The sequence below is a fragment of the Ferrovibrio sp. genome, assembly GCF_017994015.1.
GTDB lineage: Bacteria > Pseudomonadota > Alphaproteobacteria > Ferrovibrionales > Ferrovibrionaceae > Ferrovibrio.
Window position 1 is genome coordinate 112,720 of sequence record NZ_JAGOLP010000003.1, and the last position, 57,212, is coordinate 169,931.

At 61.0% G+C, this 57,212-nt stretch carries 55 protein-coding genes (2 of these 55 only partly in view); 18 read left to right on the plus strand and 37 right to left on the minus strand.

What is annotated here, in order from left to right:
- The 3 genes in view from KBB36_RS03425 to pncA are tightly spaced (at most 30 nt apart) and all read left to right on the plus strand, a layout consistent with a single transcriptional unit that may run on beyond the window.
- Positions 1–1,184, plus strand: the end of a protein-coding gene (locus tag KBB36_RS03425) for an amidase (RefSeq protein ID WP_290976901.1). The gene continues 1,288 nt to the left of window position 1, outside the view; only the last 1,184 of its 2,472 coding nucleotides appear in the window; the start codon falls outside the window, past its left edge; it ends in the stop codon at positions 1,182–1,184.
- A 25-nt stretch (positions 1,185–1,209) separates the two neighbouring features.
- Entirely contained in the window at positions 1,210–2,901 is a 1,692-nt protein-coding gene (locus tag KBB36_RS03430) for an AMP-binding protein (RefSeq protein ID WP_290976904.1), read from the plus strand.
- Positions 2,902–2,931: 30 nt separating this feature from the next.
- Positions 2,932–3,567, plus strand: a complete 636-nt coding sequence (gene pncA, locus KBB36_RS03435) for a bifunctional nicotinamidase/pyrazinamidase (RefSeq protein ID WP_290976906.1) — start codon at positions 2,932–2,934, stop codon at positions 3,565–3,567.
- Here the strand turns inward: pncA and KBB36_RS03440 are convergent.
- From KBB36_RS03440 to KBB36_RS03485, 10 genes are read right to left on the minus strand one after another with little or no spacing between them, the layout of a single operon-like run.
- A complete protein-coding gene (locus KBB36_RS03440) occupies positions 3,564–4,391 on the minus strand; it encodes a 3-keto-5-aminohexanoate cleavage protein (protein ID WP_290976908.1) in 828 nt (275 codons plus the stop codon). The two genes, pncA and KBB36_RS03440, sit on opposite strands and share 4 nt — an antisense overlap.
- 27 nt (positions 4,392–4,418) lie before the next feature.
- Positions 4,419–5,975 carry a hydantoinase B/oxoprolinase family protein gene (locus tag KBB36_RS03445; protein WP_290976910.1) on the minus strand — a complete coding sequence of 519 codons (1,557 nt, stop codon included), beginning with the start codon at positions 5,973–5,975 and terminating at the stop codon, positions 4,419–4,421.
- A gap of 2 nt (positions 5,976–5,977) precedes the next feature.
- Positions 5,978–8,077, minus strand: coding sequence for a hydantoinase/oxoprolinase family protein (locus tag KBB36_RS03450; protein WP_290976912.1), 2,100 nt, complete (start codon positions 8,075–8,077; stop codon positions 5,978–5,980).
- Positions 8,074–9,150: an Ldh family oxidoreductase gene (locus KBB36_RS03455; RefSeq protein ID WP_290976915.1), complete on the minus strand. Its 1,077-nt coding sequence runs from the start codon at positions 9,148–9,150 to the stop codon at positions 8,074–8,076. The genes KBB36_RS03450 and KBB36_RS03455 overlap by 4 nt, the downstream gene beginning before the upstream one ends.
- A gap of 2 nt (positions 9,151–9,152) precedes the next feature.
- Positions 9,153–10,076 carry a branched-chain amino acid transaminase gene (locus KBB36_RS03460; protein WP_290976918.1) on the minus strand — a complete coding sequence of 308 codons (924 nt, stop codon included), beginning with the start codon at positions 10,074–10,076 and terminating at the stop codon, positions 9,153–9,155.
- A 28-nt stretch (positions 10,077–10,104) separates the two neighbouring features.
- Positions 10,105–10,503, minus strand: a complete 399-nt coding sequence (locus KBB36_RS03465) for an OB-fold domain-containing protein (protein WP_290976920.1) — start codon at positions 10,501–10,503, stop codon at positions 10,105–10,107.
- Positions 10,500–11,633, minus strand: coding sequence for a thiolase family protein (locus KBB36_RS03470; RefSeq protein ID WP_290976922.1), 1,134 nt, complete (start codon positions 11,631–11,633; stop codon positions 10,500–10,502). Before KBB36_RS03470 ends, KBB36_RS03465 begins: the two co-directional genes overlap by 4 nt.
- Positions 11,630–12,844 (minus strand): CoA transferase, encoded by a 1,215-nt coding sequence (locus tag KBB36_RS03475; RefSeq protein WP_290976924.1) that lies wholly within the window; start codon positions 12,842–12,844, stop codon positions 11,630–11,632. The genes KBB36_RS03470 and KBB36_RS03475 overlap by 4 nt, the downstream gene beginning before the upstream one ends.
- A gap of 4 nt (positions 12,845–12,848) precedes the next feature.
- Entirely contained in the window at positions 12,849–13,622 is a 774-nt protein-coding gene (locus KBB36_RS03480) for an enoyl-CoA hydratase-related protein (RefSeq protein ID WP_290976927.1), read from the minus strand.
- 14 nt (positions 13,623–13,636) lie between these two features.
- A complete protein-coding gene (locus tag KBB36_RS03485; RefSeq protein ID WP_290976930.1) occupies positions 13,637–14,821 on the minus strand; it encodes an acyl-CoA dehydrogenase family protein in 1,185 nt (394 codons plus the stop codon).
- A 343-nt stretch (positions 14,822–15,164) separates the two neighbouring features.
- Between KBB36_RS03485 and KBB36_RS03490 the strand changes: the two genes are divergently transcribed.
- Entirely contained in the window at positions 15,165–15,938 is a 774-nt protein-coding gene (locus KBB36_RS03490; protein WP_290976932.1) for an IclR family transcriptional regulator, read from the plus strand.
- Here the strand turns inward: KBB36_RS03490 and KBB36_RS03495 are convergent.
- From KBB36_RS03495 to KBB36_RS03595, 21 genes are all read right to left on the minus strand, one after another.
- Complete coding sequence (locus KBB36_RS03495) at positions 15,935–17,368, minus strand: NAD-dependent succinate-semialdehyde dehydrogenase (protein ID WP_290976935.1); 1,434 nt, start codon at positions 17,366–17,368, stop codon at positions 15,935–15,937. The genes KBB36_RS03490 and KBB36_RS03495 overlap by 4 nt on opposite strands.
- A 21-nt stretch (positions 17,369–17,389) precedes the next feature.
- Positions 17,390–18,139, minus strand: a complete 750-nt coding sequence (locus KBB36_RS03500) for an SDR family oxidoreductase (protein ID WP_290976937.1) — start codon at positions 18,137–18,139, stop codon at positions 17,390–17,392.
- Between the two features lie 30 nt (positions 18,140–18,169).
- Positions 18,170–19,243: an amino acid ABC transporter permease gene (locus KBB36_RS03505; protein WP_290976939.1), complete on the minus strand. Its 1,074-nt coding sequence runs from the start codon at positions 19,241–19,243 to the stop codon at positions 18,170–18,172.
- Between the two features lie 4 nt (positions 19,244–19,247).
- Complete coding sequence (locus tag KBB36_RS03510) at positions 19,248–20,432, minus strand: ABC transporter permease subunit (RefSeq protein ID WP_290976941.1); 1,185 nt, start codon at positions 20,430–20,432, stop codon at positions 19,248–19,250.
- 45 nt (positions 20,433–20,477) lie between these two features.
- Positions 20,478–21,524 (minus strand): amino acid ABC transporter substrate-binding protein, encoded by a 1,047-nt coding sequence (locus KBB36_RS03515; protein ID WP_290976944.1) that lies wholly within the window; start codon positions 21,522–21,524, stop codon positions 20,478–20,480.
- Between the two features lie 195 nt (positions 21,525–21,719).
- Positions 21,720–23,366: a thiamine pyrophosphate-dependent enzyme gene (locus KBB36_RS03520; protein WP_290976946.1), complete on the minus strand. Its 1,647-nt coding sequence runs from the start codon at positions 23,364–23,366 to the stop codon at positions 21,720–21,722.
- A 43-nt stretch (positions 23,367–23,409) separates the two neighbouring features.
- On the minus strand, positions 23,410–24,165 hold the full coding sequence (locus tag KBB36_RS03525; protein ID WP_290976949.1) for an amino acid ABC transporter ATP-binding protein: 756 nt from the start codon (positions 24,163–24,165) through the stop codon (positions 23,410–23,412).
- A gap of 8 nt (positions 24,166–24,173) precedes the next feature.
- Positions 24,174–24,521, minus strand: coding sequence for a RidA family protein (locus KBB36_RS03530; protein ID WP_290976952.1), 348 nt, complete (start codon positions 24,519–24,521; stop codon positions 24,174–24,176).
- A 14-nt stretch (positions 24,522–24,535) separates the two neighbouring features.
- Positions 24,536–25,330, minus strand: a complete 795-nt coding sequence (locus KBB36_RS03535) for an SDR family NAD(P)-dependent oxidoreductase (protein ID WP_290976954.1) — start codon at positions 25,328–25,330, stop codon at positions 24,536–24,538.
- A gap of 178 nt (positions 25,331–25,508) precedes the next feature.
- The gene (locus KBB36_RS03540; RefSeq protein ID WP_290976957.1) at positions 25,509–26,198 is read right to left on the minus strand and encodes a response regulator; all 690 of its coding nucleotides are present in this window, start codon (positions 26,196–26,198) and stop codon (positions 25,509–25,511) included.
- On the minus strand, positions 26,191–28,947 hold the full coding sequence (locus KBB36_RS03545) for a sensor histidine kinase KdpD (RefSeq protein ID WP_290976960.1): 2,757 nt from the start codon (positions 28,945–28,947) through the stop codon (positions 26,191–26,193). The genes KBB36_RS03540 and KBB36_RS03545 overlap by 8 nt, the downstream gene beginning before the upstream one ends.
- A gap of 6 nt (positions 28,948–28,953) precedes the next feature.
- On the minus strand, positions 28,954–29,532 hold the full coding sequence (gene kdpC, locus KBB36_RS03550; RefSeq protein WP_290976962.1) for a potassium-transporting ATPase subunit KdpC: 579 nt from the start codon (positions 29,530–29,532) through the stop codon (positions 28,954–28,956).
- Positions 29,533–29,565: 33 nt separating this feature from the next.
- Entirely contained in the window at positions 29,566–31,602 is a 2,037-nt protein-coding gene (gene kdpB, locus KBB36_RS03555) for a potassium-transporting ATPase subunit KdpB (RefSeq protein ID WP_290976965.1), read from the minus strand.
- Positions 31,603–31,615: 13 nt separating this feature from the next.
- On the minus strand, positions 31,616–33,313 hold the full coding sequence (gene kdpA / locus KBB36_RS03560) for a potassium-transporting ATPase subunit KdpA (protein WP_290976967.1): 1,698 nt from the start codon (positions 33,311–33,313) through the stop codon (positions 31,616–31,618).
- 9 nt (positions 33,314–33,322) lie between these two features.
- A complete protein-coding gene (gene kdpF / locus KBB36_RS03565) occupies positions 33,323–33,412 on the minus strand; it encodes a K(+)-transporting ATPase subunit F (RefSeq protein ID WP_290976970.1) in 90 nt (29 codons plus the stop codon).
- 204 nt (positions 33,413–33,616) lie between these two features.
- Positions 33,617–35,209: an AMP-binding protein gene (locus KBB36_RS03570; RefSeq protein ID WP_290976972.1), complete on the minus strand. Its 1,593-nt coding sequence runs from the start codon at positions 35,207–35,209 to the stop codon at positions 33,617–33,619.
- A 30-nt stretch (positions 35,210–35,239) separates the two neighbouring features.
- Positions 35,240–35,929, minus strand: coding sequence for an ABC transporter ATP-binding protein (locus tag KBB36_RS03575; RefSeq protein ID WP_290976975.1), 690 nt, complete (start codon positions 35,927–35,929; stop codon positions 35,240–35,242).
- Positions 35,922–36,710, minus strand: coding sequence for an ABC transporter ATP-binding protein (locus KBB36_RS03580; protein ID WP_290976977.1), 789 nt, complete (start codon positions 36,708–36,710; stop codon positions 35,922–35,924). Before KBB36_RS03580 ends, KBB36_RS03575 begins: the two co-directional genes overlap by 8 nt.
- Positions 36,695–37,639: a branched-chain amino acid ABC transporter permease gene (locus tag KBB36_RS03585; RefSeq protein ID WP_290976980.1), complete on the minus strand. Its 945-nt coding sequence runs from the start codon at positions 37,637–37,639 to the stop codon at positions 36,695–36,697. Before KBB36_RS03585 ends, KBB36_RS03580 begins: the two co-directional genes overlap by 16 nt.
- Entirely contained in the window at positions 37,636–38,493 is an 858-nt protein-coding gene (locus KBB36_RS03590) for a branched-chain amino acid ABC transporter permease (protein WP_290976982.1), read from the minus strand. The genes KBB36_RS03585 and KBB36_RS03590 overlap by 4 nt, the downstream gene beginning before the upstream one ends.
- A gap of 83 nt (positions 38,494–38,576) precedes the next feature.
- The gene (locus KBB36_RS03595; RefSeq protein ID WP_290976984.1) at positions 38,577–39,776 is read right to left on the minus strand and encodes an ABC transporter substrate-binding protein; all 1,200 of its coding nucleotides are present in this window, start codon (positions 39,774–39,776) and stop codon (positions 38,577–38,579) included.
- 106 nt (positions 39,777–39,882) lie between these two features.
- On the opposite strand from KBB36_RS03595, the gene KBB36_RS03600 reads away from it, so the two are divergent.
- The gene (locus tag KBB36_RS03600; RefSeq protein ID WP_290976987.1) at positions 39,883–40,461 is read left to right on the plus strand and encodes a carboxymuconolactone decarboxylase family protein; all 579 of its coding nucleotides are present in this window, start codon (positions 39,883–39,885) and stop codon (positions 40,459–40,461) included.
- A gap of 6 nt (positions 40,462–40,467) precedes the next feature.
- Positions 40,468–41,001: a MarR family transcriptional regulator gene (locus KBB36_RS03605; RefSeq protein ID WP_290976990.1), complete on the plus strand. Its 534-nt coding sequence runs from the start codon at positions 40,468–40,470 to the stop codon at positions 40,999–41,001.
- A 5-nt stretch (positions 41,002–41,006) separates the two neighbouring features.
- On the opposite strand, the gene KBB36_RS03610 is transcribed toward KBB36_RS03605, so the two are convergent.
- The 4 genes from KBB36_RS03610 to KBB36_RS03625 all read right to left on the minus strand — a co-directional run bounded on the left by KBB36_RS03610 (position 41,007) and on the right by KBB36_RS03625 (position 45,141).
- Positions 41,007–42,197 carry a lipid-transfer protein gene (locus tag KBB36_RS03610; protein ID WP_290976992.1) on the minus strand — a complete coding sequence of 397 codons (1,191 nt, stop codon included), beginning with the start codon at positions 42,195–42,197 and terminating at the stop codon, positions 41,007–41,009.
- A gap of 93 nt (positions 42,198–42,290) precedes the next feature.
- Positions 42,291–43,523, minus strand: coding sequence for a hypothetical protein (locus tag KBB36_RS03615; protein WP_290976994.1), 1,233 nt, complete (start codon positions 43,521–43,523; stop codon positions 42,291–42,293).
- Between the two features lie 27 nt (positions 43,524–43,550).
- The gene (locus KBB36_RS03620) at positions 43,551–44,381 is read right to left on the minus strand and encodes an OmpA family protein (protein ID WP_290976997.1); all 831 of its coding nucleotides are present in this window, start codon (positions 44,379–44,381) and stop codon (positions 43,551–43,553) included.
- Positions 44,374–45,141, minus strand: a complete 768-nt coding sequence (locus KBB36_RS03625) for a MotA/TolQ/ExbB proton channel family protein (protein WP_290977000.1) — start codon at positions 45,139–45,141, stop codon at positions 44,374–44,376. The genes KBB36_RS03620 and KBB36_RS03625 overlap by 8 nt, the downstream gene beginning before the upstream one ends.
- A 400-nt stretch (positions 45,142–45,541) precedes the next feature.
- Between KBB36_RS03625 and KBB36_RS03630 the strand changes: the two genes are divergently transcribed.
- Entirely contained in the window at positions 45,542–46,078 is a 537-nt protein-coding gene (locus tag KBB36_RS03630) for a hypothetical protein (protein WP_290977003.1), read from the plus strand.
- Between the two features lie 9 nt (positions 46,079–46,087).
- On the opposite strand, the gene KBB36_RS03635 is transcribed toward KBB36_RS03630, so the two are convergent.
- Positions 46,088–47,872, minus strand: coding sequence for an alpha/beta fold hydrolase (locus KBB36_RS03635; protein WP_290977006.1), 1,785 nt, complete (start codon positions 47,870–47,872; stop codon positions 46,088–46,090).
- 228 nt (positions 47,873–48,100) lie between these two features.
- Here KBB36_RS03635 and atpD point away from each other — a divergent pair, with 228 nt between their 5' ends.
- From atpD to KBB36_RS03690, 11 genes are all read left to right on the plus strand, one after another.
- Positions 48,101–49,558, plus strand: a complete 1,458-nt coding sequence (gene atpD, locus KBB36_RS03640; RefSeq protein WP_366933166.1) for a F0F1 ATP synthase subunit beta — start codon at positions 48,101–48,103, stop codon at positions 49,556–49,558.
- On the plus strand, positions 49,555–49,992 hold the full coding sequence (locus KBB36_RS03645; RefSeq protein ID WP_290977012.1) for a F0F1 ATP synthase subunit epsilon: 438 nt from the start codon (positions 49,555–49,557) through the stop codon (positions 49,990–49,992). Before atpD ends, KBB36_RS03645 begins: the two co-directional genes overlap by 4 nt.
- An 8-nt stretch (positions 49,993–50,000) precedes the next feature.
- Positions 50,001–50,279, plus strand: coding sequence for an AtpZ/AtpI family protein (locus KBB36_RS03650; protein ID WP_290977015.1), 279 nt, complete (start codon positions 50,001–50,003; stop codon positions 50,277–50,279).
- On the plus strand, positions 50,276–50,572 hold the full coding sequence (locus KBB36_RS03655; RefSeq protein ID WP_290977018.1) for a hypothetical protein: 297 nt from the start codon (positions 50,276–50,278) through the stop codon (positions 50,570–50,572). The genes KBB36_RS03650 and KBB36_RS03655 overlap by 4 nt, the downstream gene beginning before the upstream one ends.
- Before the next feature lie 10 nt (positions 50,573–50,582).
- Positions 50,583–51,296: a F0F1 ATP synthase subunit A gene (locus KBB36_RS03660; protein ID WP_290977021.1), complete on the plus strand. Its 714-nt coding sequence runs from the start codon at positions 50,583–50,585 to the stop codon at positions 51,294–51,296.
- Complete coding sequence (locus KBB36_RS03665; protein WP_290977024.1) at positions 51,283–51,528, plus strand: F0F1 ATP synthase subunit C; 246 nt, start codon at positions 51,283–51,285, stop codon at positions 51,526–51,528. The genes KBB36_RS03660 and KBB36_RS03665 overlap by 14 nt, the downstream gene beginning before the upstream one ends.
- A gap of 4 nt (positions 51,529–51,532) precedes the next feature.
- Positions 51,533–52,291 (plus strand): ATP synthase F0 subunit B, encoded by a 759-nt coding sequence (locus KBB36_RS03670; protein ID WP_290977026.1) that lies wholly within the window; start codon positions 51,533–51,535, stop codon positions 52,289–52,291.
- Positions 52,288–53,832, plus strand: a complete 1,545-nt coding sequence (locus tag KBB36_RS03675; RefSeq protein WP_290977029.1) for a F0F1 ATP synthase subunit alpha — start codon at positions 52,288–52,290, stop codon at positions 53,830–53,832. The genes KBB36_RS03670 and KBB36_RS03675 overlap by 4 nt, the downstream gene beginning before the upstream one ends.
- Positions 53,829–54,665, plus strand: coding sequence for a FoF1 ATP synthase subunit gamma (locus tag KBB36_RS03680; protein WP_290977031.1), 837 nt, complete (start codon positions 53,829–53,831; stop codon positions 54,663–54,665). The genes KBB36_RS03675 and KBB36_RS03680 overlap by 4 nt, the downstream gene beginning before the upstream one ends.
- Before the next feature lie 97 nt (positions 54,666–54,762).
- Entirely contained in the window at positions 54,763–55,527 is a 765-nt protein-coding gene (locus KBB36_RS03685; protein ID WP_290977034.1) for an SDR family oxidoreductase, read from the plus strand.
- 163 nt (positions 55,528–55,690) lie between these two features.
- Entirely contained in the window at positions 55,691–56,407 is a 717-nt protein-coding gene (locus tag KBB36_RS03690; protein WP_290977037.1) for a hypothetical protein, read from the plus strand.
- 51 nt (positions 56,408–56,458) lie between these two features.
- Here KBB36_RS03690 and KBB36_RS03695 read toward each other — a convergent pair whose 3' ends face one another.
- Positions 56,459–57,212: the 3' portion of a tripartite tricarboxylate transporter substrate binding protein gene (locus tag KBB36_RS03695; RefSeq protein WP_290977039.1), read on the minus strand. Its footprint extends 230 nt past the window's final position; the window shows 754 of its 984 coding nt (coding positions 231–984); the start codon falls outside the window, past its right edge — the gene reads right to left on this strand; it ends in the stop codon at positions 56,459–56,461.

The following is a 57,212-nucleotide window of genomic DNA, read 5'->3' on the forward strand; positions in this document are numbered from 1 at the left end:
CCACCCTGGAGGGCTATGTGCCGGATGTGGATGCCACCGTGGTGACGCGCATCCTGGATGCCGGCGGCACCATCGTTGGCAAGGCGCATTGCGAATATTTCTGCCTTTCCGGCGGCAGCCACACCAATGCCACCGGCCCGGTGCATAATCCCTGGAAGATGGGCTATTCGGCTGGCGGTTCGTCATCCGGCTGCGGCGCCCTGGTGGGTGCCGGCGAGGTGGAGATGGGCATTGGCGGTGACCAGGGCGGCTCGATCCGCATGCCCGGCTCGCTTTGCGGCATCTACGGCATGAAACCAACCCATGGCCTGGTGCCCTATACCGGCATCATGCCGATTGAGATCACCATCGATCATGCCGGGCCGATGACCCGCACAGTGGCCGACAATGCCCTGCTGCTGGAAGTCATTGCCGGCGAAGACGGCCTTGATCCGCGCCAATATGCCCCCAAGGTGGATAAATACACGGCCGCTTTGGGCCGCGGCGTGAAGGGGATGCGGATCGGCGTGGTGAAGGAAAGCTTCACCGTGCCCGGCATGCAGGATGATGTTGCCCGCAAGGTGCGTGCCGCCGCCGACCGTTATCGTGAACTGGGCGCGCAGGTGGAGGAGATTTCGGTGCCGATGCACAGCCTGGGCACCGCAATCTGGACACCGATTGCGCTGGAAGGCCTCACCGATCTGATGATGAACGGCAATGGCTTCGGCACCAACTGGAAGGGGCTTTACGTCACCAGCCTGCTGGATGCCCATGCCAATTGGCGCAGCCGCTCGGATGAGCTTTCCGATAGCCTCAAGATATCGATGTTTGTCGGGCAGTATTTCCTCAAGCATTATCGTGGCCATTATTATGCCAAGGCGCAGAATCTGGCCCGCCAATTGAAGCTGGCCTATGACGCGGCGCTGGATCGTTGCGACCTGCTGCTGATGCCCACCCTGCCGATGGTAGCGCAGCCTTTGCCGCCGCCCGGCAGTCCGCTGGAATTGGTCATCCAGCGCGCTTTTGAAATCCTGCCCAATACGGCACCGTTTGATACCACCGGGCATCCGGCGATGACTGTGCCCTGCGGCCTGAGCGACGGCCTACCGGTGGGCGTGATGCTGATCGGCAAACACTGGCGCGAGGCAACGATCTATCAGGCCGCGCATGCCTTTGAGCAGGTGGAAGACTGGCGCAACATGTAATCGCCAGAATAACTGGGAGGAAACCATGCGCCTCATAGAGGCCTATACCCGTGGCGACACGGCGCAGCCTTTGTTGCGCCTTACCGTGCATGGCCTGCTGCAACAGGCGGTCAACCAGCATGGGGCACGCGATGCCTTGATCGTGCGGCATCAGGACATTCGCTGGTCGTATCACGATCTTGCCCGTGCCGTGGACGATCTGGCTGCCGGCCTGCTGGCCCTGGGCCTGCAAAAAGGCGACCGCATCGGCATCTGGTCGCCGAACCGGGTCGAATGGGTGGTGACGCAATTCGCCACCGCGCGGATCGGCCTGATCCTGGTCAATATCAATCCGGCCTACCGGCTGGCGGAACTGGAATTTGCACTCAACAAGGTGCAGGCCAAAGCGCTGATCGTGGCGCCCAGTTTCAAGACCAGCGACTATATCGGCATGCTGCAAAGCCTGGCACCAGAGCTTACCGGGCAAACGCCAGGGCAGTTGCAGCTTGCCCGCCTGCCGCATCTGCGTTGCATCATCCGGCTTGGCCCGGGCGAAACGCCGGGCATGCAGCCTTATGATGCCGTTTTGCGGCTGGCCGGCCCGGCGCAACGCAGCCGGCTTGATCTGGTGGCAGCCAGCCTGGACCCGGACGAGCCGATCAACATCCAGTTCACCAGCGGCACAACAGGTTTGCCCAAAGGCGCCATGCTGACGCATTACAACATCGTCAATAATGGCTATTTCGTTGCGCAGAAGATGAAATTCACGCCGCAGGACCGGCTCTGCATCCCGGTGCCGCTGTATCACTGCTTCGGCATGGTGCTGTCCAACCTGGCCTGTGTCAGCCATGGCGCCTGCATGGTGTTTCCGGGTGAAGGTTTTGATGCCTGCGAAGTGCTGGAGACGGTGCAGGCCGAACGCTGCACGGCCTTGCATGGTGTGCCCACCATGTTCATTGCCGAACTGGGCCATCCGGATTTCGGCCGCTACGATCTTTCCAGCCTGCGCACCGGCATCATGGCTGGCGCGCCCTGCCCGATCGAGGTGATGAAGCAGGTGGTGCGCGACATGGGCATGCGCGAAGTGACCATCGCCTACGGCATGACCGAGACCAGCCCGGTGTCGTTCCAGAGCGGGGTTGACGATCCGCTGGAGCGGCGCGTCGCCACGGTTGGCCGCATCCATCCGCATGTTGAGGTCAAGATCATCGGCGAGCGTGGCGAAACCTTGCGGCCGGGCGAGAAAGGCGAACTCTGCACCCGCGGCTATTCGGTGATGCGCGGCTATTGGGATGAACCGGAGAAAACCGCCGAAGCCATTGATGCCGCCGGCTGGATGCATACCGGCGATCTGGCAGTGCTGGATGAAGCAGGTTATTGCAACATCGTCGGCCGGGTGAAGGATATGGTGATCCGCGGCGGCGAGAATCTGTTTCCGCGCGAGATCGAGGAATATCTGTATCGTCATCCGGCGGTGCAGGATGTGCAGGTTTTTGGCATTCCGGATGCCAAATATGGTGAGGAACTCTGCGCCTGGATTGTGCCAAAACCGGGCCAGCGCCCAAGCGAGGCCGATATCCGAGCCTTCTGCCAGGGGCAGATCGCGCATCAGAAAATCCCGCGCCATATTCGTTTTGTCGATGCCTTCCCGGTCACCGCCACCGGCAAGGCGCAGAAATTTATCATGCGCAAGACAATGATGGATGAACTGGGCTTGAAGGAGGCGGCAACAGCCTGACAGAATAGGCTCTGACACGGAGCCCCAGCCATGCCGATAGATATCCGCCCCGACGACGCCCTGATTGTTATTGATGTGCAGAATGATTTCTGCCCGGGCGGCGCACTGGCCGTGCCGGAAGGCGATGCCGTGGTGCCGGTGATCAACCGGCTGATCGGCCGCTTTCCGCACGTGATCCTGACCCAGGATTGGCATCCGGCCGGGCACCGGTCTTTTGCCTCAACCCATCCAGGCCGGCAGCCATTCGAAACCATTGCCTGGCGCTATGGGCCGCAAACCTTGTGGCCGGATCACTGTGTGCAAGGCAGCAAGGGCGCTGAATTTCACGCGGGCCTGCATATCGACACCGCCGAATTGGTGATCCGCAAAGGCTTTCGAGCCGAGATCGATTCCTATTCGGCTTTCAGCGAAAACGACAAGACAACTCGCACCGGACTGGCCGGCTATCTGCGCGAGCGCAAGCTCAACCGCCTTTTCTTCTGCGGCCTAGCGCTGGATTACTGTGTGGCCTGGTCAGCCCTGGATGGCCGCCGCGAGAGTTTTCCGGCTTTTGTGGTGGAGGATGCCTGCCGCGCCATTGACCTCAACGGCAGCCGCGCCGAGGCCATGGCTCAATTCGCCCGCAACGATGTGGGCGTGCTGAATGCGGCAGAGATAACGGCCTAAACCATCCTGAGGCCAAGAATGCGGCGGGCTTCCTCAGGCGTTGCCGGGCGGCGGCCATAATCAGCACAGAGCGCCGCAACCCGCGCCACCAATTCGGCATTGCTGCTGGCCAGCCGTCCATTGTCGAAACGGATATTGTCTTCCAGGCCGGTGCGGCAATGGCCGCCCATCTCCAGCGCCCAGTGATTCACTTCCAACTGATGCCGGCCCAGGCCGGCAGCGGTCCAGGTCGCATCCGGCATCAGTTTGTGCAATTGCGCCACTTCAAATTCAAGAATTTCGCGCCTCGCCGGCAGCGCATTCTTCACGCCCATGACAAATTGCACATGTGCCGGCTCCGGGATCAGCCCTTCGCGCACCAGATCGGCGGCATTGTAGAGCATCGCCAGATCAAACACTTCCACTTCCGGCTTGACCTCGTAATCCTTCATCGTCTGCGCCAAGCCCTTGATGAAATCCGGTGGATTTTCATTCACGAAGGTGGGGAAATTCACCGAGCCGGTGGCCAATGACGCCATGTCGGGGCGGTATTTCAGCATACCGCCACGTTCCTCCAGTTTGCGCCCGCGCGCACCGGTGGAGAATTGCACAATCATGCCGGGGCAATGTTTTTCGATGCCCTGCTGCACGGCATGAAAACGTTCCGGATCGGATGACGAGGATTCGTCATCGTTGCGCACATGAATATGCACCAGGGATGCACCGGCTTCATAAGCCTGCTGGCTGGATTCAACCTGCTCCGCTACCGTGACCGGCACAGCGGGTGTATCCTTTTTGCGCGGCACCGATCCGGTGATGGCGACGGTAATGATGCACGGTTCCATGTTTCCCACCTTTTTTAGCTTTATGATTCAATTCTGGCGCGGGCCAAAGCCGCCGCCGCCGCCGGTTTCTATTTCCACCAGATCGCCCGGCTGCAATACCAATTGCCCACTAGGCTCAATCGCCTTGCCGTTGATGGCGAAGCCTGCTGCAGCGCCCGCCTCGCCGCCGAGCAGGCCCGGCGCCGGCTTTTTGATGCGGTTGACCATGAAGGATGAGATCGCCATGCCGTCGCCGCGCATGCGGAAGGCAAAGCGGATGCCGTCGCCGCCATTCCGCGCACCTCGGCCACCGGAACCATGGCGGATTTCACGGCATAACACTTCCAGCGGCGCCTGACTTTCCAGCACTTCAATCGGCGTGTTGGAAAGATTACTCGGGAAGCTGATGGCGGAAAGACCGTGATGGCGCGCACTGGCACCGGCACCGGCACCGAGAAAACCGGAAACCGAATAACGTCGGCCACTGCCGAGGCCGGCCACCTGCATGTTGTTGGACGGCGAGCCGGGCGTGGCCTGTACCCGATCCGGCAAGGCTTGCGCCATGGCGCCCATGATCGCCGGCGGCAGCAGATGGCCGATCATGCCGCGTGCGCCGCAGGGCGCCGGCCGGGTCGGGTTGAGGATCGAGCCTTCCGGCGCCGAAATGCGGATCGGCAGAAAACTGCCTTCGTTATTCGGAATCCACGGGGCGAACAATGCCTTCAGCGCATAGGCGCTATAGGCATAGGTGTAGTTCATCACCGTGTTGATGGCCAGATTCACCTGAGCACTTGAGCCGGTGTAATCCACGCTCACTTCATCGCCCAACACCGTCACCTTGCAGGCAATGGTGATAACACCGCCCGGCATTTCGGCCGGGCCATCATTCTCCACCACATATTCATAAACCCCATCGGGCGTAGCCCTGATGGCATCTCGCATCGCGGTTTCGGTGCGCTGGCAGACCTCGTCGGTCAATTGTTCAAAATCGATACCGGTTTCATCAAGCAGGCCGCAGAGCAATTCGCCCAAGGATGTGCAGCATGAAACCTGCGCCCAGATATCGCCCATGGTTTCATCCGGCAGCCGCACATTGGTCTGGATCATTTCCACCAGCACGTCATTCTGCACGCCGGCATGCAGGATGCGCATCGGCGGAATCTGCAACCCTTCCTCGAATAATTCGCGGTTGGCGGGATTACGCAGCCGACCGCCAATATCCGGCAAATGGCTGACCACGCCAGCAAAGCCGACAATCGCGCCTTTATGCACAATCGGCATCACCAGGGTGGCATCATTGAGATGCCCGGTGGCGAGCCAGGGATCGTTGGTGATGTAGGCATCACCATCCTGCATGGTATCGATGCCGAATTTGGCAATGAAGCTGCGCACCGTTGCCGGCACCGTTGAAATGAAGGACGGGATGCTCTGCGAGGATTGCACCACATTGCGGCCACGCCGATCCGTCAGCACCACGGCATAATCGTTGGCTTCACGCACCAGGGTGGAAAACGAGGTGCGCACAAAAGTGGCCGCCGCCTCGTCCACCATGCTGATCAGGCGGGTCCAGAGGATTTCCAGGGTGATCGGATCGATATTCTGCATAATCACAGCCCCCGCAGCACAACTTCGAGCGTGCCGTCACCGAGCACAGACACGGCGGCATCATAGGCCACCACCAGGGTTGATTCCGGCTCCACCACCACCAGCGGCCCGGCCAGCTTGCTGCCTGGCGCCAGGGCATGACGATCATAAACCGGCACGCTGGCAAAACGCTTTTCGCCCGGCAGATAAAGCCTGCGGCTGCCACAGGCCACGGCTTCGGAATGGGGCGCGGCCTGCTGGGCGAAAGCATAACGCCGGTGCCTTTGCTGTGATTGCGCCACCACGCGCCAGGTCACCACTTCCGGCCGCCCACCGGGCACCGGGCGTTTGAACAGGCGGATATATTCGCGCAGGAAAACCTCCTGCAACAGCGCCTGGCTCAATTGTTCAAAACTGCAATCGCCCAGATCAACTTCCACCTTGGCACCCTGGCCCTGATAGCGCATCTCGGCGCAAAGCCGCCACTGGATATCCGCCGCCGCCACACCAACATGCGACAAATCGGCGGCAAGCGCATCGCGTGCCGCTTGCAGCCGCTGGCGCAGATCGTTCCAGTCAATGCGCTCAACGGCTTCCAGCTTGGACCAGGATTGATCAGCACGGCCCGGTGCTGCCAGGAAGCCAAGGCAGGAACCAACACCGGATGCCACCGGGCAAAGGATACGCGCGATGCGCAGCCGGCGCGCCACATCCACGGCATGCACCGGGCCGGCCCCACCGGTGGTGACAAGAGTGAAATGCCGGGCATCATGGCCGCGTTCGGCAATATGGGTGCGAGCTGCCGCTGCCATGTTTTCATTCACGATGTCATGAATGCCCCAGGCCACGGTTTCGGCAGTCATGCCACCGAGCCGCTGACCAAGCGCAGCCAAGGCCTGCTCGGCCTTTGCCAGGCTCAGCTTCATGCGGCCGCCGAGGAAATTATCGGCATCAAGATGGCCGAGGAACAGATCTGAATCCGTCACCGTGGCATCCTTGCCGCCAAGATCGTAGCAGGCCGGGCCGGGCTCGGCGCTGGCACTATCGGGGCCGACCTGCAACAGCCCCATGCTGCTGACCCGCGCAATACTGCCGCCGCCGGCGCCGATCTCGATCAGATCAATGCTGGGGCTGACCGCCGGCAGGCCGCTGCCTTTGCGGAAGCGCCGCACGCGGGCAAATTCAAATGTATGGGTGATGGCCGGCACACCATCCACGGCCACGCAGGATTTTGCCGTGGTGCCACCCATGTCAAAAGCCAGGATATTCTTCACCTGATGAATAGCGGCACAATTGATCGCGCTCAGCACGCCGCCGGCCGGGCCCGATTCCAGCAGCCGGATCGGAAAACGCGCCGCCTGCTCGGCCTGGGTGAAACCGCCATTCGACACCATGATGTCGAGCCGCGCTTCCAGACCTAGTTCGGTCAAGCGCCGGCTCAGCGCATTCATGTAATGCTCAACAATCGGCTGCACATAGGCATTTGCTGCCACTGTTGACATGCGCTCGTATTCGCCGATTTCGGCTGCCACTTCGGAGGAAATCGAAAAGCTGTGCTGCGGCAATGCCTGTTTCAGAAAATCACGCACCCGGCGTTCGTGCTGGCCATCAACACAGGCATGCAGGAAACACACCGCCACCGCCGCCACATCGGCCCGGGCCAGCTTGTCAGCCAGGGAGTGTAAATCGGCTTCCGGCAAAACCTGCCAGATATCGCCGCTCGGGCCGATCCGCTCGGCAACCGCAAAGCGCTGCTGCCGCTGCACCAGCGGATCGGGGAAGGAGATTTCGAGGTCATAGGTATCGTAGCGGGTCTCACGCCGGATATCGAGCACATCCTCGGTGCCGGCAGTGACCACCAGGGCGGTCTTGACCCCCTTGCGCTCCAGCAATGTGTTGGTGATCAGCGTGGTGCCATGCACCACACGATGCACCGCCCGGCTGCCGCCTGCCACGCCGGCCGGCAATTGCGCCAGCAGCATCTCGATCACCCGCGCGATGCCCTGGCCCGGATCGGCCGGCGTGGTCAGCGCCTTTGCTACCCAGATCGTATCGCTGGCTGCTTCCAGCATCACACCATCAGTGAAGGTGCCGCCCACATCGACGGCGATTTGATAGGTCACGTCTTTGCCCTCATAACCATGCCGGCGGCAGCGGTCATACTTTCCAGCAATGCCGGCGAAACAGGTATGCCATGTTGCCGGCGCTGCGCATATGTGGTGGCGGCGCGCTGGCCCGGCAGCCGCGGCTTTGCATCGGTGGCCGGCAAGCTGCGCTCGATACGGCCGGCCACAGATTCAATGGCCTGCAAGGCGGCGCTGCGACCGGCGAAGAATCCTGGATCAATGGCGAGAAAGTTATGGCTGGTGCCGCTTGGCTCCGGCCCCGGATCATGCGGATTGCGCACCTGGAAGCCGGGCCGGCCACCGGAAAGCCCGGCGCAGAGCAATTCGATTGCCAATGCCAAGGCATAGCCTTTGGCACCGCCCATCGGCTGGATCGTGCCCAGTAGCGCAGCCTCAGCATCGGTGGTGGGCTGGCCATCCTGATCCAGCGCCCAATCGGCGGGGATCGCCGCCTTGGCCTGCGCCGCCTTGCGGATGCGGCCGCGTGCCACCACGCTGGTGGCCATGTCGATCACAATCGGTGCTGCATCGCCACGCGGAAAGGCGATAGCTAGCGGATTGGTGCCCAGGATGGCTTCACGCCCGCCCCAGGGCGCCATGGTTGGCGCGGCATTGGACAATGCGATGCCGATCAGGCCCTGTCTTGCCGCCAGTTCAACATAGAAATTTGCCGCACCAAAATGGCTGCTATTACGCACCGCACAGGCGCCGATGCCCTGGGCCTGTGCCAGCCGGATCGCCTCGATCATCGCCTTATGCGCCGCCAGCACACCAAAACCATTCATGGCATCCAGAACACTGGCCGCCGGGCCGGTTTGGCTCAACTGCATGATCGCATTCGGCAGGATCGAGTGTTCCAGCAACCGCCGCACATAAACCGGCAGATGCGCCAGACCATGCGAATCAATGCCATGCAATTGCGCTTCCACCAAGATACCGGCGGCAAGATCGGCATCTTCCACTGTCATACCGGTAGCCGCCAGAATATCCGCCGCCAGCGCCTGCAATGGACCGGGCGCCACAACCGCCGCCATCCGCAAGCCTGCCAGTTTCTCCGCCAGATCGCTCATGTTCAGCGCTGATAAACCGGGGTGAGCCAGCCGCGCTTGGCAGCATTCACGCCAGTGGTGGCATCAAAATAGGCCTGCTGCAATTGCATGGTGATCGGCCCGGGATTGCCGCTGCCCACCTGGATGCCATCCACATTCACCACCGGCACAACTTCCGCCGCCGAGCCGACCAGGAATAGCTCCTGCGCCGCATAAAGCTCGGTCTTGTCCATGGTGCGCTCCACCACTGGAATGCCCATATCGCGCGCCAGCTCCATCACACTGTCGCGCGTGATGCTCTCCAGAATGCCGCTGGTCAGATCCGGTGTCACCAGCTTGCCATGCCGCACCATGAAGATGCAGGAACCCGGCCCTTCGGCGACATGACCGGACTGGTTCATCAGAATCGCTTCGTCGTAGCCATCCTGCTTGGCCTGATAACGCGCCAGGCGGCTGTTGACATAATTGCCGCCGCATTTGATGCGCGGTGGCATGGCCGAATCCGACAGCCGCAGCCAGGCGCTGACCTGACAGCGGATACCCTTGTTGACATTCTTATTGCGCGCCTTTTCCAGCGCCGAGATCGAATAGCTGACCGGGCCGCGCACATCCTGTTCGCCCATGCCATCCAGATAGGCGATGGTGCGGATATGCACCGCTTCCTCGGCCTTGTTCCGGCGCAGCAATTCCAGCGTATTGGCATTGATATCCGCCGGCGAAAAAGGCGCATCGAAGCGCAGCAGTTTCATTGACTGGAACAGCCGCTCGGTATGCTCTTCCAGGCGGAACACATACATCTGCCGCTCTTCGGCATTCCAATAGCCGCGCAGGCCCTCAAAAACCGAGAGGCCATATTTCACCGCTGGCGACATCACATGCGTCATCGCCTCGGCATATTTCACCAGCTTGCCGTTCTGCACCATGAATTCGGGTAGAATCTTCGACATCATCGCCTCTCGAACAGGAATTACAAACTCAGATCAATGTGAAACGCGCCACGGCCAGGTCGCCTTCGTGGCCAATCTCCAGGCAGACCGGCGCATGCAATGAAAGCTTACGGCCCGCATCGCCATTGACGATATTGGTCAGCAGCCGCGGCCCCTCATCCAGTTCCACCAGGGTCACGTCATAGGGAATGCGATGCTTGAAGGCATCGTTATAGGCGACGTGATAGATCACCCAGCTGACAATACGGCCACGCCCGCTGGCCGGCTGCCAGGCCACATCGCGCTTGAGGCAGCAGGGGCAGGCTTCGCGCGCCGGCAGCCAGCGATGACCGCAGCTTTGGCATTGCTGATACAGCAACTGGCCGGCCTTGAGGCCATCCCAGAACGGCGCGCTGAGCGGCGTGATATCAGGCTGCGGGAAGCTCATGCGGCGGCTCCAAGAATCAGTGTGGCGTGAGTGTGCATGGTGCCGCCCTGGTTGCTGACCAGGCAGTGGCGCGCCCTGGGGATTTGCAGCACGGCATCGCCGCGCATCTGGCGTACGCCCTCGATCACCAATTGCAGGCCCGGCGTGCCGGTTTCCGACAGCAGGCCGCCGCTGGTATTGCAGGGCAGCTGGCCATCCAGCGCCATGCCGCCAGCCGCAGCAAAAGACGCCGCCTGGCCGGGTGGGAAGAAGCCGTAATCTTCCAGCGTCAGCAGTGGCGTGACCGTGAAGCAATCATATAACTGCGCCACATCGATATCCTTGCGCGCGATGCCGGCCATGCGGAAGGCGATATCGGCTGAAACACACGCCTTGGTGCTGGTCAGCGAGGGGCGCAATTGCACATCCCAGGATTCCTGGCCCTGGCCGAAGCCGAGGATCGGCACCGCCTTGTCGATGCCGAGCGATCGGGCATGCTGGCGCGACATCACAACAATCGCAGCAGCGCCATCGGAAAGCAGGCAGCAATCATCACGCCGCAACGGTTCCACCACAAAGGGCGAAGCCATGTAATCATCCAGCGTGATCGCCTGGCGCAGATGGGCCTGCGGATTGCGCGCGCCATTGGCGCGGAAAGCCACCGCCACGGCACCAAAACATTCATCGGCGAGGTTAAATTCCTGACGATAGCGTTGATGCACCATGGCATAGCCGGCAGCCGTGGAATACCAGCCATAAACTGCATCATCGCCGCGTGGCCGTTGATATACGCTGCGGCTGCCAGTGCGCGGCGTGTCGCCATAACAGATGATCGCCACCTGCATCAGCCCGGCTTCGATCGCCATGGCGGCATAGCTGATCAGGCCGATATTGGCAGCGCCGCCCTGATCCAGCGAAGCGCCAATATTCGGTCGCAACCCAAGCGCCTCAGCCACTTTCTGGCCATAGAGAAAGGACGGTTCGGCATTGGCCATCTTGACCAGCACGCCATCAACCAGTTGCTTGTCGATGCCGGCGTCATTGAGCGCATTGGCACAGGCTTCCACGATCAGCGACACCCGGTCGCGGCCTGGATGTTTGCCATAGGCGGTGTTGCCGATGCCGGCAATCACGGCGGCGCCGGAGATCATAGCACGCCCTCCTGCTGCAAAAGCTGCAACTCGGCCGTCGCCACACCAAGCTCGGCATAAATCGCGGCATTATCGGCGGCATATTCCGGGCTGGGGCGATAGGCCGGCTGGCCCAGGCCCAGATAATGCAGCGGGCTATGGTTCACGGTGATCGGGCCATAATTCGGATGGTCAATTTCCAGCAAGGTGCCGCGCGCATGCATATGCGGATCGCGGATCACTTCATGCAGATCGCGCACCGGCGAGGAAGGCACACGAAACTGTACCAGGCGCTCGAACAGAGCATCGCGCTGGAAGCCCGCGCTCCATTGCGCCACCATGGCATCCACATCCTCCATATGCGCCACGCGCTGGCGCATGCTGGCCAGATGCGCGGCCTGCTTCAGCTCCGGCCGTCCCATCGCATCCAGCAGGGCATGCCAATGCTTGTCGCTGTTGCAGATGATCGCGATATGGCCATCACTGGTGGGGTAGACATTGTAGGGGCAGAGTGACAGGCCGCCATGGCGGTTGCCGGTGCGCAGCGGAATGTCGTCGCGCTCGCCATAGGTCATGCCGATGCTGGATGCCAGGGTGGGATACACCGTTTCCAGCATCGCCACATCAATCGCCACACCTTTGCCGGTGCGGGCGCGGCGCAGCAGCGCCGTAACCATGGCGCCATAAAGATGCACACCACCCAGGAAGTCACACAAAGCGGCACCGGAACGTACCGGCGGATTTTCCGGGAAGCCGGTGGTGCTCATCACACCTGACATGCCCTGAACGGTCAGGTCCATTGCCGGGTAATCGCGATATGGACCAGACGCGCCATAGCCGCTGCCGCTGGCAAACACGATGGCTTCATTCCGCGCCCGCAATGCCGGGTAATCCAGGCCAAGCCGCGCCATCACGCCGGGGGCATAATTTTCCACCACCACATCGGCGGTTTTCACCAGATCGAGAAACAATTCTCGGCCACGCGGGGCTTTCAGATTCAGCGAGACGGATTTTTTGTTGGCATTCAACATGGCAAAGGGCACGCCGGCACCGCTGCGGGCATCACGCCGGCGCAGGAATTCACCGCCCGGCGGTTCCACCTTGATCACTTCGGCACCGGCCATCGCCATCAGAAAAGTGGCATAGGGGCCATTATAGATCTGCGTCAGGTCCAGCACACGAAAGCCGGCAAGCGGCAATTCCTGTCCGGTATACTCGGTGATCCGGCTCATCCGCTCAGCGCCCGGTGAATTTCGGCTTGCGCTTCTCGGCGAAGGCAGCCTTGGCGAGTGCGGTATCATCGGAATGATGCAGGATGCGGTTGGTAAGCTGTTCCATACGCAGCCCGGTGGCCAGATCCATGTGCCGCGACCGGATCGCCAGTTCCTTGGCCGCCTGCAATGCCAGCGGCGCATTGGCGCCAATGCGGTCGGCATACTCCTTGGCTGCGGTCGGGAGATCGGCCAGCGGCACGATCTTGTTGATCAGGCCCCAGCGCAACGCGGTTTGCGCATCAATGCTGTCGCCGGTCAGCAGCATCTCCATGGCGATGGCATAGGGCAATTGCTGCATGATGCGCTGCGTGCCGCCATTGGCGGCAATGATGCCGCGCTTCACCTCGGCCAGGCTGAAAATCGCAGTCTCGGCCGCCACGCGGATATCGGTGGCCAGCAGCAGGGTCATGCCGCCGCCAACGCAAACGCCGTTCACCGCCGCAATGATCGGCTTCCAGATTTCCAGGCCGCGATTGAGCAGCTGGCCTTTCTGGGTCAGCCACAATTCAGCCAGTTCGGCTTCGCGACCAACCCAGGATTTCAGATCGGCGCCGGCACAGAAAGCCTTGTCGCCGGCCCCGGTTATCACTGCCACGCGGATTTCCGGATCGTCACGCACCTGCATCCAGCAGCGCGACAGGCCGTCATAATGCTCGGCATCCAGTGCATTGCGGCGCTCCGGCCGGTTGATGGTGATGGTGGCAACACCATCTTCAACAACAAAATCGATCGACATCGGCTTTCTCCCGCTCAAGCCGCGCCGGATAGCAGCGCGCGCGCCACCACCATGCGCTGCACTTCGGACGGTCCTTCGCCGATGCGCTTGATGCGCAATTCGCGATACCAGCGTTCCAACGGCAATTCCTTGGCGATGCCCAAGGCGCCGAACATCTGCACACAGCGATCCACCACGCGCCAGGCGGTTTCGGTGGCCGTCACCTTGGCGATGGAAGCCTCAAGCTTGATGTCGTAGCCCAGGTCGCCCTGCCAGGCGGCCTGGTAGACCAGCAGGCGTGCCGCGCGCAATTCCATCTCAGAATCCGCAATCATCCACTGGATCGACTGGCGGTCAGCCAGCTTGGTGCGAAAGGTGGAGCGCTGCTTGACCCAGGCAATCGCCATTTCCAGTGCTTCCTGCGCCACGCCGATCACACCGGCGGCATAGGGCACGCGGGCATGCACCAGCCATTTCTGGCAAACGGCAAAACCTTCGCCTTCTTCGCCCAGGCGGTTCTCGACGGGAATCTCCACATCGTTGAAATGCACTTCAAACGGCTCATACGAGCGGATCACCGGGATCGGCTTCACGCTGATGCCCGGCACATGACGATCAACGATGAAGCAGCTGATACCACCACGATCACCGGCCTCGCCGGTGCGGGCAAAGACCAGGCCCCATTCCGCCTTGTCGGCGGCAGTGATCCACAGCTTGGTGCCATTGAGGATGTAGCTATCGCCCTTGCGCACTGCCCGGGTGCTGATCGAGCGCGCCGGATCGGAGCCGCCGGAGGCTTCTGATATCGCCACGAAGCTTTTTTTGCCGGCCTTGATGCCAGCCACGCCATACCGCTCGATCTGCTGTGCATTGCCAAGCCAGATCACGCTGGGCGGATCAATGCCGAAAGCCCCACAGGCCGGCACATAGGCGCCCATCTTGCAGCGCGCCGCTTCTTCCGCCACCAGCACCTGCGCCAGCAGGCCCAGGCCGCCGCCGCCATATTCGGCCGGCGAGGCCAGGCACCACAGGCCAAGCGCCTGCGCCTTGGCCTGCAAGGCGGCAAGCTGATCCTGCGGCAGGGCATGGCAATCATGCGGCTGGCGATCCTCTATCGGCCGCACTTCCTCACGCATGAAACGCCGCACCGTATCGCGCAGCAGCACCAGCTCCTCCGGCAATTGCCAGCTACCCAACGGCAAACCCGCAGCCTCGGCCATCTCGACTACCCCCAACCAGCTTTCTTGCGCTTTGAAACCATATTATTGGAACTATGTTTTATATAAAGAACCATCATATCGCAATATGATTTTTTCTATATCCAGCTTATCAAAATTTGCCGTCCAGTGGATAAATTGGCTAAGATATTGAAAAGAAATATATTAAATCTCCATGGCGACATTCGCAGACATTGCTTACGCCCTTCTTTGGCGCAACCTGGAGGCTGTTTCGCTGTTTAAGAAGTAATAATTGTATCGTATTATGAACCATTCATTTGACATATGCGCAGAATTAACCTAGCAAACCCCCGGAGAGACCCAACCCGGAACCGCGAGTCGCCCGATGAGCACCACGCTGCGCAAAAGCCTGAGAATTCTTGAGGTGCTGGCCACCTCGGAAACGCCGCGCGGCATTTCCGAGCTGTCGCGCGAGATCAAGATGAACAAAAGCGCGGTCCAGCGCATTTTTCAGACCCTGGCGGAAGAGGGCTATATCGAGAAGGCACCCGGCACCAGCCGCTATAAATCCACCCTGCGGCTGTGGGAATTAGGCGCCAGTGTGATTGCGCAGAATGAAACCCGGCGGCTGATCCGGCCGATCCTGCGTTATGCCGCCAAGGTTTCCAGCCTGACCTGCTATTTTGCCTGGGCCGATTTTCCCGACATCATCTATCTCGACAAGGTGGAAGGCGAAAAAGGCCGGCCGAATTCCTCCGATCCGGGCCAGCGCTCGCCGATGTATGCCGCCGCTTCCGGCCGCGCCATCCTGGCTTTTCTGGGCGATGACAAGATCGCCCAGATACTGAAGCTGATCGAAGCCCGCCCAGAGATTCGTGATTCCGGCGATTACACCAATCTCGATGTCGAATTCGCGCTGATCCGAGAACGCCATTATGCCACCTCGGAACGCGGCTCCAGTTCACGCATCAGCAGCGTGGCGGCGCCGGTCTGGGGCAGCGGCGCATTGCCGGTCGGTTCGATTGTGCTGACCAGCGATGCCGCCACATTGCCGCGCGCGGATTTTGACCGTGTTGGCTCGGTGGCGGTCTCGATTGCCGAACAGGCCAGCCGCGTGCTTGGCGGCGGCTTCCCGGCATCGGCCTCGGAAGCGCCCTAAGACTGCGCCAGGGTGACAAATTTGGCATTGAGATAGGCTTCCATCGCCTCAATGCCACCTTCCGAGCCATAGCCGGAATCCTTCACGCCACCAAACGGCGCTTCCGGCAGGGCCAAACCATGGTGGTTGATCGATACCATGCCACTGTCAAAGCCGGCAGCCAAAGCCGCTGCATTGGCATTGGAGCGGGTATAGGCATAGGCCGCCAAGCCAAAAGGCAGCCGGTTGGCCTCGGCCAAAGCCGCGTCCAGATCGCCGAAGCGCAGGATTGGCGCCACCGGGCCAAACGGTTCCTCGTTCATGATGCGGGCATCCAGCGGCACATCGGTCAGCACCGTGGGTTCAAAGAAATTGCCCGCATTGCCGATACGCTTGCCACCAGTTTCAAGCCTGGCGCCTTTTGCCACGGCATCGGCAACAAACATTTCCATTGCCAATACGCGGCGCTCATTGGCCAAAGGCCCCATAGTGGTTTGTGGATCGGTGCCATCGCCAACCCTGAGCCCCTTGGCAATACGCACAAAGCCGGCCAGGAACTGGTCATAGACCTTATCATGCACCAGAAACCGCGTCGGCGAGGTGCAGACTTGGCCGGCATTGCGGAATTTAGCCGCGCCGAGCAGGGCCACGGCACGTTCGATATCGGCATCGTCGCAGATGATTGCCGGCGAATGACCGCCGAGTTCCATGGTGATACGTTTCATATGCCGGCCGGCCAGCATCGAGAGATGCTTGCCCACCGGCGTTGAGCCGGTGAAGGTGATCTTGCGGATCACCGGATGCGGGATCAGGTATTCCGAAATTTCTGAGGGAATGCCATAGACCAGCTGCACCACACCTGCCGGCACGCCGGCATCAAGATAGGCTTGCACCAAAGCGGCGCAGGCAGCCGGGGTTTCTTCCGGGCCTTTCAGGATGATCGAGCAGCCGGCGGCCAAAGCCGCCGAAACCTTGCGCACTGCCTGGTTGATCGGGAAATTCCACGGCGTGAACGCCGCCACCGGACCCACCGGTTCCTTGATCACTAATTGCTGCACGCCGGGCAGCCGCGCCGGGATTATGCGGCCATAGGTGCGGCGCGCTTCCTCGGCGAACCAATCAACAATATCGCCCGCCGCCTGGGCTTCCATCCGCGCCTCGGCCAGCGGCTTGCCCTGTTCCAGGGTCAGGTTCTGCGCAATACCCTCGGCCCGCGCGCGCAAAAGATCGGCCGCCTTGCGCAAAATCTTGTAGCGCTCATAGCCTGATACTCTTTTCCAAAGCTTGAAACCGGCTTCGGCAGCGGCCAGGGCGCGGTCGAGATCGGCTTTCTCGGCCTTGGCAACATGGCCGATAAACTCACCGCTGGCCGGATTGAGCACCGGCAGGCTGGCGCCGGCCGCACCGCCGCACCATTGGCCGGCGATCTGCAATTGAATATCCGCATACATGCCGGCCACTCCCCAGTTATTTCAGCGTACGCCGCGCGCCGAGCCGCCATCCACCAGGATGCTCTGACCGGTGATGCCGCCGGCTGCATCGGAAATCAGGAATGCCACGGTTTCGGCAATTTCGTTCAGCTTGACGGCGCGGCCGAGCGGCAATTGCTGCAACGCCGCTTCCGGCACCGGCCAATTCTCCACCAGCCCCGGCAGCAGGCAGTTCATGCGGATGCCGGCGCGGCCATAACGATCGGCGAACAGCTTGGCAAAGGCATGCAGGCCGAGCCGCAGCACACTGGTGGGATAAGTGGTTTTCGGCTCCACCGCGATCTTGGAGGAAATCGCCACAAAAGCGCCGCCGCCCTGACGCATCATGATCGGCGTCACCAGCCGGGCCAGGCGGATCACGTTCATCACATACATATCCAGCGCCGCATGCCAATCGGCATCATCGATATCAAGCAGATGGCCGGGTGAATCCGGGCCATAGGCCGGCCCGACCTTTACATCCGTCAACCCCGGACCATGGCCGGTATTGGCTACCACGGCGTCGATGCGGCCGGTCTTTTCCATCGCCAGATCCACCAAAGCCGCAAGATCGGCGGTTTCAGTGACCGAACCGCGCCGGGCAAAGCCGCCCAGTTCGGCAGCCAGGGTTTCACATTCGGCCGAGGTGGACATCAGCACCACGCGCCAGCCCTTGGCGGCCAGCATACGCGCGCAAGCGCCGCCGATGCCGCGGCTTGCGGCGGTGACAATCACGGTCTTCTGCTCTGACATTGAGATGCTCCTCCCGGAAAACAGACTGGACTAGCGGCCGCCCTGGCCCACACGCATCTTCCGCTCCAGATAGGCGCCGTAGCGCGAGAGCGTGAAGGAGAGCGTGAAATAGATCAGCGAAACGAAGATGTAGACCTCGGTGTAGTATTCCTGCCACTTGCCGCTCTGGAAGGCGGCATTGCCCGATGCGGTCAGTTCAAACATGCCGACGATGATCAGCACCGAAGTTTCCTTCAGCGTGATCACCATATGATTGATGGTGGCCGGCAGCGCGGTGCGCAAAGCCTGCGGCAACACGATCAGGAAGCGGCATTGCCAATAGCCAAGACCCAGCGCGGCGGCGGCATCATATTGCCCCGGCCCCACCGCCTGCATGCCGCCGGTGACAATCATGGCGTAGTAGCAGGCGAAGAACACTGCAAAGCCGGCAATGACGCGATAGAGCGTATCTGGGTTGAGCCAACCCGGCAGGATGAAGGGCGCGAACAAAGCCGCGCAGAACACCACGGTGAGAATCGGGATCGAACGCACAAAATCGATCAGCAGCGTGATGACATGGCGGATCGCCGGCAGATCGGATTGCCGCGCCAGGGCAAACAGGATGCCAAGCGGCACACCGATGATGACCGTTGAAAGATAGACATAGAGCGTCAGCGCCAGGCCACCCCATTTATCGGTGGTCACCGGCAGCAGGCCGAACAGGCCGCCACGCATCAGCAGAATGAACAAGGCGGCGCCGCAAAGCCAGATCAGCACCAGGCGCCGGGCCTGCCAGAAATACGGCACACAGCTGAAGCCCACGATGCTCAAGGCCACCAGGCAGGCCAAGGCCGAACGCCAGTGTTCATCATAGGGATAGAGGCCGAACAGGATCAGCCGCCAGCGCGCCTGGATCACGGCCCAGCAGGCGCCACTGATTTCGGCGCATTGCCCTTCCTGAGCCTCGGTCCACAAACTGTCGATGAACGCCCAGCGCAGGATATGGCCTAGCGCCAGCAGGATCAGCGCCAGCACGGTCAGAGTGATCAGGCTGTTGCCGATGCTGCCAAAAAGCTGCTGGCGCAACGAAGGCAGCGTTGAGGTGGGAGCGAGCGAAGTAGCCATGATATTAGCGCCCCACTGGCTTGGCCCGGCGCCGCAGCAGTCGGCTCAGCCAGGAAGCGGCGGGCGCCGCAGCGCCATGGCCCTTCAGTGCAAAATGCTGATTGAGAAAATGCATGGCACGGGCGATCACATAATTGATCATCAGATAACCGCCCATCATCAGCGCCAGCAATTCGATGGTTTGACCGGCATGGTTGATACTGGTGGAGACCACCGAGAACAGGTCGGCATAGCCGATGGCGGCACCCAGCGAGGTCACCTTCATGGTGATCAGGAACTGGTTGCTCAAGGGCGGCAGCGCACTGCGCATCGCCAGCGGCAGGCGGATATTCCAGTGGATGGTCGATTCCTTGAGCCCCAGCGCACGCGCCGCCTCGATCTGGCCCTTATCCACCGCCAGCAGGCCACCGCGCACGATTTCGGCCACATAGGCGCTGGAATAGATCGTGATGGCCACAAACAGCGCCAGGAATTCCACCGGCAGGCGATGCCCGCCACGAAAGCCGAAACCTTGCAGCACCGGGAATTGCAGCGAAAACGGATTGCCCTGCCACAGCAGATACAGCACGGCAAGCGCGGCAACGCCTAGCAAAGCCTGCGGCCGGCGCCGCTTGAGCGCCAGCCAGAGCGCAGCCAGCGCCAGCAGCAGCAGGCCGATCAGCAGCAGGCCCTGCCCGGCCTCGATCTGCACTTTGGGAAAATACAGGCCACGATTGCTGGCGAAAAATACCCCGCCGAAGGACAAAGCCTGCCGCTCCATCGGCGCATGTTTAAAAACTTCATACCAGAAATAAATCTGCATGATGACTGGCACATTGCGCAGCAGATCAACATAAGCCGTGCAGATCAGGCGCAGCATCGGATTGGTGGAAAGCCTGAGCAGGCCGATACCGCTGCCGATCACGGTGGCGCAGAGGATGCAGAGCAGGCCAAGCGCCAAGGTATTCACCACCCCCATCAGGATGGTCCACCAATAGGGGTCGTTCAGCCCCTGCTCCAGCATGGCGACGGAGAGCCGCCAGCCGGTGGCGCGCCAGAGGAAATCCCAGCCATAGGCCATGCCCTGGCGCACCAGGTTGGCATAGACATTGGCCAGCGAGCTTGCCACCAGCAACAACACGGCGCCGAGAAACAGGCCCTGTAGCAGATAGCGGCGAAGCTGCCGGTTGAACCAAAGGCTGCGCACCATATTCCAGATCAACTCCACTGTACCTATGGTGCGCATCCTCAAGCCTCAGTCGAATACCGGCGCGTACAACACGCCGCCATCTTTCCACAGCTTGGTCAAGCCCCGGGTCAGCTTGTATGGCGACTGGCTGCCCAGATTACGCTCAAAAATCTCGCTGTAATTGCCGACATGCTTGACCACGTCATAGGCCCAGGTGTCGCGCAGGCCGATACCCTTGCCAAGGCCGGGCAGCTTGCCCATCAGGCGGGCAATGCGCGGGTCCTTGTCTTCCTTCATCTTCTCGATATTGGCGCTGGTGATACCCAGTTCTTCGGCCTCAATCAGCGCCGCAATCACCCAATTGACCAGGATCAGGAACTTCTCGTCGCCCTGGCGCACCACGGCGGAAACCGGCTCATTGGTCAGCACTTCCGGCAGCACCATATGCGGCGAGGCATCATTGGCGCGGCGCGCGCCAAACACCGCCAGGGTCGGGCCCCAGCCGGCAATGGTATCGCAACGGCCGCCGATATAAGCAGCGCGCGCATCCTCGGTCTTCTCGAAGGGCAGCATGGTGAAGGTCAGGTTCTTCGAGGCCAGGTAATCTGCGGCCAGGCGCTCGGTAGTGGTGCCGGCCGGCACGCAGACAGTGGCGCCATTCAGCTGCGTGGCAGTGGCCACATTGGCGCTTTTCTTGATCATGAACTGGGTGCCGCCGAAGAAATACGGCAGCGTGAACTGGAAACCGAGCACAGAATTGCGCTGCAAAGTCCAGCTGGTGTGATTGACCACGATATCAACACTACCCGATTGCAGGGCAGGGAAACGCTGCGGCCAGCTCAGCGGCACAAAATTGGCTTTGTCCGGGCTGCCGAGAATGGCGGTAGCAACCGAGCGGCAGATATCGGAATCAAAGCCGTGCCAGCGGCCCTTGTCGTCCAATTCAAAGAAACCGGGCGAGCCGCCGGCAATGGTGCTGCATTGCAAAGCACCGCGCTGCTTGATGGCTTCCAAAGTGGCGCCCTGGCCTGTCGGAGCCGCGCCCTGGGCCACGGCCTGTGAGGCAAGCCCGAACAGGGCCAACCCGCAAAATAAAGCGATATTGAATTTCATACCGAACCCCTCCGTTGCCCTGTTTCTTTATCGGCCCTGAAGCCTGCAAAATTTGTAGGTTAAAAAATATAATAGGTCAATATAAAATATTTTATATCATATAATGATACATCTTATAACCACCACATAACCGCACAAACAAACATGCCACCCGGCTGGGTGGCATGTGGTCGCGATAACTTGGTGTGGAGAGGATCAGGGCCGCGAACGGGTGAAACGCAACACATTCCACGGGCTGGGCAATGGCCCCACCGGCACATCAATGATGGTCGGCTGACCGGAATTGAAAGCCTGGCGCAAAGCCAGCCGCAATTCCTCCGGCGTTGTGGCACGCAGACCCAGCGCGCCGAAACTTTCCGCCAATTTGACAAAATCCGGGTTGTTCAGATTGGTGGCGATGCGGCGATTGCCAAAATCCTCGGTCTGCGTGCGCAGCACATTGCCGAAGGCGCCGTCATTCATCAGCACCACCACAATCGGGATATGATGCTGCACGGCGGTGGCCAGTTCCTGCACATTGAACATGAAGCCGCCATCGCCACTGACCGCCACCACCGGCACATCCGGCCGTGCCGCCTTGGCGCCAAGCGCAGTGGCCAGGCCCCAGCCCAATGTGCCCTGATAACCCGGGGTGATGAAACTGCGCGGCCGGTAGATCGGGAAAGCCAGGCGGCTGACATAGCCGAGCTGGGTCAGTTCATCAACGAAGATGCCGTCTTCCGGCAATTCCGCCCGGATCGCTTCCAGGAAAGCGATCTGCGGCTTGCATTGCGCCCAATCGGCATCCGAAACCGCGCGCATACGCTGCACGTCTTCAGCGCGTGACGGTCGCTTGGCGCTGAGCTTGGCCAGTTCGTCGGCCAGCGCTTCCAGCACCCGGCGCGCATCGCCGACAATGCCGACACTGGCCGGCCGCACCCGATTCAGTTCGTCGGCATCAGCATCGATGCGCACGATCTTGATCTTGTCGTCGAGGCCCCATTGCAATTGCTGCAATTGCAGCCGGGTGCCAACCGCCAGCACCACATCGGCATCACGCCAAAAGCGATGGCCGACGGCACTGTTGACACTGAGCGGATGCCGGCTATCCAGCACGCCGCGCCCGGTGCGATGGCTTGATACCGGCGCTTGCAGGATTTCCGCCACGCTGCGCACCGCCGCGCTGGCATCCAGCGCACCGCCACCCACAATCATCAATGGCCGTTCGGCAGCCGCCAACAACTTGGCCGCCGCTTTCACGGCATCAATATCCAGCGGCGCTTCCAACGCTTCGGCAGCCGGTAGCAATTGCACCGGCGCACGGCGCGGCCACACATCCAGTGGCGCTTCCAGCGCCACCGGGCGCGGCCGGCCGCTGCGCATCTCGGTAAAAGCCCGGTTCACCTTGGCCGGGCCTTCATGCGGCGCATTGATACGCTCAGCTGATTTGGTCAGCGAACGCAGCAGGCCAAGCTGATCCGGAATTTCATGCAGCAGGCCCAGGCCGCGCCCGATGGCATTCGATGCAATCTGCCCGGTCAGCGCCAGCACCGGTGCGTTGAGGGCATAGGCGGTGCAGATCGCCGCCGTGGCATTCAGGATGCCAGGCCCCGGCACCACGGTGAAAACCTGCGGCTTGCCGGTGGCCAGGGCAGCACCCAGCGCCATATAGGCGGCGCCCTGTTCATGCCGGGTATGGATCAGCCTCAGCTTGTCGGTGGCGCCAGCCAGGGCATCAAACAGATAATCATTCTGCACGCCCGGCAAGGCATAGATGGTGTTTATGCCGTTGCGGACGATCTGGCTCACCACGGCTTCGGCGGTGGTCATTGCCGCTGGCGGCGGGGCATCATTACTGGTCACATCACACTCCCTGAAACTCGCCTCGCCGGTCCCGGCGGCTGGGTCAGATGACCTGGCTGAGAAAGGCCTTGCTGCGCGCATGGCGCGGGTTGGAAAAGAATTCTTCGGGCGGCGCCGCTTCCACGATGCGGCCGGCATCCATGAACACCACCCGGTCTGCCACCTGGCGCGCGAAGCCCATCTCATGGGTAACGCACAGCATGGTCATGCCGTCTTCGGCCAGCTCGATCATGGTATCGAGCACTTCCTTGACCATTTCCGGATCAAGCGCCGAGGTCGGTTCGTCAAACAACATGATATTCGGGTTCATCGCCAGGGCGCGGGCAATGGCAACGCGCTGCTGCTGGCCGCCGGAAAGCTGACCGGGATATTTCTGCGCCTGTTCCGGGATACGAACCCGTTCAAGATAGCGCATCGCCAGGCTTTCCGCTTCCTTGCGCGTCAGGCCCAGCACCTTGATCGGCGCCAGCATACAATTCTGCTGCACCGTCAGATGCGGAAACAGATTGAAGCTCTGAAACACCATGCCGACGTTACGACGGATATCCTCGATATTGCGGCTATCCTGGTTCAGTTCCACGCCGCTGACGCGGATCTGGCCCTGCTGGTGTTCCTCCAGCCGGTTGATACAGCGGATCAACGTGGATTTGCCCGAACCGGAAGGGCCGCAGATGACGATCCGTTCGCCCCGGCGCACATCCAGATCGATATCGTGCAGCACCTGGTAGTCGCCATACCATTTGCTGACCGCCATCATCTCGACCGCCGGCGCGGCCGGGCTGGCATCCTGCTGGATCATGGCCGCCCCTAGCGCAGCGCGATCACGGCGATTTCCACCTTCGCCGTGGCAGAGACCAGCTTTGCTTCCACCGTGGCACGTGCCGGTGTGTGACCGGCCGGCACCCAGGCATCCCAGGCGCGGTTCATCTCGGCGAATTCGCTGATATCAGCCAGCCAGACGGTGGCGCTGAGAATCTTTGTCTTGTCGCTGCCGACTGCCGCCAGCGAGGCATCCAGCGCGGCCAGGATTTCCACGGTCTGGCCATAGGCATCCTTGGTCTTGTCGGTAGCCACCTCGCCACAGGTGAACACCATCTGGTCGGTATAGGTGGCCTTGCTCATGCGCGGGCCGGCGCCAATGCGATTGATGGTCATGACAATGCCCCGCTTCAGCTTTTGGCGCCCGGCAGCGCATCCACCGGCACGGTATAATTCAGCGGCATGCGGCCACCATCGATGTACAGCACCTGGCCGGTGACATAAGACGCATCGTCGCTGGCCAGAAAGGAGACCACACTGGCCACTTCCTCCGGCTCGCCGCAGCGGCCCATCGGCGTGCGCGACAGGATGCGGCGATAGGATTCCTCGTTGGACAACACGCCGTTGCGGGTCAGGTCGGTCAGGATGGTGCCCGGCCCCACCGCGTTGACGCGAACATTCTGCTTGGCCAGCGCCACCGCGAAGATGCGGCTCATCTGGTTGATGCCGGCCTTGGAAATGCCATAAGGCACATTGGTCGGGATGGTCAGGATGGCCTGCATCGACGACATGTTGACGATGGCGCCGCCACCCTGGGCCGCCATCACGCGGGCAGCCTCCTGGGTGCCGTAGAAAGTGCCATTCAGGTTCACCCCCATCACATGGGTGTATTCCTCATCGGTCAGGTCGAGCACCGATTTCGACACCGTGATGCCGGCATTATTCACCATGATGTCGAGCCGGCCCGATTGCGCCACGGCGGCTGCCACCACGGCCACCACATCGGCACGTTTGGACACATCGCAAGCCATCGCAAAGGCGGTCTTGCCGGCCGGATCGAGCCGGGCAGCGGCTTCCGCCACCTTTTCTGCCTTCAGATCCGCCAACCAGACCGTGGCGCCTTCCTGGTGCAGCCGCTCGGCACAGGCAAAGCCAATGCCCTGCGCCGCACCGGTGACAATCGCTATCTTGTTGGCGTGCTTCATATAGAGATTCCCCTTATCGATACTGCCCCGGCCAGCGGGCCAATCAGTGTTGGAATCAGTACAATGCAGGATATAAAAGGTCAATATAAGATTTATCGTATCTAATATAGATACGAATATGCGGCATTTTCAGCCCGGCCTATTGCCAGTGGCATGCCAGTATAAATGTTGAAACGGCTTATTCGGCGCTCAGGCGATAGCCTACGCCGGGCTCGGTCAGCAGCAATTGTGGCCGGGCCGGATCGGCCTCGATCTTCTGCCGCAACTGACGGGCAAAAACCCGCAGATATTGCACATCATGCTCATGCGCCTGGCCCCAAACCTGGCGCAAGATGAACTGATGCGTCAGCACCTTGCCGGCATGCTGCACCAGCAGCCGCAGCAAATCATATTCCTTGGGCGACAGTTTCACCGCCTCGCCATGCAGGCTGACCAGACGTTTTTCCAGATCGACCCGCAAGCCACCTGTGGCAAAAACCGGCTGGCCGCTGGTTGCCCCCACCATATGACGCAAAGCCGCACGGATGCGGGCGAGCAATTCGCCGGTGCCGAATGGCTTGGTGACATAATCATCGGCGCCGGCATCAAGCGCCGCGATCTTGTCAGCTTCGTCGGCACGCACCGACAGCACAATCACCGGAATGCTGCTCCATTCACGCAAACGGGCAATCACCGCCTGGCCATCCATATCCGGCAGGCCAAGATCAAGAATGATCAGATCGGGCTTGGACAAGGCAGCGATGCGCAAGCCCTCGCGCGCGCTATCCGCTTCCAGGATGCGGAAATCATGCGCCTCCAGGCTGACGCGCAGATAACGCCTGATCTGCGGTTCATCATCAATCACCAGGATGGCAGCCCCCTCAGCCATCGGCCGGCCTTTCCTCGATTGGCACATTCGGCTGCGCTTCCAGCGGCAAGGTCACGATCATGCGCGTGCCACGGCCAGCATTGCCCGACGAATCCGCCGGCAAGACCGGACTTTCGGCCCGGATACTGCCGCCATGCGCCTTGAGAATGCTGCGGCAGATCGACAGGCCAAGCCCGGTGCCGGCAACCTGCCGGTCACTGGCCTTGACGCGATAGAACATGTCGAACACCTGTTCAAGCTCGCCGCTTGGAATCCCCACACCGGCATCGGTTATGGTGATCACGATACTCTCCGCCGCCTGTCTTAGCACCAGGTCTATCGCGCTGCCCTTGGCGGAATATTTCGCCGCATTGTCCAATAGGTTGATCAGCACCTGCTCGATCAGGATGTAATCCACCCGCAGCAATGGCAAGGCCGGCGCCATATCTACCCGGATATCATGGCCCTGGGTGAGCGGCGCGGCGCGCTTCAGCGCTGTGGCAACCAGTTCCTCGGCATCGACCCAATCCAGCTTCGGCTGCATGGCGCCCGCTTCTATCCGTGTCATGTCGAGCAGATTGCCAACAAAGCGGTTAAGCCGTTCAGCTTCATCGCGCACGGTATGCAGTAATTCAACACGCCCCCGTTCATCCAGCTTGGCGCCAAAATTCAGCAGGCTGGAAACACCGCCGATGATCGAAGCCAGTGGCGTGCGCAGATCGTGACTGATTGACGACAACAAAGCCGAGCGCAGTTTTTCGGTTTCGGTTGCCATGCGGGCTTCCGCCACATCACGATTGAGAATGCTGCGCTCAATCGCCAGGGCGGCCTGACCGGCCAGGGCATCAAGCAGCCGGCGCTCATCCGGCCCCAATACCGGGCGTTCATCGGGAAACCGGATGCCCAGCGCGCCCAGGCTGCGCTCTGCGGTGCGCAAGGGCAGGAACAGCCAATCCGAGGACGGCAAAGTGCCGGTGCCGCGCCCGGCCGGCTCGCCCTTGAGCCAGGCCCAATCGGCAGCCCCCTTAGCCTTGTCATCAATCTGATCCTCCGGCGGATAGGCGGCGCGCACCGTTAGGCGATCCTGCCCGGGCTTAGCATCGCCTCCCTCCGGCATCAGCACCAAGGATTGCGCCTTGGCCAGAGCCGCGACATGATGCACCACCGCCCACAGGATACCATCCGCATCCACCGCACCGGTTACCATGCGACTGAAATCATAAAGCGCGGCCGTGCGCGCCTCACGAATCCGCGCCGCTTCCGCCTGCGCTCTGATTCGTGCCGTCAGGTTGCTGGCGACCAAGGCCAAGCCTAGGAAAATGAAAAACGTGTAGATGTTTTCCGGGTTGGCGATGGTGAAGGTGTAAAGCGGCGGCAGAAACAGGAAATTATAGCCCAGCACCGCAAATACCGAACTGAGCAGGGCCGCCGCATGACCATAACGCAGCGAGCAGAGCAATACCGATACCAGGATAAAAAGCGGGATGCTGGAATGCGGCAGCCAATCTGCCACCAGCTTGACCATGCCGAGCGACCCCAGTGAAATCATCGCTGCCGGCAGCAGGCCGCCAAAGCGCATATCCGCCAGCCGCGCCCGCATCAGGTCAAGCCATGATTCGCCCGGCGGCGATCCGGTGACAACATGGATATTGATGCCGTCGCCCAATTCCACCAGGCGGTCGGTGAGTGTGCCGCGCAGGCGATTGATCAGGCGGCTGCGCAGGCTGCGCGCCACCACCACCTCGGTGACATTACGCTGCCGGGCCTGGCGGATGATTTCAGCCGGCACATCGCTGCCGGCAACACTCACCACCTCGGCGCCGAATTCCTCGGCCAGGGTGAGGGCGCGGTTGATCTGGTCCTTCTCGCCATCCGACAGGCGGTCATGCGCCGGCGTCTCAACATATAAGGCGATCCACGGCGCCCGGCGTCGCTCGGCCAGTCGGCGCGCATTACGCACCAGGCGCGGCAATAATGGGCCAGGGCTGATGCAGGCCATGATGCGGTCACGTGTCGGCCATGGCCCGGCAATGGCATGTGACTGCATGTAGGACAGCATCTGGCCATCCACCTGATCGGCCGCCTTGCGCAACGCCAGTTCACGCAAGGCCGTGAGATTTCCGGGCGCGAAGAAATGATGTGCCGCCCGAGCAGCCTGCTCGGGCATATAAACCTTGCCCTGCTTCAACCGCTGGATCAGGTCTTCCGGCGCCAGATCCACCACTTCTATTCTATCGGCCTGCGCCAGCACATGATCCGGCACAGTCTCGCGCACCTTCACCCGGGTGATCTGCGCCACCACGTCATTCAGGCTTTCCAGATGCTGGATATTCAGCGTGGTGTAAACATCGATGCCGTGGCGGCAGATCTCCTCGATATCCTGATAGCGCTTGTCATGCCGGCTGCCCGGCACATTGCTATGCGCCAATTCATCGATCAGCACCAATTGCGGGCGGCGCTTCAGCACCTCATCCAGGTCAAGTTCATTGAACACCCGGTCACGATAGGCCACCCGCCGCAACGGCAATTGCTCCAGCCCACGCAGCAGAAACGCTGTTTCGGCACGGCCATGGGTTTCCACCACCCCCGCCACCACATCAATCCCTTCGCGCTGGCGGGCATGGGCGGTTTCCAGCATGGCATAGGTTTTGCCAACGCCTGGTGCTGCACCCAGAAACACACTGAGACGGCCACGCTTCTCCTGCGCAGCCGTCTGTAACAAGGCATCCGGCGATGGTCGGTTATCGCGCTCGGGAAGATGATCTGGCATCTGCGCTCATCGGGTAAGGGGCCTGATTTTATCCAAGGCAAGGTTCAGCGTCAGCACATTGATGCCGGGTTGACCAAGAAATCCGAACCAGGGCCGTTCGACATGCTGTTGCATAAGTGCCTCCAGATCAGCCGGCATCATGCCGCGTGCCGCCGCCACACGGGGCAATTGTCGCGCTGCATTGGCCGGTGAAATATGCGGATCAAGCCCGCTGCCCGATGTGGTGACCGCATCTGCCGGCACCGCCGCAGCGCCATCCTGCTGCTGATAGGAAGCTACATCACCGGCAACCCGCTCCACCAGCGCCTTGGCCGTGGGCGCCAGATTCGAGCCGCTGGAAGATGCAGCATCATAGCCTGACTTACCGGCCGCCGATGGGCGCGGATGGAAATAATGCGGCGCACTAAACCCCTGGCCGATCAGGCTTGAACCTATCAGCCGGCCCTCTCGTTCGATCAGGCTGCCGCTGGCCTGCACCGGAAACAAACCCTGGGCAATGCCGGTGATAACCAGAGGATAAGCCAGACCGGTGACCAGGCTGAACAAAACCAGCAGCACCAGCGCGGGGCGAATATGACTGAGCATGATATCTTTCTCCTGCTTCGATCAGCGATGGGTTCAGGCCAGACCAAGTGTGGAAACAATCAGATCAATGGCCTTGATCCCGATGAAAGGCAGCAGCACGCCGCCAAAGCCATAAATGGCCAGATTGCGCCGCAACAGGCTGACCGCCGGCAATGGCCGATAGCGCACCCCGCGCAACGCCAGCGGCACCAGCGCGATGATGATCAGCGCATTGAAGATCACCGCCGAAAGGATGGCGCTTTGCGGCGAAGCAAGCTGCATCACATTGAGCGCGCCAAGCTGCGGATAGGTGGCAACAAACAAGGCCGGGATGATGGCGAAATATTTCGCCACGTCATTGGCCAGGCTGAAAGTGGTGAGCGAACCACGGCTCATCAGCAACTGCTTGCCGATCATCACCACTTCAATCAGCTTGGTCGGGTTGCTGTCGAGATCGACCATATTGCCGGCTTCGCGCGCCGCCGCCGTGCCGATATTCATCGCCAGGCCAACATCGGCCTGCGCCAAGGCAGGCGCGTCATTGGTGCCATCGCCACACATTGCCACCAGCTTGCCTTCGCGCTGCTCCTTGCGAATCAGCTCCAGCTTTTTCTCCGGCGTGGCTTCGGCGATAAAATCATCCACCCCGGCCTCAGCCGCGATCGCTGCCGCCGTGAGCGGATTGTCGCCGGTCACCATCACGGTGCGAATACCCATCCGGCGCAATTCGGAAAAACGCTCGCGGATGCCGCTTTTCACCACATCCTTGAGATGGATCACGCCAAGTATGCGGCGTTCGACGGCGACTACCAGCGGCGTACCGCCGGATTTGGCGATCCGCTCCACCGCCACGGTCAGATCAGCCGAAGCCTGGACGCCGGCATATCGCAACACCGCATCCAGCGCGCCCTTGCGGATTTCCTTGCCATCAAGGTCCAGGCCGCTCATGCGGGTTTGCGCACTGAACGGAATGAAGCTGCCGCGGGTCGCCGAGGCGGCGGCATTACCCAGGCCATATTTTTCCTGCGCCAGCAGTGTAATCGACTTGCCTTCCGGCGTGTCATCCGCCACTGAAGCGAGCAGGGCTGCTTCGGCCAGGTCGCGCTCGGCGCTGCCTGGCATGGCGACGAAGGCCGTGGCCATGCGGTTGCCATGCGTAATGGTGCCGGTCTTATCAAGCAACAGCGTATCCACATCGCCAGCCGCTTCCACGGCACGGCCGGATTTGGCCACCACATTATGCCGGATCAGACGATCCATGCCGGCGATGCCAATGGCCGAGAGCAGGCCGCCAATGGTGGTGGGAATCAGCGTTACCAGCAGCGCGATGAGATAAACCACCGGCACCGGCATGCCGGAATAGACCGCCAGCGCCTCCAAACTACCTGTAGTGACCAGGAAAATCAGCGTCATGCCAACCAGCAGCACGGTCAGGGCGATCTCGTTCGGTGTCTTCTGCCGCTGCGCACCCTCTACCAGGGCGATCATGCGATCCAGAAAACTTTCGCCCGGATTGACCGTGATACGCAGCTTGATCCAATCCGACAACACCCGGGTGCCGCCGGTCACCGCCGAACGGTCGCCACCCGATTCACGGATCACTGGCGCAGATTCACCCGTGATCGCCGATTCATCCACCGAGGCAATACCCTGAATCACATCGCCATCGCCCGGCACCGGGTCGCCGGCTTCCACCAGCACCACGTCGCCGATACGCAGGGCCGTGGCCGGAACCTGACTGATCCGGCCATCCGCATCCAGCTTCTTGGCCATCGCTTCGCTTTTGCCCCGCCGCAGGCTTTCGGCCTGCGCCTTGCCACGGCCTTCCGCCAAAGCCTCGGCAAAATTGGCGAAGACCACGGTGAACCAGAGCCAGGCCGAAATCTGCCCGATCAACGCTGCATCTCCCCCACCGAACAGGTCGCGGAAAAACAGCAATGTGCTGACCAGCGCCACGGCGGCGGTGACAAACATCACCGGGTTGCGCCACAGCGCCAGCGGGTCGAGTTTGACAAAAGCCTGGAGAATGGCGCCACGCACCAAAGCGGCGGCAAAGATCGGCTGGATAGCAGGCGAGTTGCGATTGCTCATGAAACGATACTCCCTAAAAAGTCTGGCCGGCAGCGAGCAGCAGATGCTCAACAATTGGCCCCAAAGCCAGCGCCGGGAAGAAAGTGAGGCCGCCAACAATCAGGATGGTGCCGGCCAGCAGGGCCACAAAAAGCGGGCCATGGGTGGGGAAGCTGCCCATCGTTGCCGGAGCGGCCCGCTTGGCTGCCAAACCGCCGGCCAGGGCCAGCACCGGCACGATCATGGCGAAACGACCAAGCAGCATGGCGATGCCTAATGCCGTGTTATAGAAGGGCGAATTGGCACTCAGACCGGCAAAAGCGCTGCCATTATTGCCTGCCGCCGAGGTGAAGGCATACAGCGCCTCGCTCAAGCCATGCGGTCCGGCCGAGAGCAGCCCGGCCTGGCCGGCCTCACTTACCAGCGCAACGGCGGTGCCGAGCAGGATGACAATCGGCGAAACCAGGATTGCCAGCACCGCCAGTTTGGCCTCACGTGCCTCGATCTTCTTGCCGAGATATTCCGGGCTGCGACCCACCATCAGGCCGGCAATGAACAGGGTGGCGATGATGAACAGCGTTATGCCATAGAAGCCGGCACCAACACCGCCAACGATCACCTCGCCGAGCATGATGTTAAGCAGCGGCACCATACCGCCCAGCGGCAGGAAACTGGAATGCATGGCATTCACCGCGCCGCAGGATGCCGCCGTGGTAATCACGGCAAACAGGGCCGAGGTGAAGCTGCCGAAGCGCACTTCCTTGCCTTCCATATTGCCCAGCAGCGGATCAACACCCAGCTTGGCCAGCAGCGGATTGGCGCCGGCTTCGACATGGCCCGCCACCAGCACGCCGGCCACGAACAGCAGCAGCATGGTGGCAAGGATGGCCCAGCCCTGGCGCTGATCCTGCACCATGCGGCCAAACAGATTGGTCAGGCCGGCGCCAATGACAAAGATCATCAGCATCTGCACAAAATTGCTCAGCGCGGTCGGGTTCTCGAAGGGATGTGCCGCATTGGCATTGAAGAAGCCGCCGCCATTGGTGCCCAGCATCTTGATCGCCACCTGGGAGGCCACCGGCCCCTGTGCGATCACCTGCTCGGCACCTTCAAGCGTGGTGGCGTTGCTATAGGCGGCAAAATTCTGCGGCACCCCCTGCCAGACCAGGAACAAAGCCGCCAATGCTGCCAGCGGCAGCAGCAGGCCAAAAACACTCCGGGTCATATCAACCCAGAAATTACCCACCGTCTTGGCCGATTTGTTTGCAAAGGCCCGCATCACCACCAGGGCGATGCTTATGCCGGTGGCAGCAGAAACAAAATTCTGCACCGTCAGGCCGCTCATCTGGCTAAAATAGCTCATGGTGGTTTCGCCACCATAGGATTGCCAATTAGTGTTGGTGACAAAACTGATGGCGGTGTTGAAGGCCAGATCGGCGGAAAGCGCCGGCAAGCCTTGCGGATTGAGCGGCAGCAGATGCTGTAGGCGCAGAATGGCAAAGAGCAGCAGGAAGCCGACCAGATTGAAGATCAGCATTGCGGCGGCATAGGCGCTCCAATGCTGCTGGCGTTCGGGATTTATGCCGGCCAGGGCATAAAGTGGCCGCTCAATCACGCGCAGCCAGCCAACGCCACCCTGAAACAGATGCAGCAGATAACGACCAAACAGCGGCGTGACGGCAAGGATGATGGCGATATAGAGCGCCAGTTGCAGATAATCATTCTGGTTCATGGCATGGGCTCAGAAACGCTCGGCCCGCAGCAGGGCATAGAGCAGATAAATGGCAAGCAGCAGCGCAACGCCACCGCCGAGGATGAAGTCGAGGGTCATGGCAGCTCCTAAAGACGCTCGCAGAGCAGGATGTAGAGGATGCAGGCGGCGAACAGCCCAAGGCCGAGGCCGAGAAACAGGATGTCAGGCATGATGTGGCTCCGATGGAGCCTATGATCTAGCCGCGCAGGGCATCAGGGCGCCATGCGGATTGCCGGCATCCGGTATAAGGATTGCATAAAGAGTGTGCGGCAGCGCGGCTTTTCAGCCGCGCCGTTCACGATCCCAGGCTGTGCTGGCACCGCGTTTGCGCAGCACGGCGCGCTGCACCTTGCCGGTGGCGGTCTTGGGCAATTCGGGCAGAAATTCTATGAAACGCGGCATGGCAAAGCGCGGCAGCACAGCATCGGCATGATCCGCCACCGCCTGCGGCACCAGCACGGCGCCGGGTTTGGCTACAATCGCCAGCATCAGCTCGTCCTCGCCGCCGGCAATATCGGATGGCACGGCATAGGCAGCAATTTCCTCGATCCCGGCAAGGCTGCCAACCGCCGCCTCCACTTCGCTGGCGGCAATATTCTCGCCGCGGCGCCGGATACAATCCTTGATCCGATCGACGAAGGTGATCAGACCATCTGCCGTCTTGGTGCCGGCATCGCCGGTATGGAACCAGAGATTCCGCCAGGCTTCCACGGTACGTTCCGGCATATTGTGATAGCCGACCATGAAGCCGAATGGGATTTTTGGCCGCACCAGGATTTCGCCCAATTCACCCGGCGCCACTGGGCGGTCGGTTTCCGGGTCGGCGACGATGACTTCAAAATGTTCATCATGCACCCAGCCGGCCGCCCCCGGGCAAGCCTGGCCGATACGACCCCAGACCGGAATATTCACCTCGGTCATGCCAAAGCCGGAAACGATATCACGCAGGCCGAAACGGCTGCGGAATGCCTGTTCATGTTCCGGCAGATTGGGCGCGTTGCACAGCACCCGCAGCTTATGCTGGCGATCTTCCGGCCTGGGCGGCTGCGCCAGCACAAAGGCGGCCAGGGCGCCCAGGCTGTTGCTCACCGTGCAATTGTGCTGGCGGATATCGTTGAGCCATTCTGAAGCGCTGAAGCGCTGCCGGATCACCGCCGGAATACCAGCCAGCAAGGTGGCGCCAAGCTGCATCAGCAGGCCATTGGCATGAAACAGCGGCAAGGTGATGTAGAAGCGATCTTCCCGGGTGAGCGCCACCGCCTTGATCTGGCCGATGCCATAAAGTGTGCAATGCGCATGCGGCATCAGCACACCCTTGGAAGGCCCGCTGGTGCCGGAGGTATACATCACACAGGCAATATCCTCGGCACGCGGCAATGGGCCGCTATAGGCTGCGGCTTGGCGCCATGCCGCCCAATCCAGCAGTATCTTGCCCCTGCTATCCTCTGGCTTGGCGCCCACCACCACGATACGCGCCAGCGTGGCCACATCAGCAGCCGCCTCCAGCACCACCGGCAGCATGCCACCATCCACAATCGCCAGCGCCGCGCCGCAATTGCGCAACTGGTGTTCCAGAAACGCGCCGCGCAATTCGGTGTTCAGCATCACCGCAACGGCACCCAGCCGGCCGATGCCGAGCCAGGCACGCACCAGATCGATGCCGTTTGGCATCATCAGCGCCACCATGTCGCCTGGCTTGATACCCAGATCGCGCAGCATCCCGGCAACCAAATCCACATCCGCCGCAGCCTGGCCAAAACTGAGCCGACCGCCATCCACCATCTCGATCCATGACGCATCCGGCTGCACACTGGCCTGCTCGGCCAGCACGGCGGGCAGAATCCAATGCGACGGATCGTTGATCTTGCTATACATGCCCATTGTCTCCACGGCGCTATTTCTCACTCAATGCCCGATCATCATGCGGCTCTGCGCCTGATCGATGGCATCGGCACCACCGCTCCAGACAATGCGGCCACTATCAATCAGGTGAAAAGCCTGCGCCAATTGGCGCGGCACCTTGAAATTCTGTTCCACCAGCATGATGGCGGTACCCTGCGCGTTGATCTCACCGATGGCACGGATGATGGCATCCACCACCACCGGCGCCAAGCCTTCGGTTGGTTCATCCAGCAACAGGTAGCGCGGATTGGTCAGCAGCGCGCGGCCAATGGCCAGCATCTGCTGCTCGCCGCCGGAAAGCGAGGTGCCATTGGTGGCGCGGCGTTCGGCCAGGCGCGGAAACAGGCCATAGACCCGTTGCAGCGTCCAATAGCCCGGCGGATGCAGCGTGGTGGGCAGGCGGAGATTTTCCTCTGCCGTCAGGCTGGGAAAAATCTGGCGGTTCTCCGGCACCAGGGCGATGCCACGCCGGCTGCACAGATGCAGCGGCAGGCTGGTGATGTTTTCACCATCAAGCCAGCGCGTGCCATTCAGCAATGCTTGGCCACCGGCCAGCGCGCGCAGCAAGGTGGATTTGCCGGCGCCGTTGCGGCCGATCAGTGCCGCGATGCCGCCCTTGGCAATGGTGAAATTGATCTCGTGCAGGGCCTGAGCCTTGCCGTAGAACACATCGGCGCCGCGTAATTCAAGCATGCGACACGATCTCCTCGCTGCCGAGATAGAGCCGTCGCACCTCTGGATCCCGGCATACCGCATCGGGTGTGCCGCGCATCAGGATTTCGCCGCCGATCATCACCACGATTTCGTCAGCGATGCGCATCACGGCATCCATGTTATGCTCCACCAGCAACACACTGCGGCCACGCCGCACACGGTCAAGCAAAGCCATGGTGGCCTCGATCTCGGCCTGGCCAACACCCGCCAGCGGTTCATCCAGCAATAACACGCTAGGTTCGGTCATCAGCGCCAGGCCGAGTTCCACCGCGCGCTGCTTGCCGTGGCTCAGCATCGCCACCGGCAGATCGAGTTCGGCCTCCAGGCCGACTTCCGCCGCCACCTGTCGCGCCCGCTCGGCCAGAAACGGCCAGGCCGCAACCGAGCGCCAGAAGGGCTGGCGGCGGAAGCCGCGCGGCTGTGCCGCCAGGCGCAGATTCTCCAGCACTGTCATCTGCTCAAATATATTGATGATCTGGAAACTGCGGCCAAGCCCGGCAGCAGCCCGGCGATGCACCGGCATGCTGCTGATATCGGCATCGCCCAATTGTATACGCCCCGCCGCCATCGCCACACGGCCGCTCAGCGCATTGATCAATGTGGTCTTGCCGGCGCCATTGGGGCCGATCAGCGCCAGGGTCTGGCCCGGCGGCAAATCCAGGCTGACATTGTTCAACGCCTGGAAATGGCCGAAACGCACAGAGATGCCCTGGCAGGACAGAGCTTGAATAGGCTGGGCCTGCATCATTTGCGGCGCCATAGCTGCCTCCCCAATCCGGCTAGGCCCTGCGGCAGAAAAATCGTGCACAGGATGAAGATCACACCCAGCACACCATACCAGTATTGCGTAGTGGCCGAGAGGCCCTCGCGCAGCAATTCCACCAGCGTGACACCGATCACCGGGCCGATCAGAGTGCCGCTGCCGCCCAGCAGGGTCATGATCACCACATCGCCGGAAATTTTCCAGTTCAGCATCTGCGGCCCGACATACATCATCAGCGATGCCAGATAGGCCCCGGCCAGGCCGGAAAAGCCGCCCGATACCGCCAAAGCAGTCAGCCGCAGGCCGGCAATGTCAAAGCCGATCTGTTCGGCGCGCACCGGATTCTGCCGCAGCCCCTGCAGGGCCTGACCCAATGGCGAATGTTTGAAGATGGCGCAGAAAATCAATGTGCCGATGAAGGCAACATAGATCACCCAGTAGAAATTATGGTTGCTGAAAAAATCCACCTCGCCCAGAACCGGACGCGGCACGCCGGGCAGGCCATCCACGCCGCCGCTGAGGCGGCGCAGCCGCGTGGTCATCACGATGGCGATCAGTTCGGCCAGCATCAGGGTCATCAGCGAAAAATACAGGCCGGATACCCGCCGCCCGACCAGGCCGAACAACAACGCCAGCGCAGCACCAGCCAGCGTGGCCGCCACCAATGCCAGCGAAAACGGCCAGCCACCATCCAGCATCGCCCAGGCGGCGGCATAAGCGCCGATCCCGAAAAAGGCGGCATGGCCGAAGGATAGCATGCCGGCAAGACCGAAGGAGATATCGTAGCCGAGCGCAAAGATCGACCAGATCATGATCAATGCCACCAGATAGACGAAACCTTCATCCACCGGCAGCAAACCGGCAATCAGGAAGATCAGCGTCAACAAGCCAACCGGCAGCATCTCAGGATGATATTTGCGGGTCATGCCGTACGCACCTTCACGCCAAACAGGCCGGCCGGACGCAGCAGCAACACAGCCACCAGCACGGCATAGGTGGCGATATCAATCCATTCGGCGGCATATTGCTGGCCGAAGGCGCGGGTCAGGCCAATCAGCAGAGCGCCGAACACTGCGCCTCGGATATTACCCAGGCCACCGATGATCACTACGATGAAACAATCCAGGATCACGGTGAAACCCATCTGCAACTGGATCGGCAGCATCGGCCCGGCAATGGTGCCGCCGATGCCGGCCAAAGCCGCGCCAAGTGCAAAGATGCCGGTACGCACTCGATTCACATCCACGCCCAACGTGGCGGCCATACTGGCATTATCGCTGCTGGCACGCAGGATCAGGCCCAGCTTGGTGCGTTCGATGCCGAAAAACAGCAAGGCCACCATGGCGGCGCCGAACACCACAACAAACAGGCGGTATTTTGAGATATCAGTGTCAAACATATTGAGGCTGCCGGACAGGCCGGGCGGCGGCGCGATGCTGCGCAATTGCAGCCCCCAGACCACACGGACAAATTCCTCCAGCACCAGGATCAGGCCAAAAGTTGCCAGCAACTGGAATTCATGCGCCCGGCTGTAGATCGGCCGCAGCACCAGCCGCTCAATGCCGGCGCCAACCAGGGCCAGCAGCAACGGGCTGACGATGAGCGCCAGCCAGAAATTGCCAAAACTGGCCGCCACCTGATAGGCGAAATAGGCACCCAGCATATAGAAGGCGCCATGGGCAAAATTGATGATGCCCAGCATGCCGAAAATCAGCGTGAGGCCGGCCGCCAGCAGAAACAGCAGCATGCCGATGCTGAGGCCGATGACGATGGTGGACATGCGCTACCGCTTACTGAGGATGAGGCCGCTGCGGCGGATGGGCCGAAGCACACCCGCCGCCTTTGCACCGATGCCGGGGAGGCTCAGTTGCAGGGTTTGAACAGGGTTTGCGCCTGGAAGTTTTCAACCACCTTCATCATCACGGCCGGGTTGGTGCCGCTGCCGGCAATCGCGGTGCCAAACAGACCCGGCTGCTCGGCCTGATTGTCGCAGGCGCGCATGCGCTTGACGCCTTCGACCGAATCCTGGCGCACCGAATTGCGGAAAGCATCGACCCACTTTTCCTTGTCCCAGACACCAGTGCCATCCACGGTATCAAGCCACCAGCTCAGGCCGTCATAGGCTTCGCCGGCATACTGGCTGGGCAATTCGTTATATTTGGCCTGATAGGCAGCCACGAATTTTTTATTGCGCGCCGTATCCTGGGTGTAATGGTAACGCAACGTGGAATTGACGCCGAGCGCACCGCTGCCGCCAACGGCAAGGCCCAATGTCTCGTCCATCAGCATGGTGCCCATCACCTTCATCTTCTGTGGCAGGCCGGTTTCACCGCCCTGCTTCAGCGAGGTGACAACATCACCACCGACCACCAGCAGCAACAGGCCATCAGCGCCGGATTTCACTGCCTTGTCGAGCATGATCGAATAATCCTTCGATCCGATCGGAGCGAATTCCTCTCCCGCCACCGCAATGCCCTTGGTGGCGAGATCGGCTTTCAGCGCCGTCCACATATCGCGGCCAACCTGGTAATCGGCAATGATGCCATACATCTTCTTGACCGATTGGCGCTTGGCGAATTCGCCGATCATGGCATTTTCCATCGCCACCGTATTCGAGGTGCGGAAGGTGTAGCGGCTTTTGTCGGTGCCGGTGATGCGGTCATCGGCGGAAAGCGTGACAATCTGCGGCACCTTGCGCTGGTCGGTCAGCTTCATGATCGCCAGCGTAGAGCCAGACGATACTTCGCCAAACAAGGTATGCACACCCTGCGATAGCGCGCGCGTGGCCTTCTGCACCGCCACCTGGGTGGAGGTTTCGGTATCTTCCCACATCACTTCAATCGGCTTGCCCAGCACCTTGCTGCCGCGTTCCTCAATAGCAATCGTGGCACCCCGGCGCATATTCTCGCCGATGATGCCCCAGGCGCCACTGAGCGGCAGAATGCCGGCAATGCGGAACTTATCTGCCGGCTGGGCGGCAGCCGGCTTGATGGCCGCAACTTGCGTCGCAGCCAGCATGAGCGCCAGCGCGGAACAGGCATACGCCGTGGCACGAAAATGCATCTGTGTCTCCTCCGTTTTTTATCGCACTATGATGCGTTGATTGCTTTCGCTTTTATCACCGGTGAGGCAATATATCAACAAGATTTATATAAATGGAGGAAAGCCAATGGCCCGTATCGCCCCGCTCAATCCGGCCGACACCGATGCCGGTGACAACGCCGCCGAATTGCAGGCCTTGATCGATTTTGTCGGCTACCGCCCGAACGCGCTGTTCACCATGGCGCGCCGCCCGGGCCTGCTGAATGCCGTGCTGGCACTGGTACGCAGCACAGTACGCGGCCCGGGCCAATTGCCGGAAACCCTGCGTTTCCTGATCGCCGCCGAGGCCAGCCGCAGCGCGCGCTGCCGCTACACGGCTGCCCATGTCGCGCATGCTGCTGCACATGCCGGGATGGCGCTGGAAAAAATCATCGCTCTGCCTGATCGCGCCACATCGCCGCTTTTCAGCGCCGCCGAATGCGCCGCGCTGGATTTGGCGGCTGTGGGCGGGCTGTCACCGATGGGCGATACCGGCCCGGCCTTTGCCGCCGCTGCGGCGCATTACGATACCGCCAGCCTGCATGAGATCGTGGCCGTGATTGCTGCATTCGGCTGGTTTAATCGCTGGAATTGCCTTATGCAAAGCGACCTGGAAGCAGAGCCGGCGGCTTTTGCCGAGCAAATTCCGTGGTTGAAGATGGGGTGAGCGCCGATGGCGGCGAAACGAAACAAGGCGCTGGATAACCCGGCTGCCGCGAAGACCGGCGATACGGCACATGTCGACGCCGGTGCGGACGAATCCTCGCTGCGCCGCACGCTGGAGCTGGTTTTCTACGTGCATATGGAGCAGGCCAGCCTGGCCGATGAAGTGCTGGTGCAATATGGCCTGGGCCGGCCACATCACCGCGTGCTGCATTTTGCCGTTTCACGCCCGGGCATCACGGTGAATGAACTGCTTTCTATTCTACGCATCACCAACCAGGCGTTCTCGCGCACGCTGAATCAACTGACCAAGATGGGTCTGATGGAGCAGCGCCCCGGCCTGACCGACCGCCGCCTGCGCTGCAATTATGCCACAGCCAAAGGCGTGCAATTGCACCGTCGTTTGATTAAGCGGCAATTTGAGCATATCGAGCGCAGCCTGCGCGGTGTGCCCCAGAAGGATATGGAAACCTTCTGGAGCGTGCTCTACCACATGGTGCGCGAGCAGGACAAAACCTGGATCACGGATTACAAGCCGACCTGATCCGATCAGGCCGCCGCCGGGGCTTCATACAGGCTGATGACGCAAACGCCGGCCAGGCCAAGATTATGCTGCAAGCCCAGCTTGGCATCCTGCACTTGGCGTGCACCGGCCTCGCCGCGTAACTGCCAGACCAGTTCGGCACATTGCGCCAGGCCGGTGGCGCCCAGCGGATGACCCTTCGACAGCAAACCGCCCGATGGATTGGTGACACAGCGGCCGCCATAGGTGTTATCGCCATCGCGAACAAACTTTTCGGCTTCACCGCTCTCCACCAGACCCAGCGAGTCGTAAGCCAGCACTTCGTTGGAAGCGAAGCAATCATGCAACTCCACCATCGGGATATCGCGCGGATCAACGCCGCTGGCTTCGTAGACCCGGCGCGATGCGGTATACGCCATGTCATAGCCCACCAGCTTCATCATGCTGCCGGCCTCGAACACATCGGGCTGGTCGCTCACCATCGCCTGGGCGCGGACCCGCACGGCACGATTGAGGCCATGGCGCCGGGCATAATCCTCTGACACAACGATGGCCGCCGCAGCGCCACAAGTGGGCGGGCAGCACATCAGCCGGGTGAGCGGGCCATAGATCGCTGGCGACGCCATCACTTCCTCCACCGTCACCGGCTTGCGGAACAGCGCGCGTTCGTTATTGGCGGCATGGCGCCGCGCCTTGACCTGGATTTCCGCCATGGTCTCCGCCGCCATGCCGGTGCGCTGCATGTATTCCCGCCCGGCACCGCCAAAAAGCTGGCAGGCAAACGGCGCCGCTGATTCACCCTGCGCACGCTGCGCCGCTTCCAGGCTGGGCTGCCACGGGCTGGGCCATTGCGGGTAGATCACATCGATGGCGCCGGCCGGCATCTGCTCAAAGCCAAGCGCCAGGGCGCAATCCACCACGCCGGCTTCCACCGCCTGGCGCGCCAGGAACAAAGCGGTTGAGCCGGTGGCGCAGGCATTGGTGACATTGATGATCGGAATGCCGGTGATACCGGCGGTGTAAACGGCGCGCTGGCCGCAGGTGGTGTCGCCATAGACATAGCCGGCATAAGCCTGCTGCACATCGGCGAAATCCACGCCGGCATGGGCCAGGGCCTCGCCAATAGCCTGCTTGGCCATCACCGGAAATGGATCATTGGTGCCGGGCTTGACAAAATGCGTCATCCCGACGCCGGCGATATAGGCATGCTTGGCCATGGTTCCCTCCTGCTTTTATATAAACATTGTTGATATAAATACCCGTCTATAGGAGACCTGGCAAGCCCCTTTATGCGCCCCGCAGGGCCAGGATCAGCCGGCCGGCTGTAGACCCTTCAGGGCGCCAACGGCAGCATCGGCCGCTTCATAACCCAGCAGACGTTCCATTGTCTCGGTATCTTCCAGCAATGGCGTCAGACCACGCCCCTGGAAAAAGCGCAGGCCGCCTTCAAGGCCGGTCTCCACAGCGGCTGCGGTGTCGCAATGGCAGAAAATCAGCTTCGAGATCAATACATCGCGCCGCCCGGCCGGCAGTTGCTGCAATGCCATCTTGCCTGCCTCGGCCTTGGCGCCAGCGGCATCAAGCTTGAGGAAATCAGCAGCCGCCACTTCCTCATCGCTGATTCCGGCCAACTGATCCGGCTGTATTCCATCCATACAGAGCCGGATGCCGGCTTGGCGCAGAATACGCAAAGCAGTCTGGCTCAAGGCGGCATTGATCCGCCATTCCAGCAATGGAACCTCCACCAGTAATTGCGCAACCTCGGCCTGCGGCTTGTCATGCAGCAATTTGCGGAAGGCCGTGCTGATTATGGTGGAAAGATGCAAGTTGACCGATAGCGGGCGGCTCAGCACGGCGGTATCGCCCATTAAATTCGATATCACGCGCTGATCCAGCATCTCGGTGGCCTTGGCCAGCAGCCACATGTTGTCATAGAGGTCAATACCGGTTGCCCGTTCGATTGCCGCGATCGAAATCCAGGTCTCGTCAGCCAGAATGGCCGGCGCAGTGTTGGCAACCAGCTCCCAGATCGGCTGGCGTCTGGTCTGATTGGAGAGATCGGCCTGCCACAGAATGCGGTGCAGATTGATAACATCGCCCAGGGCATTGGCATCCGGTGGCGCTTCATCACGTATTGCCACGACCCGCTCGGAGCCTGGCGCCGGCGCCTGTTCCATCAATCGACGGGCGGTCTCGGTAAAAGCTACAGCTTGGCTTTCGAGATCATATTGCCGGATGCGAATCGAGCCATGGTGCTGATCGTGTAGCTGAATATTCAGTTTTTCCAGCTTTTCCTTCACCCGTTGCGCCACTGGGGCTGGCGCCAGCATCACCAGGATATTCCGCGCCAGCGGCACGGCATCGATCGGCTCGTCTATGGTGCGCTCTTCGATGAAACGGGCAAAGCTGCGAAACATGATGCGGCTGTGAATAGCCGGGATTGCGGAAAGATCGACCAGGATCGCGATATTGCCGGCATGTTGCTGCCGCAATCTGGCAGCCAGCCGGTCGAGCGATATGGTTTTGGTATATTCAGTGGCCATGGCTGGCTTCCATTGCTGAAGCGCTGGTCAGCGCTGGTCTTCGATCACCAGGGTGACACGACGATTCTGAGCTCTGCTTTCACTATCATTACCACGCACCAGGGGCCGTGAATCAGCATAGCCGATTGCCCGCAGGCGCTGCGCCGGCAATCCTGCCTCTGTCAGCGCCCGCACCACCGAAGCCGCCCGGCCGGCCGACAATTCCCAATTCGATGGAAAGCGGTCGGAATGAATGGGTACATCGTCCGTATGCCCCTCCACCGAGATTACTCCAGGCAGATCGCGCAGCAAACTGGCCAGCCGCTTGATGACCGCAATACCATTGGACTGGATTTCAATCTGCCCCGATGGAAATAGCAGCCTATCGCGGATGGCGATGCTGACACGTCGTTCCTGAATCTGCAATCTCACCTGATCGTCCAGCTTATTCTGCCGCAAGGCATCGACCCACTGGTCCACCACAGCCCGGGTATGCGGCTCTATGGCAACATAGGAGGGCAAAGGCTGGCCCTGCGCCGTCATACTGCGAATGTCAGATTGTGGCATCGGCGTATCGGCATCGCCGAAATCCGCGCGCGGCATGCGGCCGGTCTCGATTTGCAACACATTGACCACGGTGGGCCTGGTTTTCTTGTCGATCCACAACATGCCAACCAAAGTCAGGAATACAATCATCAGCAGCGTGACCATATCCATGTAGCTGACAACCCACTCTTCCGCCTCCTCGCCTCCCGTGGCCTCGGCATGCTGGTCAAAGCCACCGTAAAGGCCGCGGGTCGATTGGCGGGGTGTGGCGCCGCTCCGCAGCCTGGCCTTCTGACGTAAACTGGCTGGATCGACTTTGCCGCGTTCAGACATCGTAGATTTCATCGCGGGTTTCGTTGACAAAAGCCTGCATGGCATCGCCGACAACCGTTGGAGAGCGCCCCAGCGAAACCAGCAATATGCCTTCCAGCAGGATATTGAGCATGGCAACACGGCGCTGGGTACGTTGCTCGATCTTCACCGCTATCGGCTTGAAAATCAGATTGGACAATACAACGCCGTAAAGGGTGGCCAGCATCGCCACGGCCATGCCGCTGCCAACTCTGGCGATATCGCCGGAACCAAGCTCCCGTAGCATTGCCACCATGCCGGCCAGGGTGCCTAGCAGACCAAATCCCGGCGCCAGCGCTGCAAGTGTGCGGAAAAAGCGGGCCTGCGCCGATTCAATTTCCGCCATCTTCCGGATCCGCCAATTCATGATATGCATCAGGTCATCCATCGGCGTGCCGTCGATAACCAATTGCAAACCCAGCTTGAGAAACGGGCTGGCAATGCGGCCGGCGCGCTCTTCGGCCAGATGGATGTTTTTCTGCGCCAGGTGGCGCGAGACTTCGATCAATTCAACGATTTCTGCGCGTACTCCATGATCGGCGGTAAAGATGGTGCCGAAAGCGCGCAGCGCCGCGCCCAATTCCCGGCCCTGGAAGGCAATCAGCGCCGCTACCAACACACCGCCAAAGACAATGATGAAACCGGTGAGATTGAGATAATGGATGATCTCGCCTTCACTGGATGCAACAAATCCAAGCAGCGATATGGCGCCGACAAGGCCGATCACGGTGGTCAAATTCACACCGCCGCCAGAGACTGGAACCGGCTGGCTGCGCTGCGTGCGGGCGGCAGTAGCTGCCGGTTTCACTTCGGATGAACGGGTATTTGCATCTGGGGGCATGGCGGACTGGAAACATTACATTGCAGGGTTGGGGGATGGCCTACTTAAACCGACATAGCGCGGCAATCGCAATGATCTGGGTCAAAATCACCCTGTGCGAGCAACCAGAAATACTACAATGTTTGGAATATATTGGATGATATAATGCAACTTGTTGAGCAGGATCAGCTCTTTATAGCCGGCGCACGCTTATATCTACCATTGTTTTATTGGCGATCTGCGCGCCTTACCTGCCGTTAACTGATTATCACGATACTATCGCCATCAGCCCGCATGCCAATGCAGGCGCCTGGAGGTAACCATGGCCCCAACAAACACGCCGCGCCGACCGGCGCAGCCGGCAACCGCACCACGTCAAGCTGCCGCCCATGTCAATGAGGACGAAGCCGCAGAGCCCGAGCGCAGCAGCGATCTGGATGAGGCAACCCATGCCGAATATCGGCTGCTCTATCAGGAAGCCGGCCACAACATCCGCTTCGGCAAGGGCCAGCAATGGCGCGTGCTGGAGTATTTTACCTTGCTCAGCTTTGGCCTGGTCGCTATTTGCGGCTTTGTCCCCATGGCCAAGGACGTTATCAATTTCGTTGCATATTTCCTGCTTTTCACCGGTATCGCCGTTTTGATTGTGATCGGCATGCTGCAAGCATGGCAGTATGGCGAGGCGCGTAAGCTGGACCGGCTGGCCGATGGCTTCTCCAGTGCCGCCCGCAGCGCCCTGCGCGTGAAAGGACGCCTGGGCAGCGATATCAATCGCTATGTCATTCTGCTGATCCTGCTGTTGCTGGTAATCGTCAGCGATATCGTCGCCTTCAGATTGCTGAGTGATCTGGCGCGCTGATCGTTGCCGCTATTGCCCCATCACATAACTGCCCGGCGCATCCATTAAAGGCTCATAGCCTGCTTCGGCGGAGCCCAGTTTGCGCGGCGCCGGCAGTTTCGCTGGGCCGGAAAGCCGGGCCAGCCATTCCTGCCAGGCGGGCCACCAGGAGCCGGCCTGCGGCACATGCCGCTCCATCCAGGCATCGATATCAATCTCCTGATTGTCGGCCTGGCGGCGATCAATGCGGTAATGCCGGTCCCTACGGCCCAGATCGCTGACAATGCCGGCATTGTGGCCGCCGCTGGTGAGCAGCAAGGTCACGTCGGTATGGGTCAACCGGTCAATCTTGAACACGGAGCGCCAGGGTGCCACATGGTCACGCTCGGTGCCAACGGCAAAAATTGGCACCCGAATATCGCTGAGTGATACCAATCTGCCATCGTGACGGTAGCGCCCCTCCGCCAGATCATTATCCAGGAACAGGCGGCGCAGATATTCGCTATGCATGCGATAGGGCATGCGGGTCTGGTCGGCATTCCAGGCCATCAGGTCGTTCATGCCGCTACGCTCGCCAATCAGATATTCGCTGAGCAGCCGCGACCAGATCAGGTCGTTGGAGCGCAGAAGCTGGAAGGCGCCGGCCATCTGCTTGGTTTCCAGATAACCCTGCTCCCACATCATATCCTCCAGGAACCGCACCTGGCTTTCATCGATAAACAGGGTGAGTTCGCCGGCTTCCTTAAAATCCACCTGTGCCGCCAGCATGGTCATGCTGGCAAGACGGTCATCCTCGCGCCGCGCCATGGCCGCAGCCGTTATCGCCAGCAATGTACCGCCCAGACAATAACCGGCCGCATGTATCTTCCGTTCCGGCATGATGGCGGAAACCGCATCTATGGCGGCCATCGCCCCAAGACGCACATACTCTTCCATGCCCAGATCACGATCCTGGTAATCCGGATTCTTCCACGACACCATGAAAACGCTGTGCCCCTGATCGACCAGGTAGCGCACCAGCGAATTCTGCTGGGAGAGATCGAGAATGTAGTATTTCATGATCCAGGCCGGCAGGATCAGTACCGGCTCGGCACGCACTTTTTCGGTTGCCGGAGCATACTGGATCAATTCGATCAGGCGGTTGCGATACACCACTTTGCCCGGCGTGACCGCCACCTGTTCGCCGACCTTGAATGCCTCGGCACCAACAGGTGGCTGCCCGGCGACCAGGCGCTGCGCATCCTCGATGAAATTCTGCCAGCCGCGCAGCAGGTTCATGCCGCGCTCCGCCAGGGTCCGTTGCAGCAGGACCGGATTGCTGGGCAGGTAATTGCTGGGCGAAAAAATATCGAGAAACTGCCGCGTGGCGAATTCGACCACCTCTTCATGATGCTTCGAAACACCCGGCACACCCGTGGTGGCATTATGCCACCATTGCTGTTGCAGCAAAAAAGCCTGGTAGATGTAGCAGTATGGCGGCTGTTGCCAGGCGGGGTCGCGAAAGCGGCGATCCTGCGCCAGCGGCTCGATACAGGCCCCGGCATCACCCTGCGCAGCGCCTGATGAAAAGGCGCATTGGCTGATATGTTTGTTCAGTCGGCCCAGTTTGCGGGCCGCCTTGCGCACCAGATCCAGCTGCTTGCCCGGCGCCGTGGCCAGATGCATGCCCCAGTCGGAATAGGCCATCGCCAGCGAAGCCGGCGATATGCCCAGCGTGGCACGCGCCAAGACTGCATTGGCGATACGGTCGAGCAGAAAATCCGCCTTTTCCGGTGCCTCAGTGCCGGCGGCGGCCGGAGCCGATGCCACGGGCATCCGGGCCGTTTCCACAGCATGATGGGCCGGCGCAATCTTGTTGGAGGTCTCTGGCATAACAAGCCTGTCTGTTTCTGGGGGCTGTTTTTCAATTTACCAAGCGCAGCCGGATTGGGCATTGATTTTTATCAACACCTGCGGCCCGGACCAGACTTGATCGATATCAATGCTATCCCCGGTTATGCCGCTATGTTGAGCATCATAAATGCCAATTACCTGACGATAGTGATGCCCTCCCCAGTTGCCGATACAATACCCCCAGCCATGCAGACCAGCATCATTCCCGATGGTGTTGTGGTGGCGGTGCATGGCGCTGTGGTGGATGTCGGTTTCCGCGCGGCGCATCTGCCGGCAATCCATGACGGCCTGCTGGTATTGCAGCCGGATGCGCCGCCGCTGCAACTGGAGGTTCAGGCACATCTCGATCCGCAGACAATCCGCGCCATCGCTTTAAGGCCAACCGACGGATTACGGCGCGGGCTGGCGGTGCGGGCTGGCGGACCTATCAGCGTGCCCGTGGGCGAAGCCGTGTTTGGCCGCCTGCTGAATGTGCTCGGCGAGCCGATAGACGGCTTGCCCGCCTTGCCCGACAACACGCCCCGCTGGCCCCTCCACCGCAACGCGCCGCCGCTAAGCCAGCAGGTGGCGGCCAGCGCCATCTTTGAAACCGGCATCAAGGTTATTGATTTGCTCGCCCCGCTGGCCCAGGGCGGCAAAGCCGCCATGTTCGGCGGCGCTGGCGTTGGCAAAACTGTGCTGGTCATGGAACTGATCCACGCCATGGTACAGGAATACCAGGGCTATTCCGTATTTGCCGGGATCGGCGAACGCTCACGCGAAGGCCATGAGCTATTGATCGAAATGCGTCAAAGCGGGGTGATCGACCGCACCGCACTGGTATTCGGACAGATGAACGAACCGCCCGGAGCGCGCTGGCGTGTCGGCATGACGGCCATGACCATCGCGGAATATTTCCGCGATGTCAGGCAACGCAACGTGCTGCTGCTGATGGACAATATTTTCCGCTTTGTGCAAGCCGGCGGCGAAGTTTCCGGCCTGCTCGGCCGCATGCCATCCCGGGTCGGCTACCAGCCGACGCTGGCCACCGAGATCGCCGCCCTGCAGGAGCGCATCGCATCGGTTGCCGGGGCACGGATCACCGCCATCGAGGCGGTATATGTTCCAGCCGACGATTTCACCGATCCGGCTGTGGCGGCGATATCAAGCCATCTCGACGCTGCCATCGTCTTGTCGCGCGCCATTGCTGCCGAAGGCCGCTACCCTGCCGTTGATCCGCTGCAATCCAGTTCGCAATTGTTGCAGCCGTCGATCGTTGGCAGCGCGCATTGCGACATCGCCGCCGCTGTACGCCAAACCATCGCGCAGTACCAGGATCTGCGCGACATCATCGCCTTGCTCGGTGTTGAGGAATTGAGCAGCGATGATCGCCGGATGGTGAAACGGGCGCGGCGACTGCAACGTTTCCTCACCCAGCCTTTCAGTGTCACCGAAGCTTTCACCGGCAAACCAGGCCGTTCGGTGGCATTGAAGGATACGTTGGCCGGTTGCAAGGCGATTCTCGCCGGCGAGTGCGATGATTGGGACGAGCAGGCGCTTTACATGATCGGCGATATCGAGGAAGCCCGCCGCAAACAAATTGCGCTGCAAGCCGAGACGGCGCCATGAAGCTGAGTATATCCACACCGATGGAGATTGTGGTTGAGCAGGATCAGGTGATGTCTCTGCGCGCCGAAGATGCCAGCGGCGGCTTCGGCATCCAACCGGGCCATGTGGATTGCATCACCGTCCTGCCGGTATCGCTGGTAAGCTGGCGCGATGCCGCTGGCAAACAGGCCGGCTGCGCGGTTGGCGGTGGCGTGCTGACTGTGGAGGGCGGCAACTGCATAGCCATTTCAGCACGAGCGGCCATCGTTTCAGACGACCTTGACCGCCTGGAACATACGGTGCTGGCCGAGATGCAGCAGGCACTGGATCAGGAGCGGCAGAGCAGAAGCGATTCACTACATCTGCAATTGCGCGCCATCCGCTTCATGGTGCAGGTGCTGCAATCCAGCTGCTCGACCGGCAACCAGGCTGACATGGCCAGGGCCGAGACATGATTCAATCGATGCCGGAAAAACCTGGAGGGGGCCTGCTGGATCGGATCCGGCAAACATTGGCGCGCCGCCAGCGTCATGCGGCGGAAGGAGAGCCCGGGATTGGCCGCTTCATCGGCCAGATCGGTGTTCTAGGCTGGCTTGTAGTGCTGCCGGTACTGGGCGGCATTCTGCTTGGCCGTTGGCTCGATCACCGTTTCGGCACCGGTGTTTTCTGGACCGCCCCGCTGCTGCTGCTGGGTGCCGTCCTGGGCATGCGTGCCGCCTGGATATGGATGCATCGGCAATGATACTCGATCCGCTCAATCTGCTCCTTGGGCTGCCGCTCGGCCTGGTCTTTGGCCTTTGGCATTTCCACTCCCTGCGCCTTGTGGTGCACCGCCTGCTCGGCACCGGCATGGCGGCCGGGAATGGTGAGGCCGCGCTTTTTCTGCCGGCGCTGTTGCATCTTGGGCGTTTCCTGCTGCTTGGCCTGGCTGTGTGGCTATGTCTGCGTTGGAATGCCGGCCTGCTGCCCGGCGCCTGTATCGGGCTTTTGGCGGCGCGCTGGCTGATTTTGCGCTCTGCCCGGATCCAATCGTAAAGCCTTGGCCATGCTAACCTCGCCTTTTGCGCCAGATATCCTGTTTCACATCGGCCCCGTGCCGGTTGCTTCCGCTGTTGTGGTCACCTGGGGCCTGATGCTAGCGCTCGGGATCGGTTGCAGATTGCTGACCCGGCGCCTGACATTGCGGCCTGAACGTATGCAGGTGTTTCTGGAAAGCATTGTGGGTTTGGTTACGGCAGAGATACGGGACAGTCTGCGCCGCGATCCCCGCCCCTACCTGCCGCTGATCGGCACTCTGTTCATCTTTATCCTGGCCGCCAACTGGTCTTCACTGATCCCTGGGGTGGAACCGCCCACCGCACGGCTTGAAACAGACGCGGCGCTTGCCGGCATTGTCTTCGCCGCTTCCGTGTATTTTGGCATCCACAGCCAGGGCATCACCGGTTATCTGCGCAGCTTCGCCCATCCCAGCATGCTGATGCTGCCAATCAATCTGATCGAGGCGGTGACACGCACGCTGTCTCTGATGCTGCGCCTGTTCGGCAATATTGTAAGCGGCGTTTTTGTGATCGGCATCATCATGTCAATCGCCGGCCTGCTGGTGCCAATACCGCTGATGGCGCTCGATCTGCTCACTGGCGCCGTGCAGGCTTATATCTTCGCCATTCTGGCGCTGATCTTCATCGGCAGCGCCACTACGCCGGAATCACATCAGAAATCCGCCCCGAACCACCAGGAGAAACAGCATGAACTGGATTGAAATCGTCAGCATTATCGCTGCCGCCATGGCCGTATCCTTCGGCGCCATCGGCCCTGCTTTGGCGGAGGGGCGGGCTGTGGCCGCAGCAATGGATGCCATCGCACGCCAGCCGGAGGCCGGCAACACGCTGTCACGCAATCTTTTCGTTGGGCTGGCGATGATCGAAACCATGGCGATCTACTGCCTGGTGGTGGCCCTGCTGCTGCTGTTCGCCAACCCCTTCGTCAAGTAATACCATGCATTTTGATTTCTGGACCCTTGGCTTGCAGGCAGTCAATGTCCTGGTGCTGATCTGGATCCTGCACCGCTTTCTGTTTCGCCCGGTATTGCGCGTGATCGACCAGCGGCAGGCGGCCATTCGCCATACCCTGGATGAAGCCGAGGCCACCCGCCAGGAAGCCAGCACGGCTCGCGATACCGCCGCCGGGCGACTGGCCAATATTCGTTCGGAAGCGGAAACCATTCTGGCGGATGCCCAGGCATTGGCCGCCCAGCATGCTGCGGCACGGCTTGCGGAAGCAGACAGACTGATCGATGAGAAACGCCAGGCGGCCCAGGCCAGCCTGGCAGTTGACCGCGCCGCCGCCGCTTCCGATCTTGTTGATACCGCAGGCCAGCTGGGCACGCAGATTGCACTGAAGCTGCTGGGCCGGCTGCCCGCCGATATCGGCTTCGCGGCCTTTCTCGATGGCCTGGCAACCAGCCTTGAAAGCTCGCCGCCCGCAATCCGGCAGGGACTGACAGATGCCGCGCGCAGCAATCCGGGCCTGGAAATCCACACTGCCGCTCCGCTGCCGGCTGCCGATATGGAACAATGCCGCGCCAGACTGGCGCAGGTTTTTGGCTTCATCCCCAATCTGCGGAGCAATATACGGCCGGAAATTCTAGCCGGTCTGGAATTGCACTCACCGCATTTCAGCCTGACCAATAGCTGGGGCGCTGACTTGGCTGCGCTGAAAATTGCCCTGCGGGCAGAACAGCACAGCATACCATGAACGGGCTGAACACCGACCTGTCCCTCTGGCGGGATCATGCGGCCAGACGCATTGCCGGCACTGCCTTGCAGCCGCATCACGCCGAACGGGGCCGCATCGAATCCATAGCCGACGGCATTGCGCTGGTATCAGGATTGCCAAGCGCCCGGTTGAATGAACTGCTTGTATTGCCGGATAACCGCTTTGGCTTTGTCAGGCATCTGGGTGTAGACACTCTGGCCTGTATTCTGCTCGACAGCGCCGAAGCTATTGAAGCCGGGCAAATTGTTACCGGCACGGGCGATGTGGTGCGCACAGCGGTTGGCGCCGCCCTGCTGGGCCGGGTGGTCGATCCGCTGGGCCGGCCGCTTGACGGCAAGGGCGATATCCCGGCAGCAAGCCACGAGCCGATTGAGCGGGCGGCACCAGGGATCATTGACCGCGACCTGATATCAGAGCCTTTGCAAACCGGTATTCTGGCCGTGGATACAATGTTTCCAATCGGCCGCGGCCAGCGCGAATTGATCGTGGGTGATCGCAGCAGCGGCAAAACCACACTGGCGGTCGATGCCATTCTCAATCAACGCGATAGCGACGTGATCTGCATTTATGTCTCTATCGGACAGAAGATGTCGAATGCCCGCCGCGTCATCGAAACCATTGCGCAGCTGGGGCCTGCCGAAAGATGCATCACTGTGGTCGCCTCGGCCAGCAGCACGCCCGGCATGCAATGGATCGCACCTTTTGCCGGCTTCTCGATTGCCGAGTATTTCCGCGACCGTGGCCAGCACGTGCTGATCGTGCTCGACGATCTTTCCAAACATGCCGCCACCCATCGCGAACTGGCATTGCTGACGCGCCAGCCGCCAGGCCGCGAAGCTTATCCAGGCGATATCTTCTACCTGCATGCGCGATTGCTGGAACGGGCCGCCAAACTCAACGCTGCCCTGGGCGGTGGCTCGCTGACTGCCCTGCCGATTGCCGAGACCGATGCCGGCAATCTCAGTGCCTATATCCCGACCAACCTGATTTCAATCACTGACGGCCAGATTGTTCTGGATGCCAAGCTGTTTCATGAAGGACAAAAACCGGCGGTGGATATCGGTCGTAGTGTCAGCCGTGTTGGCGGGAAGGCGCAATCAGCTTTGCTGCGCCAGGAAGCCGGCATGCTGCGGCTGGATTACGCCCAGTTCCTGGAACTGGAAATCTTCAGCCGGCTGGGCGGCGCCGGTAATCCGCGGCTGCAGCGCCAGATGCAGCGTGGCCGTGCCATCCGCGCCATTCTGGCCCAGCCAGCCAACCAGCCCATGCGATTGGGCGACCAGGCGGCTTTGCTGGTGGCGGTCAGGGAAGGGCATTTCGACGGCATGGCGCCTGAGCAAATTAAGCTCAGTCGGCAACAGCTTGGCGCCTGGCTTGACCGCCATGCCAATGGCATCAACTTGAAAATTGCCGATGGAACGGCCTTGGATGCACCCACCCGGGCCGGATTGCAGGCAACGCTGGCGGCCTATTTCAACAATCCGCTGCATTCCGCAAATATGCCGGAGCCGCTTGCATGACTGCGCTGCTGGCGGAGGTGGAACGGCAACACGCGGCCATGCTGCAATTGGGCAGCCTAATCACTGCCCTGCGCGGTATCGCCGCCGCGCGCGCCGAACAATGCCGTGGCAAACTTCCGGCTATTCACAACTACTCCCGCACCATCGCCAAAGGCATCGGCCGAGCCCTCGACCTGCAAAGCGCAGATTACTCCCCGCCGCCGGCCGGCCGGCATGCCACGATCCTGTTTGGCAGCGAACAGGGATTTGTAGGCAACCTGAATGAGCAGTTATGGTCTGCGGTGGCGGCGCTGGATACTGCCGGCGACCTGCTGGTTCTGGGGCGGCGTATGGCGGAACTGGGCCACGAACGCGGCACCAGCATCACCACCGCTTTGCCAATGGCTGTTCATGCGGATTCAATGCCCGGGATCGCCATCGGCATAGCAGATTGGCTGTATCGGCGCGTCGAGACACATCAGGTGACCCATGCGCGCATCATTTTTGCTCAGGCGCAGTCAGCCAACACCATCACGTTGAGCCAGCGGCAAATTCTGCCTTTTGACTTTAGCCGTTTCCCGCGCCTGCACCGGCACTTGCCGACGCATCACTATCTGCCCGCGGAAAAACTGATCGAGCAGATTGCTGCCGAATATGTTTTTGCCGAAATCTGTGAGACCGGCATGCAGGCATTGGCAGCCGAGAACGAAGCCAGGCTCGCTTCGATGGCTGCTGCCAAACGCAATATTGAACAAATGACGGAAGACCTGACTGGCACTGAGCGGCAGTTGCGCCAGGCGGCGATCACCAGTGAATTGCTGGAATTGGCCGCGGCCGGCGGCTTTCAATTCTGAGCCTGTCGGACCAGGCTTTGCAGCTGTGGCTTTACTTCATCTTTGCCACGCACCACCTTGCCCATGAAAAGCAGCACCATCCGATGGGAGGCAGGGAATGTCGGAGCAATCAGATAAGGGCCAGGCCACGCCGCCTGGGCAAGCCAAGGTGGCGTTGGTGATCGGCGCCGGTGATGCCACCGGCGGCGCCATCGCCCGGCGTTTTGCGCGCGGCGGCTATACTGCCTGCCTGACCCGGCGCAATGCCGAAAAGTTGCAGCCGCTGATTGATCAGATAACCGCCGAGGGTGGCCAGGCATTTGGCTTCGGCGTTGATGCGCGCAACGAAGAACAAGCCATTGCGCTGATTGATCGGATCGAGCGCGAGCATGGCCCGATTGAGGTTTTTGTCTTCAATATCGGCGCCAATGCACCGAGCAGCATCCTGGACGAAACCGCGCGCAAATATTTCAAGATCTGGGAAATGGCCTGTTTTGCCGGCTTCCTGAATGCGCGGGAAGTTGCCAATCGCATGGTGCAGCGCGGGCGCGGCAGCATGATCTTCACCGGTGCCACCGCCTCCTTGCGCGGCAGTGCCAACTTTGCAGCCTTCGCCGGCGCCAAGCATGGCCTGCGCGCCCTGGCCCAGAGCATGGCGCGGGAATTGGGGCCGCAAGGCATCCATGTGGCGCATGTGGTGGTGGACGGCGCCATCGACACCGATTTTATCCGCAGCAATTTCCCGGAACGCTACGCGCTGAAAGCGCAGGACGGTATCCTCAACCCGGACCATATCGCCGAAAACTACTGGTTTCTGCACAGCCAGCCGCGTGATGCCTGGACCTTCGAGATGGACCTGCGGCCCTGGATGGAACGCTGGTAGATGCGCGGCAAACAGGAACAAAGATTATTCCCAACGCGCCATCAACATATGCAAGTTATTGTTTATATTGAATAAAATGCTTTGTTCTTATGGAACAAAAAAGGTATATTGCGCGAATTAAAGATCAATGATAGAACATTAAGGGTCACAACGGAGACCCATCATGATCCAGTCTGTTGTTTCCGCCCCTGCCGCGCCGCTTTCTGCCGCTTTCCACCAGCCGGCTTCCGGCCCAGGCAATGGCTCTGCCATCGACCTGCTGCGCGGCAAGCTGGCCAGTTTCACCCGCACACATCTGCGCGCGGCCGGCGAGCGCCGGCTGTTCACCCGCCTGGCGGTGATCGACCAGCATCTGCCCTGGCGCGGCCTGCCGCGGCATGGCCTGCATGAACTGACCGGCGAGATCGGCGCCATCACCAGCTTCCTCGCCGCCTTGCTGGGGCAGGACCGCAAGGCCCGTGAAGTGCTGTGGATCGCGCCGGCACAGCAGCAGCTTTATGCCCCGGCCCTGGCGCGGCTTGGCCTGGCGCATGACCGGCTGACCCTGGCGCATACCCGCCGCGCCGAGGACCGGCTTTATGCCTTTGAGGATGCCTTGCGCGATCTTGGTTATGGCGCCGTGGTGGCCGAGATCGATCAGGCCGATCTGGCCGAAACCCGCCGGCTGCATCTGGCCGCCGAGCAGGGCGGCAGCACCGGCTTCCTGATCCGGCGCGACCACAAGGCGCCCTCTGCGGCACTGACCCGCTGGCAGATCGAGGCCGGCGACGGCCTGCGGCCATGCTGGCGCATATCGCTGCTGCGTTGCCTGAACGGCCAGCCGGCAAACTGGCTGGTGGAATGGGATGTAATGGCCGGCGGTTTCCGCCTGGCTGCCTGATGCATCACGCGGCGGCGGCCAGAGCAGCCGCCGCCGCGATTTGCCTCTATCTTAATCCGCCTTGATATTGCCTTTGGCCACCACTTCCGCCAGGGCTTCGGTTTCTTCCTTGATCTTGGCGGCGAATTGCGCCGGCGACTGGGTCAGGATCGAACCCTGCGGTTCCAGCTTGGCGCGCACCGCCAGCACGTTGGTGGCGGCAATGATTTCGCGGCTGAGCAGATCGACGATCTCTACCGGCGTGGCTTTGGGCAGGAAGATGCCGACCCAGAAGCTGATGTCAAAGCCGGGGAAGCCGAGTTCGGCCACGGTGGGCACATCCGGCAATGCCGGCAGGCGCTGGGCCGAGGAAACCGCCAGGGCACGCAACTTGCCGGCCTTGACATGCGGCACCGCCGAAAGCGTATCGAAAATCACCGTCACTTCCTTGGTGAAGGCGGCGGTCTGCGCCGCAGCAGCGCCACGATACGGCACATGGATCATCTGGATGCCGGCCTTCTGGCTCAGCAATTCAAAAGCCAGGTGCGTGATGTTGCCATTGCCGGCCGAGCCATACGGCACTTCACCGGGCTTCGACTTGGCCAGCGCAACCAGATCCTTCAGGCTTTTGATACTGGCGCCCTGCGGATGTTCGGGATTCACCGCCAGGATCAGCGGCACCGAGATCACCGTGGTGATCGGCGCAAAATCGCTCTGCGGCTTGTATTTCAAATCCTTGAACAGCGTCGGGTTCAGCGTGATGGTGCTGCTGTTGCTGACAAATACCGAATAGCCATCGGGTTCGGCGCGGGCGACGCTTTCGGCG

Bases quoted from the DNA above. Each gene is read 5' to 3' on its own strand.
- kdpB (WP_290976965.1), bottom strand. From the start codon at position 31,602: ATGAGCAATCGCAACTCGCCTGCTATCCAGCCGATCTTTGCCGCCGCT.
- KBB36_RS03650 (WP_290977015.1), top strand. From the start codon at position 50,001: ATGCCGGAAAAACCTGGAGGGGGCCTGCTGGATCGGATCCGGCAAACA.
- kdpF (WP_290976970.1), bottom strand. From the start codon at position 33,412: ATGACCCTCGACTTCATCCTCGGCGGTGGCGTTGCGCTGCTGCTTGCC.
- KBB36_RS03655 (WP_290977018.1), top strand. From the start codon at position 50,276: ATGATACTCGATCCGCTCAATCTGCTCCTTGGGCTGCCGCTCGGCCTG.
- KBB36_RS03510 (WP_290976941.1), bottom strand. From the start codon at position 20,432: ATGGTGCGCAGCCTTTGGTTCAACCGGCAGCTTCGCCGCTATCTGCTA.
- KBB36_RS03460 (WP_290976918.1), bottom strand. From the start codon at position 10,076: ATGTCGAAGATTCTACCCGAATTCATGGTGCAGAACGGCAAGCTGGTG.
- KBB36_RS03660 (WP_290977021.1), top strand. From the start codon at position 50,583: ATGCTAACCTCGCCTTTTGCGCCAGATATCCTGTTTCACATCGGCCCC.
- KBB36_RS03585 (WP_290976980.1), bottom strand. From the start codon at position 37,639: ATGACCCGCAAATATCATCCTGAGATGCTGCCGGTTGGCTTGTTGACG.
- KBB36_RS03455 (WP_290976915.1), bottom strand. From the start codon at position 9,150: ATGAGCGATCTGGCGGAGAAACTGGCAGGCTTGCGGATGGCGGCGGTT.
- KBB36_RS03675 (WP_290977029.1), top strand. From the start codon at position 52,288: ATGAACGGGCTGAACACCGACCTGTCCCTCTGGCGGGATCATGCGGCC.
- kdpA (WP_290976967.1), bottom strand. From the start codon at position 33,313: ATGAACCAGAATGATTATCTGCAACTGGCGCTCTATATCGCCATCATC.
- KBB36_RS03525 (WP_290976949.1), bottom strand. From the start codon at position 24,165: ATGATCCAGCAGGATGCCAGCCCGGCCGCGCCGGCGGTCGAGATGATG.
- KBB36_RS03670 (WP_290977026.1), top strand. From the start codon at position 51,533: ATGCATTTTGATTTCTGGACCCTTGGCTTGCAGGCAGTCAATGTCCTG.
- KBB36_RS03465 (WP_290976920.1), bottom strand. From the start codon at position 10,503: ATGAGCTTCCCGCAGCCTGATATCACGCCGCTCAGCGCGCCGTTCTGG.
- KBB36_RS03590 (WP_290976982.1), bottom strand. From the start codon at position 38,493: ATGTCCACCATCGTCATCGGCCTCAGCATCGGCATGCTGCTGTTTCTG.
- KBB36_RS03570 (WP_290976972.1), bottom strand. From the start codon at position 35,209: ATGTATAGCAAGATCAACGATCCGTCGCATTGGATTCTGCCCGCCGTG.
- kdpC (WP_290976962.1), bottom strand. From the start codon at position 29,532: ATGCTCAGTCATATTCGCCCCGCGCTGGTGCTGCTGGTTTTGTTCAGC.
- KBB36_RS03575 (WP_290976975.1), bottom strand. From the start codon at position 35,929: ATGCTTGAATTACGCGGCGCCGATGTGTTCTACGGCAAGGCTCAGGCC.
- KBB36_RS03690 (WP_290977037.1), top strand. From the start codon at position 55,691: ATGATCCAGTCTGTTGTTTCCGCCCCTGCCGCGCCGCTTTCTGCCGCT.
- KBB36_RS03615 (WP_290976994.1), bottom strand. From the start codon at position 43,523: ATGGCCACTGAATATACCAAAACCATATCGCTCGACCGGCTGGCTGCC.
- pncA (WP_290976906.1), top strand. From the start codon at position 2,932: ATGCCGATAGATATCCGCCCCGACGACGCCCTGATTGTTATTGATGTG.
- KBB36_RS03635 (WP_290977006.1), bottom strand. From the start codon at position 47,872: ATGCCCGTGGCATCGGCTCCGGCCGCCGCCGGCACTGAGGCACCGGAA.
- KBB36_RS03620 (WP_290976997.1), bottom strand. From the start codon at position 44,381: ATGTCTGAACGCGGCAAAGTCGATCCAGCCAGTTTACGTCAGAAGGCC.
- KBB36_RS03440 (WP_290976908.1), bottom strand. From the start codon at position 4,391: ATGGAACCGTGCATCATTACCGTCGCCATCACCGGATCGGTGCCGCGC.
- KBB36_RS03645 (WP_290977012.1), top strand. From the start codon at position 49,555: ATGAAGCTGAGTATATCCACACCGATGGAGATTGTGGTTGAGCAGGAT.
- KBB36_RS03540 (WP_290976957.1), bottom strand. From the start codon at position 26,198: ATGGCTGAGGGGGCTGCCATCCTGGTGATTGATGATGAACCGCAGATC.
- KBB36_RS03605 (WP_290976990.1), top strand. From the start codon at position 40,468: ATGGCGGCGAAACGAAACAAGGCGCTGGATAACCCGGCTGCCGCGAAG.
- KBB36_RS03530 (WP_290976952.1), bottom strand. From the start codon at position 24,521: ATGACCATCAATCGCATTGGCGCCGGCCCGCGCATGAGCAAGGCCACC.
- KBB36_RS03630 (WP_290977003.1), top strand. From the start codon at position 45,542: ATGGCCCCAACAAACACGCCGCGCCGACCGGCGCAGCCGGCAACCGCA.
- KBB36_RS03515 (WP_290976944.1), bottom strand. From the start codon at position 21,524: ATGAAATTCAATATCGCTTTATTTTGCGGGTTGGCCCTGTTCGGGCTT.
- KBB36_RS03470 (WP_290976922.1), bottom strand. From the start codon at position 11,633: ATGATCTCCGGCGCCGCCGTGATTGCCGGCATCGGCAACACCGCCTAT.
- KBB36_RS03665 (WP_290977024.1), top strand. From the start codon at position 51,283: ATGAACTGGATTGAAATCGTCAGCATTATCGCTGCCGCCATGGCCGTA.
- KBB36_RS03445 (WP_290976910.1), bottom strand. From the start codon at position 5,975: ATGCAGAATATCGATCCGATCACCCTGGAAATCCTCTGGACCCGCCTG.
- KBB36_RS03500 (WP_290976937.1), bottom strand. From the start codon at position 18,139: ATGTCAGAGCAGAAGACCGTGATTGTCACCGCCGCAAGCCGCGGCATC.
- KBB36_RS03505 (WP_290976939.1), bottom strand. From the start codon at position 19,243: ATGGCTACTTCGCTCGCTCCCACCTCAACGCTGCCTTCGTTGCGCCAG.
- KBB36_RS03680 (WP_290977031.1), top strand. From the start codon at position 53,829: ATGACTGCGCTGCTGGCGGAGGTGGAACGGCAACACGCGGCCATGCTG.
- KBB36_RS03580 (WP_290976977.1), bottom strand. From the start codon at position 36,710: ATGGCGCCGCAAATGATGCAGGCCCAGCCTATTCAAGCTCTGTCCTGC.
- KBB36_RS03600 (WP_290976987.1), top strand. From the start codon at position 39,883: ATGGCCCGTATCGCCCCGCTCAATCCGGCCGACACCGATGCCGGTGAC.
- KBB36_RS03595 (WP_290976984.1), bottom strand. From the start codon at position 39,776: ATGCATTTTCGTGCCACGGCGTATGCCTGTTCCGCGCTGGCGCTCATG.
- atpD (WP_366933166.1), top strand. From the start codon at position 48,101: ATGCCCTCCCCAGTTGCCGATACAATACCCCCAGCCATGCAGACCAGC.
- KBB36_RS03480 (WP_290976927.1), bottom strand. From the start codon at position 13,622: ATGTCGATCGATTTTGTTGTTGAAGATGGTGTTGCCACCATCACCATC.
- KBB36_RS03475 (WP_290976924.1), bottom strand. From the start codon at position 12,844: ATGAGCCGGATCACCGAGTATACCGGACAGGAATTGCCGCTTGCCGGC.
- KBB36_RS03535 (WP_290976954.1), bottom strand. From the start codon at position 25,330: ATGAAGCACGCCAACAAGATAGCGATTGTCACCGGTGCGGCGCAGGGC.
- KBB36_RS03545 (WP_290976960.1), bottom strand. From the start codon at position 28,947: ATGCCAGATCATCTTCCCGAGCGCGATAACCGACCATCGCCGGATGCC.
- KBB36_RS03610 (WP_290976992.1), bottom strand. From the start codon at position 42,197: ATGGCCAAGCATGCCTATATCGCCGGCGTCGGGATGACGCATTTTGTC.
- KBB36_RS03495 (WP_290976935.1), bottom strand. From the start codon at position 17,368: ATGTATGCGGATATTCAATTGCAGATCGCCGGCCAATGGTGCGGCGGT.
- KBB36_RS03430 (WP_290976904.1), top strand. From the start codon at position 1,210: ATGCGCCTCATAGAGGCCTATACCCGTGGCGACACGGCGCAGCCTTTG.
- KBB36_RS03485 (WP_290976930.1), bottom strand. From the start codon at position 14,821: ATGGCCGAGGCTGCGGGTTTGCCGTTGGGTAGCTGGCAATTGCCGGAG.
- KBB36_RS03490 (WP_290976932.1), top strand. From the start codon at position 15,165: ATGAGCACCACGCTGCGCAAAAGCCTGAGAATTCTTGAGGTGCTGGCC.
- KBB36_RS03685 (WP_290977034.1), top strand. From the start codon at position 54,763: ATGTCGGAGCAATCAGATAAGGGCCAGGCCACGCCGCCTGGGCAAGCC.